We start from the raw sequence: 57,671 nt of genomic DNA, 5'->3' as shown, positions 1-57,671 counted from the left end.
GAGCAGCAATTGTTCGAAACGATCACGGCGATGCGCGGCCGCTCGCGCGTGTTCATGGTCGGCATCGGGTCGGCGCCCAACACCTACCTGATGACCCGCGCCGCCGAACTCGGCCGCGGTGCCTTCACCCATATCGGCTCCGTCGAGCAGGTCGAGGAGCGCATGCGCGGCCTGTTTGCCAAGCTCGAGAACCCGGCCGTGACGGGCCTGAGCGCAAAGTTCTCCGAAGCCAAGGCCGACGTCACACCGACGATCATTCCCGACGTCTATCGCGACGAGCCGCTGGTGCTGGCGGCAAAGCTCGACACGCTCGCGGGCTCGGTCGAGATCAAAGGCCGCGTCGGCGACCGCCCATGGTCGGTGACGCTGCCGCTGCAAAATGCGGCCGAAGGCAAAGGCCTGTCGAAGCTTTGGGCCAAGCGCAAGATCGACGATGCGGAAGTGGCGCGCACCCTGCGCGAGATGACGTCCGAAGACTCCGACAAGGCGATCCTGGCACTGGCGCTCGACCATCAGATCGTTACGCGGCTCACCAGCCTCGTCGCGGTCGACAAGACGCCGAGCCGTCCCGAAGGCGAGCCGCTCAAGCTCAGCGAATTGCCGATCAACCTGCCGGCCGGTTGGGATTTCGCGAAGGTCTTTGGCGAACGACAGCAGGCTCCGGCGCAGCTCCGCGAGCGTCACGCCGATGCGCGCAACCAGCCGGCCACGAGGCGGCCGACGCCTGCTGCACCGGATGCGATCCGCCTGCCCAAGACCGCGACCTCGGCCGAGCTGAAAATGACCGCAGGCCTGATCCTGGTCGTGCTCGCCCTAATCCTGTTCGTGTTCAACCGGCGTCAGTCCTTGCTCGCTGACGCCGCTTGAGAGAGGAGCCCCCCGAACTCCTCTGTTAGCGCGCGCGGCTGCCCGTCCCACACCAACGGCCGCGCGCGCCTTTTTGATGTCATTGCGAGCGCAGCGAAGCAATCCAGGCTGCCTCCGCGGAAAGATTCTGGATTGCTTCGCTTCGCTCGCAATGACGAGTGTGGAAACAATGCCCCGCTTCATCTCTCCCCTGGTTCTCGCCCTGATCGGCATCATCCTGTTCGGCGACGGCGCCTACATCCATGCCAAAGCGTGGCTCGCGCAGGTGCTGCTGGAGCGCGCGTTCGACCGGAGCGTTGCGACCGGCGAGGTCGTCAGGCCATGGTCATGGGCCGACACCTGGCCGGTCGCGCGGATCGAGGTCAGGCGGATCGGCGCCAGCGCGATCGTGCTGGAAGGCACGAGCGGCCAGGCGCTCGCTTTTGGGCCCGGCCATCTCCGCCAAACGGCTGACGCGGGCGAGCGGGGTGTTGCCGTATATGCAGCGCATCGCGACACTCATTTCCGCTTCCTGCGGAATGTCGCCATTGGTGACGTAATCGATGTCACACGCAGTGACGGCAAGCACTTTCGCTATCGCGCGGATTCCTCCACTGTCGTTCGTTTTGATGCATCAGGTCTCGGTCCCGCAACTCAGGACTTTGAGCTCGTGCTCGCGACCTGCTGGCCGTTCGACGCCATCACGTCCGGCCCCGAGCGCTACATCCTTCATGCCACCCTGATCGGAGCCGATGAATAGCGGTTAGCACTCGCTCCGCCCCCCCTCTTGAATCCGCCCCCGACCTGTCCGCGTGTCGACGTCGTCTACGGCCATCGCGTCTTCATCGATCGCCGATCACCAGAGCTTGATGCGCGCTCATTCCATCGCACGGCATACCCGCCCAACTGGTTGCCAGTCCGAAGAACTCGCCATAGAACAGAGCGACGCACCGCCAACAAGAACAACAGGTGAGGTCACACCATGGAAGCTCGCGTATCTGCCGCCTCCGGTTCATCGCGCCCATGGTCTCCGCCGCCCGACGCCAGCGACATCGTCAAGGGCATCCACGCCATGCTGCATCCGCGCAACATCGTGCTGGTGGGCGCGACCGACAAGCCCGGCAACTATGCCGAGCGCATCTGGAACAATTTGGTCAAATACGGCTATGAGGGCGGGCTCTATCCGGTCAATGCCAAGCGCGACGCCATCTGGGGTGTCCCCTGCTACAAGGACTTTGCAAGCCTGCCGGAAAAGCCCGACCACGTGCTGGTGCTGGTGCCGGCGCGCTTTGCCGTGCAGGTAATCCGCGATGCCGCCGCGGCCGGCGCGCGCTCGGCCACCATCGTCACCTCGGGCTTCAGCGAGTTGCAGGACGAGGAGAGCCAGAAGCTCGCCGCCGAACTGCAAGCGGCCGTGCGCGAGACGGGATTGGCGGTCACCGGCCCGAACTGCCTCGGCAATTTGAGCGCCGGCGAAAAGCTCTTCACCAATATCGACGACCGTATCGTCACCATGGAACAGGGCGCGGTGGCGATTGCCGGGCAGTCCGGCGCCATCGTCATGGCGATCCGCCAGGCACTGGAAGATCGCGGCGTCGGGGTCGGCTACATGGTGACGACCGGCAACGAGGCCGGGCTCGAGACGCCGGACCTGATGCGCTATTTCGCAGAGGATCCGAGCATCAAGGTGATCGTGGTCTACCTCGAAGGCGTCCGCAACACCAAGGCATTCCGGGACGCCTGCAAGGCGGCGCGCGCCGCGAGCAAGCCGGTGATCGCGCTCAAGCTCGGGGCGTCCGAAGGTGGCCGCGCGGCGGCGATGGCACACACCGGCGCGCTCGCGGGCTCGATCGAGACATTCGACGCCATTGCAACGCGCGAAGGGGTCATCAGGGTCGGCGGGCTCGACGAGCTGATCGAGACCACCGAATGCTTCGTCCACGCCGCTGTGCCCAGGGGCGACCGGCTCGCTGCGGTGACGCTATCCGGCGGCAAGCGCGGCATGCTGATCGACGCCTTCGACGCAGAAGGCCTGAATTTTGCACCACTCAGCTCGCATGTCGGCTCGGAGCTGGCAAAGATGCTCGGGCCGGGCTCGATCGTCGGTAACCCGCTCGACGCTGGCTTTGCAGCTGTGGTCGATCCCTCCGTCTACATGAAATCGATCGGGCTGATGATCGACGACCCCGATATCGATATCGTCATTATCGATGCCGAGCTGCCGAAAGCGCCGCACGAGCTGCGCGAGCGCAATCTGCGCATCGTCGACGAGATGGCGAGCCGAGCCGGCAAGCCGGTGATCTATATCAGCGCGATGTCGATCGGCTTTACTGAATTCACCAAAACCTTGCGTAAATCGCTGCCGCATCTTGCGGTCATGCAGGGCATGGATCGCGCGGTGACTGCGATCAAGTCGCTGCTCGACTATGCCAAGCTGCGCAAGGAAGTGCCTGATATTGTCTCGAGCTCGAAGCCTGCCGCGCGTGCGGTGCTTGAGAAGGCGCTGAAATCGGCAACCGGCGCCGCGCTCGACGAGGTCGCCTCGAAGAAGCTGCTGAAGGCCTATGGCATCCCGATCTCGAAGGAGGCAATCGCACACACGGCAGCCGAGGCCGTGAAGATCGCCAAACAGATCGGCTTCCCGATCGTGGCAAAAGTCGTCAGCGCCGAGATCCTGCACAAATCAGACATCGGCGGCGTGGTGCTGAATCTCAACAACCCGGCCGAAGTGAAGAAGGCATTCGCCGACATCACCGCGCGGGTGAACAAGCTGAAGGGCAAGCCGAAGCTCGACGGCATCCTGATCGCGCAACAGGTCAAGGCCGATCTGGAACTCGTGGTCGGCGCCTCTCTCGATGCCGAGATGGGTCCGGTCGTGCTGTTCGGCACCGGCGGCATCGACATCGAGCTGATGAAGGACGTCGCGCTCGCCGGTGCGCCGCTGGACGAGGCTGAGGCCCGGCTTCTGATCGGCCGGACCAAGGCCGGTATCAAGATGCGCGGCTATCGCGGCAAGCCGGCCTTGCACGAGGCCTCCGCGGTGAAGGCGCTGGTCGGCCTGTCCAACCTGATCGCGGACGCCGGCGACCGGATCGCCTCGATTGACGTCAATCCGTTCCTGATCAATGCCAAAACAGGCGTCGCCGTCGATGCCCTGATCGTGCTGAACAATGCTGCGGCCAAACGCGCCGCCGGGCATTGATGTCGCGTAGGGCGGATTAGCGCAGTGTAATCCGCTAATCCTTGCGACAAACGCGAGAGGAAGCGGCGGGTTACGCTTCCCTAACCCGCCCATCCTATTATTGCGGCCACAGCATCATCCTTCCAACTTCCCCGCTTTGGCCGTAAAATCATCCCGCATGGCACGCGCGAGCAATCTGGTGATCGGAACGGCGACGCTGGCGGTGATCGCCGTGGCGTTCGGCGGCGTGCTCGGCGTGCAGAAATGGCGCACCCTCCAGAGCCGCAGCCCGTTGCGCGTGGTATTCGAGGGCGGCTCCGCCAGCGGATTGCGCCGCGGCGGGCCGGTCAATTTCGACGGCGTCCCAGCCGGCCAGATCCTGTCGATCAAGCTGGACAATCCGCGCAAGGTCGTGGCCCTGGTAATGCTCGACAACTCCGCGCCGATCCGCAAGGACACCGTCGCGGGCATCGAGTTCCAGGGTCTCACCGGCGTCGCCGCGGTGTCGCTGATCGGCGGCGCGCCCTCGGCGCCGCCAGTGCCGCTCGACTCGGACGGCGTCCCCGTGCTGACCGCCGATCTCAGCGACGCCGAATCGATCGTCGACACCCTGCACAGTGTCGACCGTACGATCGTCAGCAACGCCCCGGCAATCAAGGAGGGCCTGCGCACGTTCGAGAACTACACCGCCGATCTCAGGAGCAAGGGCGGCGAAATCGATTCCGTCATGGCCAAGGTCGACAGCGCCTTCGCGGGCTTCGACAAGGCGGTCACAAAGATCGAGGGCGTGGTGCCCGGCTTTGCCGACGGCAAGGCGGATGAGCTGTTCGAAAAGATCCAGGGATTGCACGAGCTCGCCGACACCATGAAGAAGAAATCGGCAAACTTCCTCGAGGAGATCCGTCGCTCGCTGCTCGACGTCAGCGAAGCCGCCAACAAGATGAGCGGGACACCCACCCCCGCCGCCGCTCCGCGACCGCCGCGCAAGCCGGCGCAGCAGAAGCGGTAGACCGTCACCACGCGTAGCGGACGACGCCCTTGCCGGCGTAAGAGCGGGTGACGTTCGAGAACTCCCCCTCGAAAGTCGCCGACGCAGACCAGCCGTTCATCCAGCTCATCTGCACCGCCGCCGTGGTCAGTGCGGAATCGTGCGCCTGGGCGGCGCCGTTCACCACGAACGCCGATCCCGGCAACGTCTGGAAGACCGCACCGACGGCGCGATCCGGATTGTAGTCATGTGCCCAGGCGACGCGGCCGCGCAGGGTCATCAGGCCGCCGGCTGCGGCAAATGACTTGTCCGCGCGCAGGCCGAGCTCGGTGCGGGTGCTGGTCACGTCCTTGGCGGCATAATTCAGCGCGAAGATGTTGCTGCCGACCACAGCGAACTCCGAATAGCTCGGAAGGCTGAACACGGTGGCCTGGAGCGCCGCATAGGGCGTGAGGCCGATCCACTGCGAGGCATAGCGATAGCCGCCCTCGATTCGGCCCGAGAGCGCGTTGGCGTTGAACTGCGCACGCAACTGATCGACGCCGGCCACGGTGACGATGCGGTTGGTCGTGACGTCCTGCCAACCATAGGCCAGCGCGGCCGTTATGTAGGCCGGCCCCGCCGTATGACGCACGAAGGCGCCGGCCTGGAACAGGTCGGAGCGGCCCCAGCCGAGTCCGTTGACGTTGAAGCCGGTTGCCCCGCCCGCAAGCGCAAAGCCGGCGATCGTGGACGGCGAGAAGCGGTAGTCGAGGCCGACGGCGGTGCCGTAGACGCTGCTGCTGGTGTTGTTTGAGCCGAGGCCGGCATTGCCGTCGGTGGTCTGCGAGCCACCATAGCCGGCCGCCCACAGGTCCCAGCGTTGTTCGAAACTCGCCGGCGGCGTCTTGCGATGGATCGAGGCAAGAGCGTCGCGTGCGTTCCTGTCGCGTGTGCCCTTGCCGGTCGCAGCATACGCATTCGCGCTCGTCTCTTCGGCGAAGGGCGTCGCACCCGGCGTCCCGTTGCGCCCCGCGCCAAACACGTCCGTGAGCAGGCCGAGGAACAGGTTCATCGCGTTGAAACTCGTCTGCTGCGTGCCCGTCGCCGACTCGCCGGAGGCCTGTGTCAGCCCCGTCGGCGAGAGATTCGCGAGAGCCACGGGAAGGCTGCCGGTCCGGTTGAAGACGCTCGTCAGCGCGTTGGCGACGTTCTGCTGATTGACGTTGAGACCTGTACCGTAGCCTAGCGAGAGATCCAGAAAGACGTTGTTGGGATCGTAGCTCAGGCTGGCCTTCAGGTTCGAAGACAGACCCGCGACGGCCGGATTGAATTTGTCGGGAAGCGTCGCCGAAGTCAGGATCGTGTAGTGTTTCGCGATCGAGCCGGTCGGGACGACTGTAACCGTGGCCCCATTGAGCGTGGAGGTCCCGGTGACCACAGCGATGCCGTTGCTCGTACCTGAGACCTGCACCATGTACGCCGACGCCGCCGTGAAGGTGAGATCGCCGTTCACGTTGAGCATTCCGGTCGGGCTGCCCGGCGACAGCGTGCCACCATTGACGTTGATCGTGTTGACACTGCCGACGCCGCCGAATGTGCCACCGGTCGCGACGCTTACATTGCCGTTGATGGTACCGACCAGCGTGAGCGTGCCGCCCAGCACATTCCAGTCCTGATTACCCGTGCCGGTCACGCTCCAGTTCGAATTGTCGACCTTGTTGAAGGTCGAGAAGCCGTCATACTGAAGAAGGGGACCGATCAGGTCGAGGTTGAACGTATCTTTGCCGGTGCCGCCGAGCTGGAAGGTGTCGGCGCCGGTGCCTAGCACCAGGCCGTTGATGATGCTGCCGGGTCCGAGCGTCAGCGTGTTGGGGCCGCAGACACAAAACTCGATTGCAGCAATTCCGGCCGCAGCGTTGATGGTCCCCGAGTTGAAGACGTTGGCCCCGCCGTTCGCGCTGATGCCGACACCGCCAGCACCGACGGTAATGGTTCCGGTATTGACGATCTGGTTTGTCGTCGTGAACGAGCTCACGTCGATGCCTAAGCCGGAATCGCCGACGGTGATCGTACCGCTGTTGATGATGGTGTTGGAATCACCGAGAGCTACGATGCCCTCGGCGAAATCGGCCCCTGTGATCCGTCCATTGTTGCTGATCGTGGAGGACAGGCCCGTAAACGCGATGCCCGCACCGCCCAGACCGACGCTGACCGTCCCGTTTTGGTTGATCGCGGTCCGATTGCCTTGCACCGCAATGCCGGCGGATGCGCCGTCGCCCGACTTGATCGAACCACTATTGGTCACCTTGCCGTCATCACCGAACAAGGCGATGCCAACGCCAAAGTCGCTGGCCGTGATGGCGCCGAAATTGCTGACGGTTTGAAAATTACCCTGCATAAAGATGCCGGCGGCACTCTGCCCGACGGAAATCGTGCCGGTGGCAGCGTTGGTGACCGTGTTGTTATCCATAATCGCAACGATGCCGCCGGAGAAGCCCGAGGAATCGCCGACCTTGATCGCGCCTGCATTGGTCACGGTCGTGCCACCGAACGAAGCGTAAATCCCGATTGAATCATCGAGGCCGGTGATCGTGCCCGTCGCGGCGTTGGTGATCGTGTTGCTCTGGACCGCGAAGATGCCCGCGCCCGATGTGCCGATGGACAGCGCACCGCTGTTGCTAACGCTATTGTTGTTTCCTACCGAGATCGCACTGCCGTGGTCGCCTGTGGTGACGGTCCCGGCATTGATAATGATGTTGTGATCGAGCGCGGAGATACCGAGGCCGTTATCAAGCACCGTGATGGCGCCGTTGTTGGTCACGGTGTTCGAATTGCCGCCATTGATGCCGGTGAGGCCCGAGCCCGCCGACACCGTGCCGTCGTTGGTGATGACGTTGGTGTCATTGACGTTGATCGCCGCCGTGCCGTTATCGTTGACGCTAGCACCAGTCAGCACATTTACGGTCAGATTGGTGACGCCGCCGCCTGCCACAAAGCCGTCGGCATCGGTGCCGCTACAGGTGACGGTCTGCCCGCTTGCCGCCGGGTCGGGCGCGCAGTCCGCCTGCGCTGGTATCGCCGATAGGCCGAGGCTGAGAACGACCCCCACGACAGACGAAGCGACCACGGCAAGGCGCAGCCCAATTCGACCAGCCGTCGGCGGCCCAAATTCCACTTTGATGCCCTCAGTCCAGCGCTCCCCAGCGGCGCCGCCGGCAAACTAGGCCGCCGAGCCACTCCGTGGAACTACGGAATCGGCGGAATCGCTGGGGGGCAGCAAAACCGGACTGATTCAGCTGACCATGTTGCACCAGAGGCACGCTTTTCCGGCGCAGCCTGGTCGATCCACGACGTGTGCGTGTGCGGTTCGGTCGCAGTATTGACTGTCGTTCACATCAATCATTGACCATCTGGGGCGGCGCCGCGTCCCAATGGGAGCGAGCGGCACCCCTTCACACACACTGGTTTGGGGCCACGGCTCAGTAGTTGCTCGGCGCCGCTTCATTCGGGATGCCGTCGATCGGGCATTCGGCGGTCCCGGGCATCGCGCGCGTCATCGCCTCGACCATGTCCCGTGTCCCCTCGGGATCGGCGATCCAGTTCTTGTAGAAATCATAGGGGCAGGCCGCTACGCCGCGCGGGCTTTCGCCGGAATTGATCATACCCGTGTAACCGCGATGGACCAGCTTGTAGAGATGGTTCTGTGACTGACCGTTGCGGCGTGCATCGCGGATCAGATGCTTCGACAGCTGGGCATATTGGATGCCGTAGTCCTCCTCGCCACATTCACCGAGGGTGCGGCCGTCGAAGCCGATGATCGCGGAGTGACCGAAATAGGAGTAGACGCCGTCGAATCCGGCGGCGTTGGCGACCGCGACATAGACGTTGTTGGCCCACGCCATCGCCTTGGAGATCATGACCTGCTGCTCCTTGGCCGGATACATGTAGCCCTGGCAGCGCACGATCAGTTCGGCCCCCTTCATGGCGCAGTCTCGCCAGATCTCCGGGAAGTTGCCGTCGTCGCAGATGATCAGGCTGACCTTCATTCCCTTCGGGCCGTCGGAGACATAGGTGCAGTTGCCGGGATACCAGCCCTCGATCGGCACCCACGGCATGATCTTGCGGTACTTCTGCACGATCTCACCCTTGTCGTTCATCAGGATCAGGGTGTTGTAGGGCGCCTTGTTCGGATGCTCCTCGTGGCGCTCGCCGGTCAGCGAGAACACGCCCCACACCTTGGCCTTGCGGCAGGCCTCCGCAAAAATCGCGGTCTCTTCACCGGGCACCGCGCAAGCGGTCTCATACATCTCCTTGGAGTCGTACATGATGCCCTGGGTGGAGTATTCCGGGAAGATCACGAGATCCATGCCGGGAAGGCCGGTCTTCATGCCCACCACCATGTCGGCGATCTTGCGGGCATTGTCGAGCACCTCGGCCTTGGTGTGCAGGCGGGGCATCTTGTAGTTGACCACCGCGACGCCGACGGTGTCGTTGCTGCTGGAGATGTCACCGTGAAGCATTGAATTGCTCCTCTACTCTGTTTGAGATTGCCGCGTGAATCAGTGACTGATCATCCAGGGCCGCGCGGTGGGGAAGCCCTTGGCGCCGCTCCTGGTCTTGGTCACCAGCCGCGCCGGCTTCTTGTCCGATGCGTTTTTCGATGACTTCTTGCCCGTGGAGCAGCAGCCGCAACCGGGACCGTGCGCGGCTTTGTATTGCGCCAGTGTCTGCGGCGCATGCGTGCTGCGCTCGTTGACCGCGTGAGCTTTGCGCGTCTCCGACGGCATGCAGAAGAAATTCGGCGCGGTCAGAATGACCCGCGGGGCCATGATTTCGCAACTTGGACAGACCTGCGGATCGTCGCATTCGGCCATCGGGCGCATATCCTTGAACGGACCGCAATCGTCACAGAGATATTCATAGACCGGCATCGCATCATCCCTACGCTGTTGCCTGTAAGAGAAACCATTCCGCGGCGGATGCGGGACGGCAGATACGCCGTCCCGCATCACGTCGCGCAGGGGTTACTTGTCCGGCGAGATCGGCATCTGGATATCGCCCTTGATGTGCTTGATCGGACCTGCCGAGGACGGCATCACGTCGAAGTCGAAGATCTCCGTCGGCAGCCATAGCGTGGCGCAGGCGTTGGGCACGTCGACCACGCCTGAGATGTGACCCTGAACCGGTGCGGTGCCAAGGATCGAATAGGCCTGGGCGCCGGAGTAGCCGAACTTCTTCAGATATTCGATCGCATTCAGGCAAGCCTGGCGATAGGCAATGGTGACGTCGAGATAGTGCTGCTTACCGGCTTCGTCGACCGAGATGCCTTCGAAGATCAGATAGTCCTTGTAGTTCGGCGTGATCGGCGACGGCTTGAAGATCGGATTCTTGACGCCGTACTTCGCCATGCCGTCCTTGATAACTTCGACCTTCAGATGCAGCCAGCCGGCCATCTCGATCGCGCCGCAGAAGGTGATCTCGCCATCGCCCTGGCTGAAGTGCAGGTCGCCCATCGAGAGACCGGCACCGGGCACGTAGACCGGGAAGTAGATCTTCGAGCCGCGCGAGAGGTCCTTGATATCGCAATTGCCGCCATGCTCACGCGGCGGCACCGTGCGCGCGCCTTCCGCGCCGATCTTGTCCTTGACGTCGCCCTTGGCGCGGCCGCCATGGGCGGTCGGCGCGAACGGCGGATTGGCAAGGCCGGGCACACGGGTCGGGTTGGTCGCGATCAGCTCGGCCTCGCGCTTGTTCCAGGTGTCCAGCATCTTCGGATCGGGCAGACAGCCGATCAGGCCGGGATGGATCAGGCCGGCGAAGTTGACGCCCGGAATATGCCGCGACGACGTGTAGAGGCCCTTGATGTCCCAGATCGACTTCTGCGCCAGCGGGAAATGATCGGTGAGGAAGCCGCCGCCGTTCTGCTTGGAGAAGAAGCCGTTGAAGCCCCACATGCTCTCCTTCATCGGACCGACGTCGAGCAGGTCGACGACGAGGAGGTCGCCGGGCTCGGCGCCCTTGACCCCGATCGGGCCGGAGAGGAAGTGCACGATCGACAGATCGATGTCGCGGACGTCGTCGGCGGAATCGTTGTTCTTGATGAAACCGCCGGTCCAGTCATAAGTCTCGATGATGAAATCGTCGCCGGGATTGACCCAGGCCACGATCGGAATGTCGGGGTGCCAGCGGTTATGCACCATGTCATTTTCATAGGCCGACTTGGTGAGATCGACCTTGATCAGTGTCTCTGGCATCGAGATGCTCCCCTTTTACACGGTTGGTTAGACGGACAGATATTTCGAGACCTGCGCGGCGTCGACGGCGTCGCGCGGATCGTCGCGGACGATCTCGCCGTTCTCGATCACCAGCACACGGTCGGCGATATCGAGCGCGAAGCTCAGGACCTGCTCGGACACGACGATCGAAAGCCCCTTCTCGTCGCGGATGCGCTTGAGCGTGCGCGCCATCTCCTTGATGATCGACGGCTGGATGCCTTCGGTCGGCTCGTCCAGCAGCAGCACTTTTGGCTTGGTCGCCAGCGCGCGAGCGATCGCGAGTTGCTGCTGCTGGCCGCCGGAGAGATTGCCGCCGCGGCGGTCCTTCATCTCCAGCAGCACCGGAAACAGTTCGTAGATGTCGCCGGGCACCTCGGTTCCGCCGGAGACCACGAGGCCGGTTTCGATGTTCTCCTTCACCGTCATGGTGGAGAAGATCATGCGGCCTTGCGGCACATAGGCGAGGCCCTTGGCGACGCGCGCGTAGCTCGGCAAGGCACCGAGCTCGGCGCCGTCCATGGTCACCGAGCCGCTCTTGGCCGGCAGGATGCCCATCAGCGATTTCATCAGCGTGGTCTTGCCCATGCCGTTGCGGCCCATGATCGCCACGATCTCGTTAGGCGCGACCTTGACGTTGAGCCCGTGCAGCACCTCGCTCTGGCCATAGGCGACGTGAAGATCGGAAATTGCCAGCATCAGCGTGCTCCTCAATGACCCAAGTAAACTTCAATGACCTTGGGGTCGTTCTTCACCTTCTCCATGGTCCCTTCCGAGAGGATCTGGCCCTGGTGAAGCACGGTCACCTTGTGCGCGATGTCCTCGACGAACTTCATGTCGTGCTCGATCACCAGCACCGAGCGGTTCTTGATGATGCGGTTGAGCAGCTCGGCCGTCTTGGCACGCTCGGAGACGCTCATGCCGGCGACGGGCTCGTCGAGCATCAAGAGGTCGGGGTCCTGGATCAGCAGCATGCCGATCTCGAGCCATTGCTTCTGGCCGTGGCTGAGCTCGGAGGCATAAGTATTGAGCTTGTCCTTGAGGAAGATCATCTCGGCGACCTCCTCGACGCGTGACTTCACCGGCTGGTCACGCTGGAAAGTGAGTGAGCCGAATACGGTGCGGCCGCGCGGAAACGAGATCTCGAGATTCTCGAACACGGTGAGGTCTTCGAACACCGACGGCGTCTGGAACTTGCGGCCGACGCCGGCCTTGACGATCTCGTTCTCCTTGAGCTTGGTCAGCTCGGTACCGCGAAACTGGATCGAGCCTTCGGTCGCCTTGGTCTTGCCGCAGATCAGGTCGAGCACCGTGGTCTTGCCGGCCCCATTGGGGCCGATGATGACGCGGATCTCGTTCTCCTCGATGTAAAACGAGAGATCGTTGACTGCCTTGAAGCCGTCGAAGGAAACCGTCAGCCCGGAGACCGCGAGCAGGAATTCCTTGGGCTGATGACCGACGAGCATGATCTATCTCCTCACTGCCAGCATGGCATCGGCATCGTGATGACCGACGAGCATGATCTATCTCCTCACTGCCAGCATGGCATCGGCATCGTGATGACCGACGAGCATGATCTATTTCCTTACTGCCAGCGTGGCATCGGCATCGTGATGACCGACGAGCATGATGGTCTCCTCACTCTGCGGGTGCGCCGTCGGCAACCGAATTGTCGCTCCAGCCCGGCTTCTTGCGCGAGGCGAACAGGCGATCGATGCGCGGCTGCACATAGTCGGCCCAGAGCCCCGACAGGCCGTTCGGGAAAGCAAGCACGACCGCGATGAACAGCGCGCCGAGACCGAACAGCCAGAGTTGCGGGAAGGACTCCGAAAGGCTGGTCTTGGCGAAGTTCACCAGAATGGCGCCCCATATCGCGCCGAAGATCGACATCCGTCCGCCGACCGCGGTGTAGATCACCATCTCGATCGACGGCACGATGCCGACAAAGGACGGCGACATGAAACCGACATTGAGCGCGAACATGGCCCCGCCGATCGCGGCGAAAACCGCGGCCATACAGAACGCAAAGATCTTGAAGTTGGCGACGCTGTAGCCGGAGAAGCGGACGCGGTCCTCCTGTTCGCGCATCGCCACCAGGATGCGGCCGAGCTTGGTCAGGCGGATGAACTGCGCGATGCCGATGCAGGCGAACAGCAGCACTACCTCGACGAAGTACAGGATGACCTTGGCGTGGTCGGGCCGGATGTCCCAACCCTTCAGGGTGCGCAGGTCGGTCATGCCGTTGATGCCACCGGTGTAGCCCTGCTGACCGACGATCAGGATGGTCAGGATGGCCGCGACGGCCTGGGTGATGATCGCGAAATAGGTGCCGCCGACGCGGCGCTTGAACATCGCGGTGCCGATGATCAGCGCGAAGATGCCGGGAACCAGGATGATGGCGAGGATGGTGAAGGTGAGACTGTGAAATGGCTGCCAGAACAGTGGCAGTGACGTGATCTGATTCCAATCCATGAAGTCCGGGATGCCTGGCGTCGACTGGATCTTGGTATTCTCGACGCTGGAGGCCTCGAGCTTGAGGAACATCGCCATGCAATAGCCGCCGAGGCCGAAGAACACCCCCTGCCCCAGACTGAGGATGCCGCCGTAGCCCCAGCACAGCACGAGACCGAGCGCGACGAAGGCGTAGGTCAGATACTTCGCGACCAGGTTGAGACGGAACACATCCAGCGAGAGCGGCAGGATCACGAACAGCACGGCGGCCAACACGAGGAAGCCCATGAGCTCGGATCGATTGAAGAAGCGTGAGTTGATGACCATGACTTGCCTGCTTCTTGTTATTTGCGGACCTTGAGGGCGAAGAGACCCTGCGGCCGCAGCATCAGGATTCCGACAACGGCAAGCAGCGTCAGCACCTTGGCCATCGAGCCCGACAGGAAGAACTCGAGGGTGGATTGGGTCTGCGAGATCGAGAAGGCCGATGCGATGGTGCCGAGCAGGCTTGCCGCGCCGCCGAACACGACCACCAGGAACGTATCGACGATGTAGAGCTGTCCGGAAGTCGGCCCGGTCGAGCCGATCATGGTGAAGGCACTCCCGGCGACACCGGCAATGCCGCAGCCGAGGCCGAACGTGTAGCGGTCCACCTTTTCGGTGTTGATGCCGACGGCACCGGCCATGATGCGGTTCTGCACAACGGCGCGCACCTGTCGACCCCAGCGCGATTTGTACATCACGTAGGCGACGCCGACGGTGATCAGGACGGTGAGGCACATCACGAAGACGCCGTTGATCGGCACTTCGATGCTGTCGGTGACGTGCAGCGAGCCGAGCATCCATTGCGGCAGCTCTACGCCGACCTCACGCGCGCCGAACACGGAGCGATAGGCCTGTTGCAGCATTAGGCTGAGGCCCCAGGTCGCAAGCAGCGTGTCGAGCGGGCGCTTGTAGAGATGCCGTATCAGCACCCATTCCACCAGCATCCCCAGCGCACCGGACGCGACAAAGGCCAGGATCATCGCGAGGAAGAAGTAGCCGCTGAACAAACTCGGCAAATAGGACTGGAAGAAATTCGAGGTCATCCAGGTGACGTAGGCCCCAAGGATCATGAACTCGCCATGGGCCATGTTGATGACGCCCATCTGGCCGAAGATGATCGCAAGACCGAGCGCCATCAGGACGTAGACGGAGAACAGGATCAGTCCTGCAAAGCCCTGCATGACGAAGATGGAGCCAAGGTCACCAAGCGAGTAGTCGCCGAACATCGATGTCCTCCGTCGGGAAAGGGTCCCGCGTCGCGAGCAGGTTCGCGACGCGGGGGTCTTGGGCGTGGGACTTGCGATCCACGCCAGGGAGACGCTTGATCTCGGGGGAAGCCGCGGCAGGCGCCGCGTCTTACTGGTAACCCCAGTCTTACTGGTAGCCCTTGGGGAACGGATCCGGCTCGACCAGATCGGCGGTCTCGTAGATCAGTTCGAACTGGCCATCGAGCTTGGCGCGTCCCACCCGGGTCTTCGACCAGAGGTGATGATTTTCGTGGATGCGCACATAGCCTTCCGGAGCGCCCTTGAACTCGATCCCCGGCGACGCCGCCGCGATCTTGTCGATGTCGAAGGAGCCCGCCTTCTCCACCGTCAACTTCCACAGCCACGGGCCAAGATAGGCAGCCTGGGTGACGTCTCCGATCACGGTTTTCTCGCCCCACATCTTCTTGAACGCCGGGACGAAGCTCTTGTTGTTCGGATTGTCGAGCGACTGGAAGTACTTCATGCAGGCATAGGCGCCCGCGATGTTCTCGCCGCCGATGCCGTCGATTTCGTCTTCGGTCACCGAGATCGTCAGCAGCGCCTGCTTGGAGAGGTCGATGCCGGCCGCCTTGAGCTGCTTGTAGAATGCGACGTTCGAGCCGCCGACGACGTCGGTGAAGATCACGTCGGGCTTGGTCAGCTTGATCTTGTTGATGACCGAATTGAACTGCGTATTGCCGAGCGGATAATATTCTTCGCCGACGACCTTGCCCTTCAGCACGTTCTCGACGTGCTTGCGCGCGATCTTGTTCGAGGTGCGCGGCCAGATGTAGTCGGACCCGATGAAGAAGAACGACTTCGCGCCCTTCTCCTTGGCGATCCAATTCAGGCCGGCGAGGATCTGCTGAGTGGCTTCCTGGCCGGTGTAGATCACGTTCTTCGACTGCTCGAGACCCTCATAGAAGGTCGGGTAATAGAGCATGCCGTTGTACTGCTCCATGACGGGCAGCACGGCCTTGCGGGACGCCGAGGTCCAGCAGCCCATGATCGCCGCGACCTTGTCGTTGACCAGCAGCTTCTTGGCCTTCTCGGCAAAGGTCGGCCAATCGCTGGCGCCGTCCTCCTGGATGAACTTGATCTTGCGCCCGAGCACGCCGCCCATGGCATTGATCTGCTCGATGGCGAGCTTTTCGGCTTCAATCGAGCCGGTCTCGGAGATGGCCATGGTGCCGGTCGCCGAATGCAGGATGCCGACCGTCACCTCGGTGTCGGTGACCGCGAGGCCCGTGGTATTGACCGCCGAGGTCGCCGGGGCCTGCGCAAAGGATGCTCGCGGCAGCATGGTGATGGCCGGGACGGCCGCCATTCCCATCAATAATTTGCGCCGGAGCGGCGATAACAGGCCCTTGTTCGCTTCGTCTGACATGAGCACCCCACTGTTGTTCGAGGACACGCGATTGGTGCCGTGAGGATGGCTCGAATTTGTGCACTGCAAGCATACGCAAGATCGCGTATACTGCACCGCAAAATGACGACGTAGGCTTTTGGTACGGGTTTTGCGAGGGGTCCGGTAAGTTCGGGAGTGGGAGTGGGGCTTAAGTGGCAGGGCGGCAGCGAATAGATCGCGTCAGGCGCCAGTACAACCAATGGGTCGCCAACCAGACGCTGGAAGACTACGCGCTGCGCTTCACCGCCAAGAGCGCGCGCCGTTGGTCCGCCGCTCGCGTAGCCAACACTGCACTCGGCGCCATCTCCTTTCTGGCGCTGGAGGCGATCGGCGGCACAATCACCCTGAACTACGGCGTCACAAACGCCACCGCAGCGATCCTCGTCGTCTCCACCATCATCTTCTGCTGCGGCGTTCCGATTGCCTATTATGCCGCCAAATGCGGCATCGACATTGACCTGCTCACCCGCGGCGCCGGCTTCGGCTATATCGGCTCGACCGTCACCTCGCTGATCTACGCCTCCTTCACCTTCATCTTCTTCGCGATCGAGGCGGTGATCCTGGCCACGGCGCTTGAGATGTGCTTCGGCATTCCCCGCCCGATCGGCTACCTCATCAGCGCGGTCGCGATCATCCCGCTTGTCACCTACGGCATCACGCTGATCAGCCGCTTCCAGCTTTGGACGCAGCCGATCTGGATCATCCTGCACATCCTGCCCTTTGCCGCGATCGCCTGGGCCAATCCTTACTCGTTCACGGAATGGCGCAAATTCGCCGGCGAGCACGGCGACCCCAGCGGACATTTCGATCTGCTGCTGTTCGGTGTCGCATCCTCCGTGGTGTTTTCGCTGGTGGCCCAGATCGGCGAACAGGTCGACTTCCTCAGGTTCCTGCCGCGCGACCGCCGCACCTCGCGAACGTCGTGGTGGACCGCCCTGCTGATCGCGGGCCCCGGCTGGATCATCTTCGGCGCGCTGAAACTGCTATTGGGCTCGTTTCTCGCCTTCTTCGCGCTGAGCCACGGTCTCTCCAGCGAGCTGGCCGCCGAGCCTGCGCACATGTATCTCGAAGCGTTTCGCTACGTGCTGTCGCAACCGGACATGGCCTTGGCACTCACCGGCGCGTTCGTGATCCTGTCGCAGCTCAAGATCAACGTCACCAACGCCTATGCAGGCTCAATCGCCTGGTCGAACTTCTTCTCGCGTCTGACGCATAGCCACCCCGGCCGGGTCGTCTGGCTGGTGTTCAACGTGATGGTGGCGCTGCTGCTGATGGAAATCGGCGTCTACAAGGCGCTGGAGCAGACGCTGGCGCTCTATTCCAATGTCGCGATCGCCTGGGTCGGCGCGCTGGTGTCCGATCTCGTGGTCAACAAGCCGCTCGGCCTGCGCCCGCCGCAGATGGAGTTCAAGCGCGCCCATCTCTACGACATCAATCCGGTCGGCGTCGGCGCGATGACGATCGCGACCATCGTCTCGATCGCGGCATTCTACGGCCTGTTCGGCTCGACCATGAAAGCGCTCGCGGCCTTTGTCGCGCTGACGGTCGCCTTCGTCACCGCACCCGTCATCGCCTGGCTCACCGACGGAAAATACTACATCGCGCGCAAGCCGAAGAGGAGCTGGGCCAATATCGAATCGATCCAGTGCTGCATCTGCGAGCACCATTTCGAGCCGGAGGACATGACCTCCTGTCCTGCCTATGCCGGCCCGATCTGCTCGCTGTGCTGCTCGCTCGACGCGCGCTGCCATGACCTATGCAAACCGCATGCGCGCGCGCAGGTGCAATTCGCCGACGCGCTCGCCAGGATCTTGCCGCAGCCGATCTATCAGCGGATCAATTCGCAGTTCGGTCACTACATCGGTGTGTTCATGGTCTCGGCTGGCCTCGTCGCGCTGGTGTTGGGGCTGATCTACCTCCAGACCTCGGTCAGCGTGCCTGGCGAGAACATGCTCGTCTCCAACGTGCTCTGGAAGGTGTTCTTCTCACTCAGCATCATCATCGGCGTGGTGGCCTGGCTGTTCGTGCTGGCGCAGCAGAGCAGACGGGCCGCAGAGGCCGAGACCCGGCGCCAGACCACGCTGCTGATCCAGGAGATCGACGCACACAAGCGCACCGACGCCGAGCTCCAGCGCGCCAAGGAAATCGCCGAATCCGCCAACCTCGCCAAGAGCCGCTACGTGGTGGGCCTGAGCCACGAGCTGCGCTCGCCGCTCAATGCGATCAGCGGCTATGCCCAACTCCTGGAGCAGGACACGACGCTCAGCACCAAGCCGCGCGACCAGGTCCGCGTCGTCCGCCGCAGTGCCGATCACCTCTCCGGCCTGATCGACGGCATTCTGGACATCTCCAAGATCGAGGCGGGGCGGCTGTACCTGTCGCGCGACGAGGTGCGCCTGAGCGAATTCCTCGACCAGCTCGTCGGCATGTTCCGCCTTCAAGCCGCGGCCAAGAGCATCGACTTCGTGTTCAGGCGGCCGGCGCATTTGCCGGTCGTGGTCTATGCCGACGAGAAGCGGCTGCGCCAGGTGCTGATCAATCTGCTGTCCAACGCGATCAAGTTCACCCAGGCCGGCAGTGTGCAGTTCGTGGTGCACTATCGCAGCCCGGTCGCCGAGTTCGAGGTGATCGACACCGGCCCCGGCATCCAGGGCGACGATCTCGAACGCATCTTCGCACCTTTCGAACGCGGCGCGCTCGGTGTCTCGCAGCCGCAGACCGGGACCGGGCTGGGCCTGACCATCAGCCGGCTGCTCGCCGGCGTCATGGGCGGCGACATCAAGGTCTCGAGCACGGTCGGCAGCGGCAGCACGTTCAAGGTCAAGATGCTGCTCTCGGAAGTCACCAATCCGCAGCGCATTGCGCCGGTGGAGGCCCCGATCTCCGGCTATCACGGCACGCGCAAGACCATCCTCATTACCGACGACGATCCCGTGCATCGCGACCTCCTGCGCGAGGTGTTGACACCACTCGGCTTCATCCTGCTCAGCGCGCCGGACGGACCTGGCTGCCTGGCGCTGGCCCAGCACTGCCGGCCCGATCTGTTTTTGCTCGATATCTCCATGCCTGGTATGGATGGCTGGACGGTCGCAGAGACGTTGCGCGCGAACGGCCACCATCAGGCGCGCATCCTGATGGTGTCCGCCAGCGCGCTCGAGGCCCACGGCGCACCGCTGGCGCAGCCTTTCCACGACGGCTATCTGATGAAGCCGATCGACATTCCCAGGCTTTTGGAAGGCATCCGCCAGCTTCTCAAGATCGAATGGCAATACGGCTCGGACGAGATCGCCGTGCCGCTATGGCGGCCGGAGAGCGGCTCGCGGCCGCCTGTACGACACATCGAGGCGCTGATCGGGCTCGGTCAGATCGGCTACGTCAAGGCTATCCAGTTGAAGCTGGACGAGATCGGCAGTGAGCACCCCGAACATGCCGACTTCGTCGCGGAAATGCGGTCGCTGATCGACCGCTTCGATCTCGACCAGTACATGGCCACATTGAAGACGTTGCATGCGTATGAGCACTGAGTCGAAAAAGCGCGACGTCGCGCTCGTTGTCGACGACTCCCCCGAGACGCTGCGGCTGCTTACCGACGCGCTCGACAGCGCCGGGATGACGGTAATGGTGGCGCTCGACGGCGCGGCCGCAATGCGCATCGTCGACCAGATCACGCCTGACATCGTGCTGCTCGACGCGGTGATGCCTGGCATGGACGGGTTCGAGACCTGCCGCCGCCTCAAGCGCGATGCGGGCCTTGCCAATGTCCCGGTGATATTCATGACGGGGCTCGCCGAGACGGAGCACATCGTGCGCGGGCTGGAGGCCGGCGGCGTCGACTACGTGACCAAGCCGATCGTGATCGAGGAGATGCTGGCGCGCATCCGCGTTCATCTCGGCAATGCGCGGCTGACGCAAAGCGCACGCGCCGCGCTTGACGTCTCCGGCCGATTCCTGTTCGCGGTCAACCGCCAGGGCAAATTGTTGTGGGCGACCCCGCAGGCGCAGAAGCTGCTGGCGGACCACCACGGCGCGCAGACCGACGACGACTTCGTCCTGCCAGTATCATTGCTGCAATGGCTGGAGCAGGCCAAGGGCAAGGGCAGCTCGAAATCTCAGGCGGCTTCCCTGCCCGACAATCCTCAGCTCCGGCTGTACTACATGGGCGAGACCGCGCCGAACGAGTTTCTGCTTCGGCTGTCCAGGGAGTCCGGCACCGCGCCGCCACCCGAATTCACCAGCGAGCTCGGCCTCACCACCCGCGAAGGCGAGGTGCTGGCCTGGCTCAGCAAGGGCAAGACCAACCGCGACATCGCGCAGATTTTGGGCTTGAGCCCGCGCACGGTCGACAAGCATCTCGAGCAGATCTACTCCAAGCTCGGGGTCGAGAACCGGACTGCGGCGGCGGCGATTGCAACGAATGCGACAAGAAGGAATTCCTGACGCCTCCACCGCCGTCGTCCTGGACAAGCGCAGCGAAGCGGAGCGCCGATCCAGGACCCATTACCACAGTACGTGGTTTGGCGACGATTCTTGATGACAAGCTCGCGCCGCAACTTCTCCCTGGGGTAATGGGTCCTGGCTTTCGCCAGGACGACGGAGAAGCTTATAGCGACGCCTGCCTCTCCTCACCCGTACACAAACTCCCCGCCATCCAGATCCGTCTTCGGGATCTCGTCCTTTTCGGTCCAGTAATCCTGGCTGTGCTGCCATTCCGGCTTGTCCCCGCGCTTGGGCAGCAGGTCCATGTTGCGCATCATGTAGCCGGGGTTGAAGTTTTCCGGATCGATCCAGGGCAGGATCGGCATGTTGTGGTCTTCGGCGCGTAACTTGACCTCGACCTTCTTCTTGCCTTTGGCCTTCATGTGACCGAGCAGGCGGCAGACGAAGTCGGCGACGAGGTCGACGCGCAGCGTCCAGCTGGCGCGGAAATAGCCGAACACCCAGACCATGTTCGGCACGCCCGTGAACATCATGCCGCGATAGGTGACGGTGTCGCCGAAGTCGAGCGGCTTGCCGTCGACCTCGAAGGCGATGTCGCCGAGCGCCGCGAGATTGAATCCGGTTGCGGTGACGATGATGTCGGCTTCGAGCAGCTTGCCGGATTTGAGCTGGATGCCGTTCCCGACGAAACACTCGATCTCGTCGGTGACGACGGACGCCTTGCCACTTGCGATGCCCTTGAACAGATCGGCATCGGGCACGAAGGCGATGCGCTGCCGCCACGGCCGATAGCTCGGTGTAAAATGGGTGTCGACATCGTACTCCGGACCGAGCACCGCGCTGATCTGGCCGATCAGCTCCTTCTTCACCTGCTCGGGCTTGGAGATGCAGAGTTTCGTGAAGGCGTCCTGCTCGAACAGGATCTTGCGGCGGACTATCTCGTGGATCCAGGCCTCGTCGACCTGCAGCCGGCGCAGCTCCTCCGCGATCTCGATGGCGTTGCGCCCGAGACGGAAATAGGTCGGCGAACGCTGCAGCATCGTGACATGCGCGCATTTGTCGGCGATGTTCGGCACCAGCGTCGCCGCCGTCGCGCCGGAGCCGATCACGACGACCTTCTTGTTCGCGAGGTCGATATCATCAGGCCAGGTCTGCGGATGAACGATGCGGCCCTTGAAGCGGTCCGTGCCCTTCCATTCCGGCGTATAGCCTTCCGAATGGCGGTAATAGCCCTGGCACATCCAGAGAAAGTTCGCCGTGAAGGTTTTTGGCTCGCCAGTGTCGGTCGTCACCGCCTCGATGGTCCAGAGGTTCTGCTCGCTCGACCAGCTCGCCGAATTGATCTTGTGCTTGTAGCGGATATGCCGCGCGATATCATTTTCGTCGATCACCTCGTTCATGTAGGCGAGGATTTCCTCGGCGGTCGCGATCGGCGGCCCGACCCAGGGCTTGAAGCTATAGCCGAATGTGTGGAGATCGCTGTCGGAGCGGATCCCGGGATAGCGATGCGTGGTCCAGGTGCCGCCGAACGTCGCCTGCGTTTCCAGGATGACGAAGCTCGCACCCGGAAGCTGCCTGGTCATGTGATAGGCGCTACCGATGCCCGAGATACCGGCGCCGACGATCAGCACGTCGAAATGTTCAGAAGCCTGTTTGGCCGTGGCGTGACTGCGAACAGCGACATTCATTGTTGCTTCTATGCCTTGCTTGTTTTTGTGGCCGCCCTTGATTGGGCGGCGCGTTTCCTCCGCGACGGACGTGGTTGCCCATCGCGCTTCCGCTTCAAGATGACATAGATCAGGACGCGGTCAAATCACAGCGCCGCACCCCAGCTCCGCGCGGTCTGCAAGATCCAGTCGCGATACAGCGTGAGCGGCGTGACCCCGGTCAGCCCGCCGCAGCCGGCGGCTCCGTTCGGCCCCGTGGACCAGCTGATGACGCCGACGAGCACGGATCCGGTCGGCTTGTCCTCGAACACGGGACCGCCGGAATCACCGGTGCAGGCGCCAATTCCGTCGCGAACACCGTTGGTTACGGGGTCGACCAGCCGGATCTGGAGCGTGCCGGGCTGACCCGTAGCGACGAGGCCGGCAACACGCGTCGCGCCGCCACTCTTGCCGTCGCCACGCACTGTGACGCCAATACCGGCGATGACGAAGCGTCTGCCGACCTGGATCGGTATATTCGGCGTCCCGACCGGCACCATCGATTTTCCCTTGAGTGGAATTTCCAATTGCAGCAGCGCCACGTCGGCGGTAGCGCGATGCGCCTGCATTGCCTGCATGTTGAAATTCGGATGGATCGCGACGGTGCGGACGTTCAGCAATTGCGGCTGCCCGTCGGTGCCGCGATCGACGATCTTGTAGTCCGCGCCTGGCTGCACGCAGTGAGCAACGGTGAGCACCAGCTTTGGCGCAACCAGGGTGCCGGTACAGAAATTGCCGCGGGAGCCGACGATGGTGACGACGGCGCGCGCGACACCATCGGCCTGCGGAGTGCCGCCACCAACGATGGCATAGGCGGGCGTGGCGAGCAGCAGCGCGGATGTAATGAGGGTTACGAGCTTTTTCATGGGAACACGCTTCGGTGTCGGCATCGTTGACGGCGGTGGGATTGCTTCGGACTGGCCCTTGCCGATAGCGCATGCTAGCGCTCTTGGAAAGGAACAGACGAGGGCGGGATCTTGACGATCGAGGCTGTGATCTTTGATTTTGGTGGCGTGCTGACGAGTTCGCCGTTCGAAGCGTTCACGCGGTTCGAGACAGAGCGTGGCCTGCCCATCGACATCATCCGGCGCACCAACGCCGCCAATCATCTGGAAAATGCCTGGGCCAAGTTCGAGCGCGCCGAGGTCGATATCGACACGTTCGATCATTTGTTCGCGACGGAGTCGCTGGCGCTCGGCGCGGAGGTGCGCGGCCGCGATGTGCTGCCGTTGCTCCAGGGCGATCTGCGCCCCGAGATGGTCGAAGCGCTGAAGCGCATCAAGGCGCAATTCAAGACCGGCTGTATTACCAACAATCTGCCGGCCAATGCGATCGGCAGCATGACCGGGCGTTCACTCTATGTCGCCGAGGTGATGGTGCTGTTCGACCATGTCATTGAGTCCGCCAAGATCGGCCTGCGCAAGCCCGACCCGCGCATCTATCAGCTGATGGTCGAGACGCTGAAGGTTGATCCGAAGAATTGCGTCTATCTCGACGATCTCGGCGTCAATCTGAAGCCGGCACGCGAGATGGGCATGACAACGATCAAGGTCACCAGCGGCGCCCAGGCGATCGCCGAGCTCGAGGCAGCAACGGGATTGAAGCTGAGCTAGAGCCTCTTTCTCCGTCATTGCGAGCGCAGCGAAGCAATCCAGACTGCTGCTGCGGAACGATTCTGGATTGTTTCGCTGCGCTCGCAATGACGACCGCGGCGAGACATCGCCGAACCAGACCTACTCCGCCGCGGCGGCGATCCGTTCCGGAAACGCCGCAGCCAGCGACGCACGGTCGGGTTTCAATACGCCGCGCTCGGTGATGAGGCCGGTGACGAGCCGCGCCGGGGTGACGTCGAAGGCATAATTCGCGACCGGCGAGCCCTCTGGCACGATGCGCACCGTCTCAAGTCTTCCGTCTGCGGTGCGGCCGGTCATGTCGGTGACTTCTGTTCCGCTGCGCTGCTCGATAGGGATGTCGCGGATGCCGTCATCAACGGCGAAATCGATCGTCGGCGACGGCAGCGCGACATAGAACGGCACGTTGTTGTCGTGAGCGGCGAGCGCCTTCAAATATGTGCCGATCTTGTTGCAGACGTCGCCATTGGCGGCAACGCGATCAGTGCCGACGATGGCGAGATCGACCATGCCGTGCTGCATCAGATGCCCGCCGGTGTTGTCGGGAATCACCGTATGCGCCACGCCGTGATGGCCGAGCTCCCAGGCCGTGAGCGAGGCGCCCTGGTTGCGCGGACGCGTCTCGTCGACCCAGACATGGATCTTGATGCCGCGCTCATGCGCGAGATAGATTGGCGCCGTCGCCGTGCCCCAGTCGACGGTCGCGAGCCATCCGGCATTGCAATGGGTCAGCAAATTGACGGTCTCGCCCGGCTTCTTCTTTGCGACGATCGCCTCGATGAGTTTCAGGCCGTTGCCGGCGATGCCACGGTTGATCTCGACGTCCTGCTCGACGATCTCGTCGGCGCGCGCATAGGCAGCTTCGGCGCGCTCCAGCGGATCGATCGGCGCGAGGCTCGCGCGCATCTCGTCCAGCGCCCATTTCAGATTGATCGCGGTCGGCCGCGCCACTACGAGCGTGTCGTAGGCACGCTTCAGGCCGGCGTCGGAGGCGTCCTCGCGCATCGCGAGCGCCATGCCGTAAGCTGCGGTCGCGCCAATCAGCGGCGCACCGCGCACCAGCATGTCGCGGATGGCGAGGGCCGCGTCCTCGCATGAGGTCAGCTTCGCAACGATGAACTCGTGCGGCAGCCGGCGCTGGTCGATCGCTCCGACCGACCAGCCGTCGCGCTCACGCCAGATGCTGCGGAAATGCTTGCCGTCGACCTTCATGGCATTCTGCCTTTCGTATCACGTTCGCAGGATGCGCCCGGCCACCGCATCGAGCTTCTTCAAGAGCTCGGGATCGCGCGCCTCGGGCGCGGTGATCAGCGCAGTATCGAGCGCGCGGTCCGAGCCGATCGGGCACGGCTCATGCTCGCGCGGGAAGTCTTTCGCCAGCCGCGCCACCAGCGCTTTTGCCTTATCGGCATTCGAGCTAAGAACGCGGATGATGTCCTGCACGGTGACGGCGTCGTGATCGGGATGCCAGCAATCGAAATCCGTCACCATCGCAACGGTTGCGTAGCAAAGCTCGGCCTCACGCGCGAGCTTCGCTTCGGGCATGTTGGTCATGCCGATCACGGAATAGCCCAGCGTCTTGTAGGTCGTGCTTTCCGCATAGGTCGAGAATTGCGGTCCCTCCATGCAGACATAGGTGCCGCCGCGCGCAAACGCGATGCCCTCGGCTTCGGCCGCCGTGGCAAGATGGATGCGCAGCCGCGGCGAGACCGGGTGCGCCATCGACACATGCGCGACGCATCCCCTCCCGAAAAACGAGCTCTCGCGCTTGTGGGTGCGATCGACGAACTGGTCGACGAGAACGAAGGTTCCCGGCGGCAGCTCCTCCCTGAACGAGCCACAGGCCGACAGCGAGATCAGGTCGGTGACGCCGGCGCGCTTGAGGACGTCGATATTGGCGCGATAATTGATGTCGGAGGGCGAGAGCCGGTGGCCCTTGTCGTGGCGCGGCAGGAACACGATCGGCAGGCCGGCAATGGAGCCGCGCCGCAGGGGCGCCGACGGCTCACCCCAGGGGCTGTTGATCACCTCTTCGCGAGCATCCTTCAGCCCCGGCAGATCGTAGATGCCGGAACCGCCGATGATGCCCAATACCGCCTGCGTCATGCTTGCTCCACCCCGTTCGCGCCTTCGCGATTCCGTGGAGAAGCTATGCCAGTTTTATGTGGGTTTTGGAACGGGTGATGGGGCGGGAAGTGCCGTCAGGAGGACGCGCGCCAGCGCGCCTGACTAAGCCGCGGCCGCCGACTGCAGCTGAGCCGAGACCATGCGCTCCAGCGTCTCGACGGACTGGAAGTTCTCCGGTGTGATCTCGGCCTGGGGAATCGTGAAGTCGAACTCGGCTTCGACACCGAGCATCAGATTGACCATGTCCATCGAGGTCAGGCCGACGTCGACAAGCTTGGCCTGCGGCGTGACGTCGGCGGAGAGCGCGTTCTGGGCGAGGATGCCCTTCACCAGCTTGATGATGCGATTGCGCAATTCGGTATCGAAAGCCTGCATCGGTAAATTCCCATCTGTCGACAAAGGTCGGACCGGTTGCCGGCTACGATGGGCACGGCAGGCCGATCCCGCAATGGACACCACCATTACTTCGCGTTTCTTAGTAAACGATGACTCAGATTGTCTGGATTTATGGCTTCTTACATATCCCTAATGCGATCGCGGGAATCCGGACGATGCAAACAACCCGAACTTAACTGTTCGTTCGGAATTGGGCTTTGTTTACCTTCTATTTCATCGACGAATTTGAATTAAATCCGTAGCCTCATCTCATAAGCAAAGATGGTCGAAGGATCGCTCAAGCGGCATCGCGAATGATGCCGGCGATCCTGAACGGCAAACCGGAGGCGGACGAGTATGAACGTGCGTGAAGCAGTCCTCACTGTCGACGAGACGCAGACGAGCTTTCTCGAGCAGGGTCCCTCCCTAGTCGAACGCGCCGCTCGAACCGCTGCCACGGCGGCTGCCGACGCAGAGGGGGTCGATCGCGATGCCCGCTTCCCCCACAAGGCCTTCGATGTCGCGCGTGAGCAGAAGCTGCTCGGCGTCATGATCCCGGCCGAGTTCGGCGGCTTCGGTGCCTCGATCCACGACGTCACCGACGTCTGCTACACGCTCGGACGGGCCTGCGCCTCCACGGCGATGATCTACGCCATGCACACGACAAAGGTCGCCTGCGTCGTCAGGCACGGCCACGGCATCCCCTGGATGGAAACCATGATGCGCCGGGTCGCGCGCGACCAGTGGCTGCTCGCCTCCTCCACCACCGAAGGCCAGAACGGCGGCAACATCCGCGCCAGCGCAGCCGCCGTCGACGTCGCAGGCGACACCGTCTCGCTGCTGCGCGACGCCACCGTGATCTCCTACGGCGCCGAGGCCGACGGCCTCGTCACCATCGCCCGCCGCGCCACCGATGCTTCCGCGTCCGACCAGGTGCTGCTGGCGCTCGCCAGGGACGATTATTCGCTGAAGCGGACGCTGGGCTGGGAAACCCTCGGCATGCGCGGCACCTGCTCGACCGGTTTCGAGCTGAAGGTCGACTGCCCGACCGACCGCGTCTTTCCGGAAGCCTACGACAAGATCCACGCCCAGACCATGACGCCGTTCGCGCATCTGTGCTGGTCCTCGGCCTGGGCGGGTATCGCTGCAGCCGCGGTCACACGTGCGCAGGCCTTCGTCCGCAAGGCGGCCCGCACCTCAGGCGGCCAGATGCCCCCGGCAGCCGCGCATTTCACCGCCGCCAAGATGTCGCTGGCCAAGCTGCGGGCGCTGATATCGGCCAATATCGACGCCTTTGCTCGCGCCGAGCACGACGAACGCGCGCTCGGCTCGCTCGACTTCCAGTCTTCGATCACGCTTCTGAAGGTGCAGGCCTCGGAGCTCGCGGTCGAGACCGTGATGCATGCGATGCGCACCGCAGGCCTTTCCGGCTACCGCAACGACGGTGAGTTCACCATGGGCCGCCATCTTCGCGACGTGCTGTCGTCGCCGATCATGATCAACAACGACCGCATTCTGGCCAATGCCGCGACGTCGACCCTGATGAGCGGCGTACCCTTGAGCCTTCACGACTGACGTGCCTTCACGACTAGACCAACAAGAACAATTTTGAGATAGCAGGACATCGAACCATGAACATTGCCGTCCTCCCCAATTCGCCCGAGATCGCCCCGCAAATCGCGGACCCGCTCGATCATCTCGCCGACAAGCTGTTCCACCCCATGGGCTCGGACGGCGTCTACGCCCGCACCGCGCTTTACGAGGGCATCGTCGAGCGGCTCGCCGCACTGATCACGAGCCATCGTGAAGCCGGCACCGAGGTGATGCGATTCCCACCGGTGATGAGCCGTTCACAGCTCGAGAAGTCCGGCTACCTCAAGAGCTTTCCGAACCTGCTCGGCTGCGTCTGCGGCCTGCACGGCACCGAGCGCGAGATCAACGCCGCGGTCAGCCGCTTTGATGCCGGCGGCGACTGGACCAGCTCGCTCTCGCCGGCAGACCTCGTGCTGTCGCCGGCGGCCTGCTACCCCGTCTATCCGATCGCGGCGAGCCGCGGCCAGTTGCCGAAGGGTGGCCTGCGTTTCGACGTCGCCGCCGACTGCTTCCGCCGTGAACCGTCAAAACATCTCGACCGGCTGCAATCGTTCCGGATGCGGGAATATGTCTGCATCGGCAGCCCCGATGACGTCGCTGATTTCCGCGAGCGCTGGATGGTGCGCGCGCAAGCGATTGCGACCGATCTCGGTCTCAGCTTCCGCGTCGACTATGCCAGCGATCCGTTCTTCGGCCGCGTCGGTCAGATGAAGGCCGTGAGCCAGAAGCAGCAGCAGCTCAAGTTCGAACTGCTGATCCCGCTGCGCTCGGAAGAGCAGCCGACCGCCTGCATGAGCTTCAATTATCACCGCGAGCATTTCGGCACGACCTGGGACATCCAGGACGCCAATGGCGAGCCGGCCCATACCGGCTGCGTCGCCTTCGGCATGGACCGCCTGGCCGTCGCCATGTTCCACACCCACGGCACCGACCCTTCCGCTTGGCCCGCCAAGGTGCGGGAGATCATGGGCCTGCAGCCGCAGATCGCGGCCGATGCCCACGGCGAAGGCTGGCGCTAACGGAACGAGGCCGGTCATTTCCACGGGAAAGACGAGCGTGATCCATACCAAGGTCCGATGCCGCGAGATCACCGAGTCCGACGTCGATGCGGTCGCGGACTTGCTGACGCGCGGCTTCGTCGGCCGCTCGCGCGGCTACTGGATTCAGGGCCTGCGCCGGCAAGCCTTCCGGCCGGTACCGGACGGCTTCCCGCGCTTCGGCTACATGCTCGACAATGATGGTACGCCGGTCGGCGTGCTGCTGCTGATCTACACGGCGCGGAGGGACGGCGATGAGACCGCCATCCAGTGCAATTTGTCGAGCTGGTACGTCGATCCGGCCTACAGGAACTACGCCCCGCTCCTGACCAAGATCGCGCAGCGGCACAAGGACGTCACCTATCTCAACATCAGCCCGGCGCCGTGGACCTGGCCGATTATCGAGACGCAGGGCTTTCGCGCCTATTGCAGGGGGATATTCTTCTCGGTGCCTGCTCTGGCGCGGGTCCCGCGCTGGAGCAAGATCGAGGTCATCTCGCAGCACGCCAAAACGATCGACGGGCTTTCCGATGCCGAGACTGATCTCTTGACGCGGCATGCGCGCTACAATTGCCTCAGCCTCGTCTGCCGCACGCCAAATGGAACGTTCCCCTTCATCCTGCAACCGGTGCGCATCCGGCGTGGCATCATTGCGCCGCCCGCGATGAAGCTGATCTACTGCCGCAACGCGGCCGAATACACCGAATGCGCGGGCCGCATCGGCCGGCTGCTGCTGCGGCTCGGCAAGATCGCGGTCGCCGTCGATTCCAACGGCCCGGTTCCCGGCCTCGTCGGCATCTACACCGAGCGTCGCGGCCGCAAATATTTCAAGGGCCCGCACCGGCCGCAGCTCGCCGACCTCACGGATACGGAACTCGTGCTGTATGGGCCGTAGTTCGTGTTTTGAACCAGATGTCATCCGGGCCCAGCGCGCAATTACGCAGGCCGCCTTGCACGCCCCTCCACATTCGACGCATTCCTGCATCTCCTGGTCACCCTCCGTAAACTACGGCGCTTAAGGGAATTTTCCCGCCTCTTCGCTAGCCTCGGCGACTGAATTACCTTGCGTTAGGTCTATTGCCCGCCGAGACCCCGCCGCCCCATGACGTCGATCCGCGACAACGAGCTTGATGCACGCCGCGATCACGGCCCGAAGGCCCTGGTCGGGCTGAGCCAGCTTGCGCTCGACCACATGGAGCAAGGCGTCTGCGTCTACGACGCCGGCAACCGGATCGTGCTGGTCAATCAGCGCTATCTCAGCTTGTTCAACATGTCGGCCGAGAAAGTGCGGGTCGGCACGAGCTACCGCGACGTGCTCGCCCACAGCGTGGCCCTCGGCAACATCCCCGCGGGGGAAGTCGACACACTCTATGCCGAGCGCATGGCGCGGATCGCCACCGGCCAGCCGTTCCGGACTCAACAGACGCTCGCGAGCGGCCTCGTCATGGCGCTCGAGCTGAAGCCGCTTCCCGGCGGCGGCTGGATGACGATCTGCGACGACGTCAGCCGCCTCGCCCGGGTCGAGGCGGAACTGCGCGTGCAGACCGAGCGCAGCCAGCACGCGCTCGCCAACATGTCGCACGGATTGATCATGTACGGCGCCGACAGCCGCGTCGTCGTCTGCAACGATCGCTTCTTGAACCTCTACAATCTCGACCCTGAAATCGTGAAGCCGGGCGTCTCGCATTGTACGGTGATCGAGCATTGGATGTCGCGCGGCAACCTGCCGGGCATGCCGGGCGAGGAATTCCACGGCACCAGGCTGGAGGACGTGCGCACCAGGAAGGCGAAAACCCTGCTGGTGATGCGCTATGACGGACGGATGGTGCAGGCGATCTCCCGTTTCCTGCCCGACGGCGGCTGGGTGACGGTGCACGAAGACGTTACCGAGCGGCTGCAATACGAGGAGATGCTGAGGCAGCAGAACTTCATGCTCGATGCGGCGCTGGAGAACATGGCGCACGGGCTCGCCTTCTACGACAGCGACATGCGCCTGCGCGTCTGCAACACCACCTACCGGAAGATCTATCGGCTGTCGCCGGAAGAAGCCAAGCCGGGCACGCATCTCGGCGAACTGATCGAACGCTCGATGGCAAACGGCGCGTTCTCGTCCGAGTATAGTCCGCAACAACTCCTGGAAGCCGCCAGCGCAAGGATTGCCAACCGCAACTCCTCGCCGATACGCCGGCGGATGTCGAATGATACCACGATCTCGGTTCGCTATTGCGCCCTGGCCGAGGGTGGTTTTGTGGCCACCTACGAGGACATCACCGAGCGCGAGCACGCAGTCGAGGAGTTGAGCGAGCAGTATCGGCGCTTCGACGCGGCCCTGAACAACATGAGCCAGGGTCTGTGCATGCTCGATTCGAGCTTGCGCGTCATCGTCTGCAATCGGCGCTATATCGAGATGTACGGACTGTCGCCCGAATTGGTGAAGCCGGGCGTGTCGATGCGCGAGATCATGGAGCACAGCTGCGAGCTCGGCATCCATCCAAACACCACCGCCGCGCAGCTTTATGCCGACTATGTCGAGAGGCTGCGCGAGGGTGAGCACACGCTGCACCGCTATTTGGGCGACGGCCGCATCATCAAGCTCAATCACAAGCGAATGGAGCATGGCGGCTGGGTCGTCACCTATGAGGACGTCACCGAGCGTCACAAGGCCCAGGCCCGCGTGGCGCACATGGCGCGGCACGATTCGCTCACCGACCTGCCCAACCGCACACTGTTCCGCGAGAAGATGGGCGAGGGGCTGAACCAGGTCGCGATCGCCGGCGGCGCGATGGCCGTGCTGTGCTTCGACCTCGACAATTTCAAGACCGTCAACGACCGCCTCGGCCACGCGGCCGGCGACCGGCTGTTGCGCTGGGTCGCGGCGCGGCTGAAGGAGAATGTCGGCGAGCACGACACCGTCGCGCGGCTCGGTGGCGACGAATTCGCGGTTCTCCAGCGCGGACCGCAGCCGCAATCGGCGGAAAGGCTCGCACGCCGCCTGGTGGAGATCATCGGTCACCCCCCGCCGCTGGAGAACCAGTCGATCCATGTCGGCGTCTCCGTCGGCATCGCAATCGCGCCCGATCACGGGCTCGATGCCGACGAGCTGATGAAATGCGCCGACCTTGCGCTGTACCAGGCCAAGGCGAAGGGGCGCGGCGCTTATCGGCTGTTCGAGCCCCAAATGGAAGAAGAGGCTCGCAGCCGGCACGCGCTGGAGCGCGATCTGCGCGGCGCACTCGAGGCCCGTGAATTCCACCTGGCGTTCCAGCCGCAGGTGCGGCTCGACACCACCGAACTTACCGGCTTCGAGGCGTTGCTGCGCTGGAAACATCCCACGCGTGGCCTCGTCTCGCCGGCCGAATTCATTCCCATCGCGGAAGAGAACGGGCTGATCGTTCCGATCGGAGAGTGGGTGCTGCGCTTGGCCTGCGCGACCGCCGCGACCTGGCCCGATCTCACCATCGCGGTGAATTTGTCGCCGGTGCAGTTCCGCTCGCGCGGGCTGGTGACAATGGTCACGAGCGCGCTTGCGGAGGCCGGCTTGCCACCGCATCGGCTCGAGCTCGAGGTCACGGAGACGGCGCTGCTCGACGACAGCGAGGCGACGATCGGGATCCTGCACCAGCTGCGCGCGTTGGGGGTGCGCGTCAGCCTCGACGATTTCGGCGTCGGCTATTCTTCTCTGAGCTATTTGCGCAAGTTTCCGTTCGACCGCATCAAGATCGACCGCTCCTTTGTCGGCACGCTCGGCGAAAGCCCGGAGAGTGTGGCGATCGTCCGCACCATCGCCAGCCTCGGCTCGGTGCTCGGCGTCGAGACCACGGCAGAAGGTGTGGAGACGATCGAACAACTCGACTTCGTCCGCGAATGCGGCTGCACCGCCGTGCAGGGATATTATTTCGGCAAGCCCTCCCCGGCCGCGGAGGTCGGACGCATGATCGAGACGCTGAGCGCAGTCCGCCGCGTCGCGTAAGGGCTCAGCCGAAAGGCAAATTCCGTATCTCGGCACGCCTCCAAACGACCAATTGTCGCACGTGCGCTTTTCGGCGGGATCACCGTATCGCGCCCTCGCAATGCGCTTTTCATCTCCCATGATTTCGGGGACAATCCCGTCATAACAATGAGAAACGGCGGCCCGAACGTGGCCACTGCTTGGGAGGAGTTCGATGTCGCGATACGGGCTGAAGACAATCGCCTTTGCCACCATGCATGTCGTGGGCGCGTTGCTCGCGACTGCCGCCGGTGCGCAGGACTATCCCACCAAACCGGTCACGCTGATCGTGCCATGGCCGGCCGGCGGATCGACCGACATCTCGATGCGCGCGATCGCCGACAGCGCCTCCAAGGTCCTGGGGCAGCCGATCGTGATCGACAACAAGGCCGGCGGCGGCGGCACGGTTGGACCTGCCACCATGGCCGCGGCCGCGAAGCCGGACGGCTACACCATTTCACAGCTTCCGATCACCGTCTTCCGCCTGCCCCTGATGCAGGAGGTGTCGTGGGATCCGGCGAAGGATTTCACCTATATCGTTCATCTCACCGGCTATACGTTCGGCGTAACCACCAGCGCGGAGTCGCAGTTCAAGTCCTGGAAGGACGTGGTCGAGTTCGCAAAGGCAAATCCAGGCAAGGTGACCTACGCGACGCCGGGCACCGGCACCTCGCTTCATATCGGCATGGAGCAGATCGCCGCGATGTCCGGCATCAAGCTCACACAGGTGCCGTTCAAGGGCGGGGCGGAGACCAACGCCGCGGTACTCGGCCAGCACACCATGCTGCAGGCCGACTCCACCGGTTGGCGGCCCTTGGTCGATGCCGGCAAGCTGAAGCTTCTCATGGTGTGGACCGGCGCGCGATCGCCGAACTATCCTGACGTGCCGACGCTGAAGGAACTCGGCTATCCCATGGTCTACGATTCCCCGTTCGGCATTGGAGGGCCCAAGGGCATGGATCCCAAGATCGTCGCCAAGCTGCACGACGCCTTCAAAAAGGCGGTCGAGGACCCCGCGGTAATCGCCACGCTCGCCAAATACGACATGGTGCCGAGCTACAAGAATACCGAGGACTACAAGAAGTTCGTCCTCGAGGTCACGGAGTCAGAGCGCAAGGTGATCGACACGCTCGGGCTTGCGAAGAAGTAGGATTGAGCCACTTCCGTGTCCCGGATCTGCAGGGCGCCGCTTCGCGCTGCGTAGCATCCGGAGCACGGCCGAGAGGGTATCGATGAACGACCAAACCTCCGTCAAACTCCGCCTCAACAACTCCGAACTCTGGGGCGGCTTGATCGGGCTCGCGCTCGGCGGATTCGTAATCTGGCAGGGCGTGAAGCTCAAGCTCGGCACCATCAATGACCCCGGCTCCGGCTACGTGCTGTTCTACACGGGCATCCTGATGTGCGTGTTCGCGGTCAGCATTATCATCTCGGCTATTGCGGAGGGCGGCCCGACGCTGGCCTCGCGCTGGGACAATGTGAGCTGGAGCAAGCCGCTTCTCGTCATCGTCTGCCTCACCGCGTTCTCCTTTGCTCTCGAGCCGCTGGGATTCCTGCTGTCGTCGATCCCGCTCATGCTGCTTTTGTTGCGCTTGATCGATCCCGTGCGCTGGACGCTGGCGATCCCAATCGCCGCGCTGGTGCCGCTCGGCATGTGGTGGGTGCTCAAGCGGCTGCTGCTGATCCAGCTACCCTCGGGCCTGTTCGGGATCGGTTGATCGCATGGATACGCTTGTCAACGTCGCGCATGGGTTCGGCGTCGCGCTGCTGCCGGTCAACCTGCTCTACTGCTTCATCGGCGTCTTCATCGGTACGTTGGTCGGCGTGCTGCCAGGCATCGGGCCGATCTCGGCGATGTCGCTGTTGCTTCCGGTGACACTGTCGGGAACGCCGGAATCCGGCATCATCATGATGGCGGGGATCTATTACGGGTCGATGTATGGCGGCTCGACGACCTCAATCCTGGTCAACATCCCCGGCGAAGCTGCTTCGGTCGTCACGTGCATCGACGGACACCAGATGGCGAAGCAGGGCCGTGCCGGCCCTGCGCTGGGCATCTCAGCCTTCGGCTCGTTCATCGCCGGCACATTTTCACTCGTTGCACTGATGCTGGTGGCGCCTCGGCTCGCCAACATCGCCATCGCGTTCGGCCCTGCCGAATATTTCAGCCTGATGGTGCTCGGCCTCATCGTACTCACCTTCCTCACCCAGGGATCGATGCCGAAGGCGCTCCTGATGGCATGTATCGGCGTCGTGCTCGGACTGATCGGCCTCGACAGCATTACGGCGCAGCCGCGGCTGACCTTCGGCCGCATGGAGCTGATCGACGGCATCGGACTCGTGCCCGTGGTGATGGGCCTGTTCGGCGTCGCGGAGGTGCTGCTCAATACCGAGCAGGCGATCAAGCGCGACATCATCAACGCCAAGATCACGCAGCTGTTGCCCAACAAGGCCGATTGGCAAGCGAGCGCCGGCCCGGTAGCGCGTGGCACGTTACTCGGTTTCCTGCTCGGCATTCTCCCGGGCGGCGGCGCCGTGGTAGCCTCATTCGCGTCCTATGCGCTGGAGAAGCGGCTGTCGAAAACGCCGGAGCGCTTCGGCCATGGCGCAATCGAAGGCGTAGCGGGTCCCGAATCCGCCAACAACGCGGCGGCCGGCGGCGCGTTCATTCCGCTGATGACCCTGGGCATTCCCCCGAACGTGGTGATGGCGCTGCTGCTCGGCGCCTTCGTCATCCACGGCCTGCAACCGGGGCCGCTGCTGATCACGCAAAACCCCGGCCTGTTCTGGGGCATCGTCGCCAGCATGTATATCGGCAACGTCATGCTGCTGATCCTCAATTTGCCGCTGATCGGCATGTGGGTGCAGCTACTCAAGCTGCCCTACAACATCCTGTTTCCATTGATCATCCTGTTCACGATCCTTGGCGTCTACTGCTCGAGCAACAACGTGTTCGACGTCTATGTGATGATCGCATTCGGCATCATCGGTTATTTCATGCGCAAGCTCGGCTTCGAGCCCGCGCCGCTGGTGCTGGCGTTCGTGCTGGGGCCGATGATGGAGAACAATCTGCGCAAGTCGCTGATCCTCTCGCAGGGCGACCTCTGGACTTTCGTGCAGCGGCCGATCTCGGCAGCGTGTCTTACGCTCGCGCTGGTGCTGCTGATGGCGCCGCTATTACCCGCGTTGCGCAAGAAGCGCGAACTCGTGGCGCTGGATGAGGGGGCGTGAGGGCTTGGTAGGGTGTCTCAGCCTGCTGCGGGCAACGCGCTGTCCGGCGGCGGCGCGCCCCACGGCCGCTCGGATGAGGCGAGCCCGATCAGGCGGCCCTGGATGTAGTCGCAACCCCAGTCGCGCAGCATGTTGGCAGCTCCTTCGTCCTGCACCCATTCGGCCACCGTCTTGATGTCGAGGCGGCGGGCGAGGTCGATCAAGGTTTGCACAAAGGCGCGGTCGTCGGCGGAACGAGTGATGTTCTGCACGAAGGCACCGTCGATCTTCACGATGTCGACGCCCAGCTTGCGCAGATTGCGGAACGAAGTGTAGCCGGCGCCGAAATCGTCGATGGCGATGCGACTGCCGAAGTTCTTCAGCCGGGTGACGAAGCCACGCACGTCGTCGATGTCCTGGATCGCGACGGTTTCGGTGATCTCGACGATCAGCCGCTCGGCGACGCCGGGATGGGCGCGCATGAGCGATTCGATTCCCGCCCACCAATCCGGATCCATGGTGGTGTCCGGCGAGATATTGAGGCTGAGGCAGATGCCGGGCGCGGCCGCGAGCTCGGCGACCACGAGCTCGAGCACGCGGTGATCGACCAGGCGGATCAGGCCGAGCCGTTCCGCGACCGGCACGATGTCGGGCGCGAGCAGCACCTGGCCGTCGCCCTGGTCCATCCGCACCAGGCATTCGTGAAAGGCGCATTCGCGCGAAAGGGCGGCAACCACCGGCTCGTAGGCGAGCTTGATACGGCGCTCATTCAGTGCGGTGACAATCTCGTCGGTGACGCGGATGTTGACGCGGCGCTGGGCGTCGCGCGCGGCATCCGGGCGCCAGGCTGCGAACGAGCCGACGCGGCGTTGTTTCGCGGTGTCCAGCGTCTCGTGGGCGCGATTGACGGCTTCATCGGTGTTGCGGGCATAGCGCGGCACGCTGACCGCGCCGATCGAGGCGGTGACCGACACCGGGCCGGATTTGGTCGGCACCACCTCGTCGCGGATGCCGGCGAGGAAGCGCTCGGCAGCGACGTTCATGTCGTCGACGGTGCAGTTCTTCAGGATCAGGCCGAACTTGTTGCCGGAGAAGCGGCCAAGCACGTCGCCGCCGCGCAAGCGCGCGCGAATGCGCGTGGCGACGTCGAGGATCACAGCGTCGGCAACGTCGAAGCCGAAGGCTTCATTGACACGCGCGAGATGATCGATGCCGACCAGCATGAAGGCCGCGGTCGAGCGGAAACGGGTCGTCTCCTCGATGGCTTCGGCCAGCGCGGCGATCAGATGCGAGCGATTGAGCTCGCCGGTCAGCGGATCGAGCCGGGCGAGCTTGGTCAGTTCCTCGTCCCGGGCATGGCGTTCATTGTTGATGCGGACGGAGCCGATCGCACGCACCGGCCGGCCGTCGGGGCCAGCGAACCAGCGGCCGGTCTCCTCGATCCAAACTACGGGATCCGCGGCGCTCATGCGCACGCCGTACTCGACCCGGTAGGGCGTGCCGTCGGCGCCATGCACGGCTGAGGTCTGGGCCAGCGCGGCGCTCCGCAGCGATTGCGCGGGCTCGATCAGCCTGGCGAATTCGGCGCCGGTGGCCAGCCGTTCGGCGGGAATTCCGGGAAAGATGGCGCCGACCTGCTCACCCCAGACAATGGCATCGCTGGCGATTTCCCAGGCGAACACGGCCTGGCCGAGGGCGGCCAGGATGTCGGAGGCTTGCGGCAATGCGGGGGTCAAAATCGCCTCGTTTCGGGACAGCGGGGAGTCCTGAGTCGGCACAGGATAAAGCCAGATTCGCCATTGACCCTAGGCAAAGTTGATAAACAATTTGGAAACCACGTTTCCTCACTCGCAGGAACCAAACCGGCCCGCCCGGCATAGGCCTTGCGAGTACATGACACGCACCGGCGCCAGCGTCTCGAAACGCGACAATCTTGGCCGGGTCAACGGTGATTGCGATGTTGAGTACCGATCAAGCAGACGTGGCGGACAACGGCACAGGCTCGGCTGTGGTGCCGCTGATGCCGGTTTTGCAGCGGGTCCACAAGGCACCGCTGCCGCGCCCCGATCCCAGCTTCGTCGCCCAGCTCATCGCCAATGCCGAGCACCTGCCCCAGGCGAGCCGGCTCCGCCGCGTGTCTTCCGAGGATGCACAGGTCGCCTATGGCAGCAAGCACCCGCTTCCAAGCGTCACCGCGCGCACGCGGCAGGTGGCTTGAATCAGCGCGGCGCGTCGGGAGACGGCTGGGTGCCGTTGCCCGGCTGCAAATGCGGCGAGGGGATTTCCGGCGAGGGCGTGCTCTGGACCGGCTTCGGCGCGGGATGATCCATCAGCACGGATTCGGCGACCGACTGCGCGGAAGGTGCGGATGCGGGCGGCGCAACGACTGGCTCGAACTTGGGCTCGACCACCGCTTCATCGACTGGCACTTCCGCTTGGCGCTTGGCCTTACGCGGCGCTGGTGCCGTTTCGGCGACATAAGCCACGCGGCGGCGCGTGCGCTGGGCGATGCCGCCGAGGAAATCCGCCATCGCGAGCAGCACCAGAAGGAAATAGGTGGAGTTGCCGAATTTGGGCCACATCACGAATTCGGCCGCAGCCGCGCCGAACACGATCAGCGACAGCAAATGATCCATCAGGAATTTCGAGCCGGGCCGCGCGCCCTTGACCACCTCGAGCAGCAGCAGCACGACGCCTAGCGCGAGCATCACGTCGGAGAGCGTGACCGGCCAGGCCTCGCCCGTGATCATCGGCACCTTGAACAGCACGTCCGTAAAGGACACGCTCGGCATCAGGAAGGCGATGATGTTGTAGACCGCGAGCGGGATCAGGAGCAGCGGGAAACCGACCATCGGCGAAATGCCTTCTCGATCAAGATATCCAGACAGGACAATGCGGCGGCGAAGCATTAGCTCCGCCGCCGTCACTGTCATATCTCATGGGTTGGCCGAAATCAGGCAGGCGAAATCATCCTGCCTGGGGAAAGGTCCCGAATTCAGGACTCTTTCTTCTTCAGGACCTGACGGCCCTTGTACATGCCGGTCTTGAGGTCGAGATGATGCGGACGACGGAGCTCGCCGGAGTCCTTGTCTTCCACATAGGTCGGCTTCTTGATGGCGTCAGCCGAGCGGCGCATGCCGCGGCGCGACGGCGAGGTTTTTCTTCTCGGAACGGCCATTTCAGTATCCTCTAGGGATTGGTGTCATCAGGGCATCGTCCGCGAGGGGACGGCTCAGCACCCGCAAACCGAGGCGAGCTGAATGCCGGTCAAGGCCGGGCTTATAGAGGAAGGCTTGCCTTAAATCTAGGGCTCTGGGCCGGAAAATGCGCCCGAAAAGGGCCCGAAATCAGCGATTCTCCCGCCAGCAGGTCGAAAGCGAGCTGGCCTGCGCTCTCGCCACATAGGTCCCGGCCAGCCGCCGGACGCCCGGTCCCGGCGTCCTGGCGCTGCGTTTGACCGGATTCGGCAGGATCGAGGCCAGAAGCGCCGCCTCTCGGGGGGAGAGGTTCGCCGCCGACTTGCCGAAGGCATAGGCGCTGGCCGCCTCGGCCCCAAACTGGCCCTGCGGTCCCAGTTCGGCGATGTTGAGGTAAATCTCCAGGATTCGTGCCTTGGGCAGGACGAGATCGATCCACAGCGCCAGCGGGAATTCCAGCGCCTTGCGGACGAAGTCCCGCCCCTGCCAGAGGAACAGGTTTTTCGCCACTTGCTGGGTGATGGTGGAAGCGCCCCGGAACGGGGTGCCGTCCTCCTTGGCATCGTCGATCGCCTCACGCAACGCGCCCCAGTCGATGCCGTGATGCTTGCAGAAATGAGCGTCCTCGGCCGCCACCACCGAGCGTGGCAGCGAGGGCGACATCGCCGCCAGATCGATCCATTCCCGCTGCATCGGCGCACCCCGAAGCGAGCGCCAGACCATCAGCGTCGAAACGGGATGGCCGGCACGGTAGAACGGCGCGATGACGTAGGGCGCGAGAACCGCGACCGCGAGCACCAGGAGAAGGGTTTTGACGACGCGCAAATCAACCTTTCCGGCGCAGAACGAAACGCGGCCACGGGCCCGGCATTAAGTCTGTGATAATTCGGGCGTTTTCCAGCACTTTTTAGGCCTTCCAAACGATTGACTGAGGCGGGCGCATAAAGGATTGTCCCGCCGAATTTTAGTTCTGGAGCCCTTCTTGATGACCGGCACGTCCCCGTCCGATTTCGCCAAACGTCTGGACAAGACCGCTGATGACACCGAGGCCCTGCTCGGGCGCCTGCTGTCGGACGACATCCTGCCCGATGAGATCGCCCGGCCCAAGCGACTGATGGACGCAATGCGCTATTCGAGCCTCAACGGCGGCAAGCGCCTGCGGCCGTTCCTGGTGGTCGAGAGCGCGGCCGTGTTCGGCGTGCCGCGCGAAGCCGCGCTGCTCGCGGGTGCGGCGCTCGAATGCATCCACTGCTATTCGCTGATCCACGACGATCTGCCCGCGATGGACAATTCGGACCTGCGCCGCGGCCGCCCGACCCTGCACAAGAAGACCGACGACGCGACCGCGATCCTCGCGGGCGACGGCCTGTTGACGCTCGCCTTCGACATCATTACCCGCGACGAGATCCATCGCGACGCCAATGTGAGGCTTTTGCTGACGCGCGCGCTCGCGCGCTGCGCCGGCATCGGCGGCATGGTCGGCGGCCAGATCCTCGATCTCGCCGGCGAAGGCCGCTTTGGCGGCAACGAACCGATCGACGTCGCCCGTATTCAGCAGATGAAGACCGGTGCGTTGCTGCGCTACGGCTGCATCGCCGGCGCGATCCTCGGCCAAGCCTCGCAAAAGGAATATCAGGCGCTCGACGATTACGGCCGCGCGCTCGGCGAAGCCTTCCAGATCGCCGACGACCTGCTCGACGTCGAAGGCGACGCCGCCGCGCTCGGCAAGCCTGCCGGCGCCGATGCGGCGCTCGGCAAGACCACCTTCGTCACCCAGCTCGGAATTGAAGGCGCCAAGCAGCGCGTCCGCGACCTGCTCGCGCGAGCCGACAGCGCCGTGTCGATCTTCGGCGAACGGGCCGCCGTGCTGCAAGCGGCTGCGCGGTTCGTCGCCGAACGCAAGAACTAGCCGTGCGATGACGGGCGGCAGCAAGGAAGACCCGGCCCTCGCCCGCTTTCGCAAGATGTCGCGGCCGATGCGGCTGATTTATGCGCGGCCGCGGACGTTCATCTCCCTTGGTGTCGGTATCCTCGTCTGCCTGCTTTTGCCGGGCTCACCCCGGCTGACGACGCGGCTTGTGCTCGGCTGGGATGCGCTGATCGCGGTCTATCTCGTGCTGGTCTATGCGATGATGCTGTGCAACGACCACCAGCACATCCGCCGCGCCGCTGCGATGCAGGACGACGGCCGCTTCGTGATCCTGCTGGTGACGGCGACCGGCGCGTTCGCCAGCATCGCCGCTATTGTGGCCGAACTCGGCGCCCACCGCGGCGCCGCGGAGCTGACCATCGCGATCACCACCATCGCGCTGTCCTGGGCCGCGGTGCATACAACTTTCGCGCTGCATTACGCGCATGATTATTATCGTCACCCAACGCCGGGTGGCCTTGAGTTTCCCAGTGGCGACAAGGAAGACCACGCCGATTATTGGGACTTCGTCTACTTCTCGTTCGTGATCGGCATGACTGCGCAGGTCTCCGACGTCGGCATATCCGACAAGACCATCCGCCGCACCGCCACCGCGCACGGCATCATCTCATTCATCTACAACACGGCCTTGCTGGCGCTGACGGTCAACATTGCGGCGAGCGCGATCTCGGCCTGAACTCACTCCGCAATCCTAGTTACAGACCTCGGCATTGGCATCGTTGCCGGGGCCTCCGCCGCCGCGATATTCGAGATGACAGCCGCGGTTGACCGCACGACAGCCGCTGTTATTGCAGAACAGCTGTCCGCCACTCGAGCGGCGGCTAGTGCCAGCGGCAGCAGCGATGCCCGCAGCGCCACCAAAGCCGCCCGCCGCTCCGGCAGCCTCACCGCCGGCTTGACGACGCTGCCGTGCGGGACGCTCGTCGCCATCATCACGCTTTGCGGTCGCAGGCTTGGCGGTCGCAGGCTTGGCTGACTTGGCGGCACGCTGCTTCTCGCATTCGTTGTCGTCGTTGATCGCAAAGCCATCACGGCAGACGATCTTGGTGCACTTGTCGCCGTCGGCCTTGAAGCCGTGCTCGCAAACCAGCGGACAGACGCGCGACTGTTTCGACTTGACCGTGTCGAGCGCATCGGTGCTCGCCACCTTCACGTCGAGCTTGGTGCCGGCGTAACGGTTGAACTGCGACAACGAGCGCTGCGCGGACGTGGTCCAGTTGCCGTCGGCGGCGCCGGAGAAGCAGCCGACGCGGCCGAGCTCGGTCTGCACCGAGCGGCTGAGATCGGCCGGAGCGGTGGCCGGCGTCAGCGACGCGACGTTGGTGCCGGCGGGGCTCGCCGTGCTGGCGGGCGCTGCACTCGGGGCTGCGGCGGCGAGATTGACGCGCTGCTGCTCGGCGGCGGCCGCCTGCTGCTGCGCCTGCTCCTTGGCCTTTTGCGCCGCAAGCTGTACCTGCTCTGCGGCCTTCGCATCGGCGGCTGCCTTGGCCTGCGTATCTTTCTGCGCGCCAAGTGCGGCAAGACGATCGCGCTCGGCCTCGGCCTGTTTGGCCTTCTCGGTGGCCGCCGCATGGGCCTGCTCAGCGCCGATTTTTTCGAGCTGAAGTTTGGCGAGGCTCGCATAGAAGCCGTCGGAATGCTGGGCCAGGAACGCCTGCCATGCCGGCCTGTTGCCGACCTGGAGCGCGAGCTCGTAATCGCGGCGGATGTCGGCCTGAGGATTCGCCGTGGCCGCGGCAGCTGCGGCGGTCACCTTCACCGGCACCAGCGGCACGTCTTCGCCGCCGAGCGAGCCATAGACGAACGGCTCCTGCTTGTTACCCGTCGACTTGAGCACGTCGTCGCGCACGAAGCCGAAGGCGCGGCGGACGTCGAGGCCGGGCGTCGTCAGATGCTTCGACAGCGCCACGGTAAAGGGGCTGTTGGCACCATCGCCATCCTGCGCGGTGAAGCCGGCCTTGGCCGAATAGGCGATCAGCGTGTTGGAGCTGGTCGGCTCGACCTGGGCGAGACCGCGGCCGATACCGCGCGAGGCAACCGTGCGCTTCATGGTCTTGCCGAACGGATTGTCGCGGCAGGCATCCAGGATCACCAGGCGAAGCTGCTTGGCCGGTTCGACCGCGACCAGGACGCGGTCGAGGGAGAGCGCCTCGTCAAAAACGTCGGTGTCACGCTCCAGCTTGGCGTCGACAGGGATCAGATAGTTCGAGCCTTCGACCTCGATGCCGTGGCCGGCATAGTAGACCACGGCGATATCGGCATCGCGGGTCCCGTCGGCGAATTCGCGCAGCACACGCCGGGTTTCCTGCGCCGTCAGGTCGTGCCGGGAATCGACGATGTCGAACCCGGCCTCCTTCAGCGTCCTGGCCATCACCGAACCGTCATTGACGGGATTCGTAAGCGACGGCGCGTGCTGGTAGGCAGAGTTGGCGATCACCAGCGCGACGCGCTTCCCGGCGAAAGCGGGCCCGGCGCCGAATAGCAGCGCGACCGCAAGGAGAAGGGGGCAAAGTCTGAGCAATTTGCGCATGACACGACTTCCGGGTTCAGGGCATTTCAAGCCCCTTTGAGACGGCTTTATTAGCAGGATCCGCCGCGGGCGCTTGTGACGGAGGTCACGAAGCTGGCGCCGGCGGCAGGCCGAAAGGCCCCTTTTGTTTGTCGCGCCAGTCCGGGCGCGGTTCGCCGAGAAACAGTCCCACAGCAGGTTCCCTCAGGCATCCCCGATGTGGCTCCGATATTGAGGCAGATGGTCCGTAATCTCGTGCCAGGGCGCTTTCGAGCCCACGAAAATGTGGGCGCTCGGTCGGATCGAGGGGGCATCGACCAGGGTTCCCATGGCGACATGGACCCATTTTCCGTCGCGCACCCGGGAATAAAGCAGCGAGCCACAGCGGGCGCAGTGGGCGTCATGGGTGGTGTCGTCACCGTAGATGGTGCGCTGGTCCTCGCCGCTGAGGATGCGGAGCTTGCTCTGCTCGATGCCGGCGAACGGCTTGAAGGCGGCGCCGGTGGTGCGGCGGCAGTTCGAGCAGTGGCAATTCATCGCATAGGAGAACGCGTCCGCCACCTCGTAGCGCACGGCGCGGCAGTAGCATTCGCCGATCAGGAAGGAAGCGTTCGTATTCTCTGATCCGGTCATCACAGTGTCCTTGCGCAAATGGCACGCCCTCCCATAGCGCATTTTGACGTGTACGACTAAGTTCACCCTGAGCCATCATTCAAAGGGATGACCCATGAGCCAGAACCGTTCGAGCGTCGAAGCCGTCGTGCAATCCTATTTCGACGGACTTTACGAGGGCGATGCCGAAAAACTCGGCGCCATCTTCCACCCCTCCGCCGATTTGCGCTGGGTCGAGAAGGGTGAACTGCAGGTGCTGACCGTGCCGGACTGGCTCGACCGCGTGCGCAAGCGTCCCTCCGGCAAGGCCGAAGGCAAGCCGCGCGAGGATTTCATCGTCACCATCGACCGTTCCGACGACAAGACCGCCTTCATCAAGGTCCGGTGCCAACTGCCGCCGCGTTTTTTCACCGACTATCTCGTGGCGATGAAGCTCGCCGATGGCTGGCAGATCGTGTCGAAGTCTTATCGGTACGACCTGCGGGAGTGAGGGGGGCCTAATCTTCCGCTGCCCGAAATCGGGCGCACTCGTCCCACATCCTCCGTCATTGCGAGCGAAGCGAAGCTCCAGAGTCTTTCCGCGGAGGCAGACTGGATTGCTTCGCTGCGCTCGCAATGACGATCCGGATGGAGTGCATGCCGCATCTCCGCCCCGCCCCCGTCTCGCTCAAGGTCCCCCATGCTTCTCGACCGCCGTTCGCTGCTCGCCTCGCTGTGCTGGATTGCTGCCTCCCCCGCGCGCGCCGCAGACGCGTTGCCTGAGCTCGAAACCTATGAGCGCGAGAGTGGCGGCCGGATCGGGGTCTATGCCGAGAACCTCGCGACTGGCGCAAGGCTCGCATGGCGCGCCGACGAACGGTTCGTCATGTGCTCGACATTCAAGGCTTCGCTGGCGGCTTGCGTACTGGCGCGGGTCGATCGTGGCGAGGATCAGCTTGGGGCCATGATTCCGTACGGGGAGGCCGACCTGCTGGAGTACGCACCGGTCGCCAAGCAGAACATTGCCGCCGGCGCAATGTCGATCACCGAGATGTGCAAGGCGATCGTCGAGCTCAGCGACAACACCTGCGCCAATTTGCTGCTGGCGCGGATCGGCGGTCCCGCCGCACTCACCGCGTTCTGGCGGTCGCTCGGCGACACCACCTCGCGGCTCGACCACAACGAGCCCGAGCTCAACCGCTCACCGCCCGGCGATCCCCGCGACACCACCACGCCGGCGGCGATGGCCGGCAATCTGCGCCGGCTGGTGACGGGCGAGGCGCTGTCGACCACCTCGCGCGCGCAGCTCACGGAGTGGCTGGTGGGTTGCAAGACCGGCGCGAACCGGCTGCGTGCCGGGCTCCCCGCGAGCTGGAAGATCGGCGACAAGACCGGCAACAACGGCAAGGACGCCTCCGGCGACATCGCAGTGGCCTGGCCCAAACCCGATACGAAGCCGGATGCGCCGATCCTGATCGCCGCCTACACCCAGGGCGGCACGCCGAGTGCGGCGCAGATCGAAACCGCGTTCGCACGCATCGGCCGCATGGTGGCCGAGCGGCTGGCGTAAGCCGCACACATTGACCTTGCGACCGCTTCCGGGTGAAGAGAGATCATCATGGAAGCGAAATTTCAGACCTTTCTCATCCTGCTCGCCGTGCTGGCAGGCACCGCGCTTGTCGCCCGCCGCTTCAACATGGCGCCTGCCATTCTGCTGATGCTCTCCGGCGTCGGCCTCGCCTTCGTGCCGGGCATGCCGCCGGTCGAGCTGCCGCCGGAACTGGTGCTGCTGATGGTGCTGCCGCCGCTGATCTACTCGGCGAGCGTCGCGATGAGCTGGCGCGAATTCAAAAAGAATCTTCGCCCGATCGTGCTGCTCGCGGTCGGCGCCGTGATCTTCACCGCGGCGTTGGTCGCAACCGCCACGCATTACTTCATCGGCCTGCCCTGGACCATCGGCTTCCTGCTCGGCGCCATTGTGGCGCCGCCCGACGTGGTGGCGCCACTCGCGATCGCACGCCGGCTGCATTTGCCGCGCAGGCTCATGGTCATCCTCGAAGGCGAAGGGCTCGCGAATGATGCCACCGCGCTGATCCTTTATCGATTCGCGCTCGCCGCAATCATGCTCGGGCATTTCTCGCTGCCTCTGGCAGGCGGCGAGTTCTTGCTCATCGTCGCCGGCGAGATCGCTTTCGGCATCGGGGTCGGCTGGCTCTCCCTGCGATTCCGCAAATGGTCGGGGGATCCGCAGGTCGAGCTGACACTTTCGCTGATCACGCCCTACGTGTCCTATTGGCTGCCCGAGCATCTCGGCGGCTCCGGCGTGATCGCAACCGTCGCCTGCGGCCTCTATGTGAGCTGGAACGGCCCGCTGCTGATCTCGGCATCGACGCGCCTGCAAGGCATCTTCTTCTGGGACCTCGTGATCTACCTGATCGAGGGCCTGCTGTTCCTGCTCACGGGATTCCAGATGCGCGCGCTCTACGAGAAGTCGAAGGCGTTTCCGCTCGACGACATCATGATCGCGACCGCCGTGGTGCTGGCGGTCGTCGTGATCGCGCGCTTCGCCTGGCTCTATCCCGCGACCTATCTGCCACGAATCCTCAGCAAGTCGCTGCGCGCGCGCGATCCGTCACCACCATGGCAATGGCCGTTCGTGCTTGCGTTCACCGGCGTGCGCGGCGCGGTGTCGCTGGCAGCAGCGCTGGCGCTGCCGTTCACGCTGCCCGGCGGCGAGGCCTTTCCGTTTCGCGACCTGATCCTGTTCGTCGCCTTCGGCGTCATCTTCATCACTCTGATCGGCGTCGGCCTCACGCTGCCTCCGGTGGTGCGTTGGCTCGGCGTCGCGGAAGCCGGTCGCAGCGAGCATGCCGCCGAGCACGAGTCCGAGATCGCGGCACGGCGCCAGGCCCTCGATGCCGCCCTGAAGTCGCTCGACGCGCTGACCGAGGAGAAGGACGTATCGGACGAGGTGATGCGACTCCTGCGCGCCCGCCACGAGATCCGGGTCAACCAGCTACCGGATTCGCTCGATCCCACCCACCACGACGTCTCCGCCGCCGGCACCGCGCTGACCCGCGACCTGATCGCCGCCGAGCGCAAATTCATCCACGAGCTGCTGCGCGACGGCCAGATCACCGACGAGACGCGCCGGCGGATCGAGCGCGATCTGGATCTCGAGGAGGCGAGTTTGGCGAACCGCGAGTATCGCGGAGGGCCGCTATAGATTCCCGTCATTGCTGGCGGCGCAAACTACCGCCTCTCGCAAAATTCCTTCATCGCCACCGCCACGGCGCGCGCAATGATCTCCTGCCGCTCCGGGGAGTTCATCGCCATCTCTTCGTCGCGGTTGATGATGGAGCCCGCTTCGAGCAGCACTGCGGCGCTGCGGGTTTGCGAGAGCACGACGAGCCCGTCATAGCGGTAGACGCCGACATCCTTATCGAGCAACTGGCGCCGGTAGCGACCCATCACCGGCAGGGCATATTGGCCGGCATAATGCAGGTCCTGATCCTTCAGCTGCCGGCCGATCATCCGGGCCAGCATCAGGCTCGTGGCGTAGTGCGGATTCCGCTGCGACACGAACAGAGAGTGACCCGAAAAGCGGTCGCTGAAATAGCTGTTCGCCCCGTCGAACTCCCAGGTCTCGATCAGCTTGTCCGGCACCGAATCGTGATGGATCGACAGGAAGAGATCGGCCCGGGCGTCATTCGCGGTACCGACGCGTTTGAGCAGGCTCGACCGCGCCTTGCCGTCCGTGACGAGCAGGCGGGCCGCGGCAAAGCCTTCGGCCTTGAGCCTCGCCGTGATCAGACTTGCGAGCCGGAAGTTGAAGCCGAACTCCGTGTCGTTGCGTGCGCTCAACGCGCCGTAGGAGTCCGGAGTGTGCCCGACATCCACGACGATCCGAAATTTCGGCATCTCACATTTGACCGGCGCGTGCGGCGGCTTGGGTTTCACGAGTTTCCGCGCGATAGCAGCATGACCCGTGCCTGCAGGCGCCAGCGACCATAGCAAGATCGACGCGACCAGCGTCGAGACGAGACTTGCGACGATGTTGCGCGGCTGCCCCAAGCGCTACTCCGCTGCCGCGATTCGCGGCCGGCCGACAAAGCCTGTAACGTCACCGAAACGCTCCAGCATTACCGCGGAAAGGTCCTTGGCCTTGCTGGTAACGCAGGCGCCCGAGCGCACGGCGTAGCGATCCTGATGCGCGGCCTGCGGCGGCGGCTCGCCCTGCTGAAGCCCTCGTGCCAGCTCCATCACGACTTTCCGGAAATGCATGATGCCGAGATCGGTCGGACCGAGATGCTCGCGGGTGCGGTCGGCAATCGGGCCCTGGCTGTCCTGCACGGCCGCATCCTGCTCGGAGACGCCCTTGATGCCGGTGTAGCTCCTGGTCTTCTGGAGCTTGCGGTCGATCAGATAGTCGTTGCCCTTGTGGCGCAGCGGCACGTAATCGTCGCCGACCTCCGCGATCACGCCGTTGCCGCGGTCAAAGGCGTCGCGCTCGGCTTGCGTCAGCGGCCGCTCTGGATTCCAGGCATAAGTGTAGATCCAGCATTTGGTATCGGTGACGGGCACGAATGTCTGGCCAAAGATGTTCTCACCCGGCATCGCGCTCGGGGCATAGGCGTGGAACGGCATCAGGAACTGTGCGATGCGCCAGTAGATGTTGTCGCCCCCGGTGAGCCGTCCACCGGCGATGGTGAGGCCCGCCGCGTGTGGCGCGATCTTGATCACAGGGCGCGGATCCTCCGCGATCCAGCGCATGTGATCGCTCGACATCCGCGCGATCGGATTCACGAAATGCTTCTTGATGTCCAGAATCTCGTCCTCCTCCTTGTCGAAGGAGAGATGGGCGAAGGTGAAATGCGCGGTATCGATCGAGCCTTCCAGCGCCTGCACCCAGTTGCAGTCCTGCCATTTCTTGCTGACATAGCGGTGCGAGGCCGGCAGCAGTGCCATTTCGAGATCGGGCAGCTCGGGCATCGCGTCAGCCGGGCCCATATAGGCCCAGATCATCTCGCCCCATTCGCGCGCCGGATAGGATTTGATCCGGATCAGGTCTTTGGCGTTGAGGTCGGGATAGGAGGTCGGCATGTCGACGCAGCGGCCGTCGGTGTCGAACTTCCAGCCGTGATAGACGCAGCGGATGCCGCATTCCTCATTGCGCCCGAGCCAGAGATTGGCGCCGCGATGCGGGCAGTATTGATCGATGAGTCCGACGACGCCGCGCGTATCGCGGAAGGCGAGCAGCTCCTCGCCGAGAACGATGATCTTCTTCGGCTCGCCGTTGGGCTCGGGGAGTTCTTCGGAAAGAAGCACGGGAATCCAGAACCGGCGCAACAATTCGCCCATGCCCGTTCCGGGGCCGGACTCGGTCAGGAATTTGTTGTCCTCGGCGCGGAGCATGGCGGATCCTCCCGACGGTCTTTGTTTTCGGCAAGATTGGCGCGGACGCGGGAGGACGTCAACGCGGAACGCGGTGCGCAGGCGGCTTAAACCGGCCGCTCCCCCTTCACCGTCACGCGCGTGCCGGAGCGCGTGTGCGGCCAGTAGTCCCACATCGCGCGGTGCTGGGTGCAGCGGTTGTCCCAGAACGCGATGGCATTCTCGGTCCAGCGGAAGCGGCACTGGAACAGCGGGTTCTCCGCGTGCTGGTAGAGATAGGCGAGCATCGCATCGCTCTCGTCGCGCGGGATGCCGTTGATGTGGCGGGTGAAGCCGCGGTTGACGTAGAGCGCCTTCCTGCCGGTGACCGGATGCGTGCGCACCACGGGATGCTCGGCACTCGGATAGGACGGACGGTCGGCGACGCCGTAATTGGCGTAGAGCCCGCGATAGATCGGCTCGCCGTCATGCAGCGCAGTCAGGCCGTCGAGATAGGCCTTCATGCGATCCGACAGCGCCTCGTAGGCCGCGTACATGTTGGCGAACAGCGTGTCGCCGCCGCGCGGCGGGCACTGCGTGATGTAGAGGATCGAACCCATCGGCGGCTCGAGATCGCAGGACACGTCGGAATGCCAACCCTCGCCGTTGGCGCGCGGCGAGTTCGCATCCGCATAGATCTTCATCAGCGCCGGGTCTTCATCCTCGTGCGGCGCGGCGGGATGAAAATGCAGTTCACCGAACTTGCGGCCGAAGGCGAGATGCTGTTGTGGCGTGATGTGCTGGTCGCGGAAGAAGATGACGAGGTTTTCGGCAAGCGCGCGGTGGACCTCGTCCATCTGCCGGTTGGACCGCGCATCGTCCGAGACGAGCTTGCCGATGTCGGCGCCGGAGATTTCCGCGCCGATGATCGGGGTGAGCTTTTCGACCGCGATGGTTTCATACGGCGCCCCGTCATCCGCCGTATGCCGATAGCGCGGGCCCTGTTTGCCGGCGAGTGAGCTCATGGCGTGTCTCCCGATCGCTCTTGATTGGGGGCATGGTAGCGCGCGGTTGGGGATGTGCAATCTGCATCGCAAACACTGCTCGTCGTCCCGGACAAGCGAAGCGCAGATCCGGGACCCATAACCACAGGAGCTGGTTTGCGAAAACCCGGAGTGACAGCTCGTTCTAACCACCAATCCTGTGGTTATGGGTCCCGGCCTCCGCCGGGACGACAGCTCAGTACGAGGCGCGAGCGAAGTAAGCCTACTCCGCCGCGGTCACCGGCACCTTGGCGCCCTGGCCGTAGCGCTGCTCGATGTACTCGATCACGAGCGCCTTGAAGTCGGCGGAGATGGTCGGGCCGCGCAGGGTGCGGAACTTCTTGCCGTCGACGAACACCGGGGCAGCCGGCGCCTCGCCCGTACCCGGCAGCGAGATGCCGATATTGGCGTGCTTGGATTCGCCGGGGCCGTTGACGATGCAGCCCATCACCGCGACGTTGAGCTCTTCCACGCCGGGATATTTCGTCTTCCACGTCGGCATCTCGTCGCGGATGAAACCCTGGATCGAGCTGGCCAGCTCCTGGAATGTGGTCGAAGTCGTGCGGCCACAGCCGGGGCACGCCGCAACCAGCGGCACGAAGGTGCGGAAGCCCATCGTCTGCAAGAGCTCCTGACCGACCTGCACCTCGCGGGTGCGGTCGCCGCCGGGCTCCGGCGTCAGCGAGATCCGGATGGTGTCGCCGATGCCCTGCTGCAACAGGATGCCAAGCGCGGCCGAGGACGCCACGATGCCCTTGGTGCCCATGCCGGCCTCGGTCAGGCCGAGATGGATCGCGTAGTCGGAACGGCTGGCGAGAACCTCGTAGACCGCGATCAGATCCTGCACCGCCGAGACCTTGGCCGACAGGATGATGCGGTTCTTGGGCATGCCGAGCTCTTCGGCGCGCGCCGCCGAGAGCAGCGCCGACTGCACCATGGCTTCGCGCATCACCGCGCGCGCATCGCGCGGATTGGCCGAGGCGGTGTTCTCATCCATCAGCCTGGTCAGCAGCTCCTGGTCGAGCGAACCCCAATTGGCGCCGATGCGCACCGGCTTGTTGTTCTTGTTGGCGATCTCGATGATGTCGCCGAACTGGGTGTCGCGCTTGTCCTTGAAGCCGACATTGCCGGGATTGATGCGATATTTGGCGAGCGCCTCGGCGCAGGCCGGATAGGCCGCGAGCAGCTTGTGGCCGATATAGTGAAAGTCGCCGATCAGCGGCGTGGTGATGCCGCGTTTGAGCAGGCCGTCGCGGATGTGCGGGACGGCGGCGGCGGCCTCCTCACGGTCCACCGTGATGCGGACCATTTCGGAGCCGGCGCGGGCGAGCGCTGCGACCTGGGCAATGGTGCCGTCGATATCGGCGGTGTCGGTGTTGGTCATCGACTGCACGACGATCGGCGCACCGCCGCCGACGGCGACGTCGCCGACCTTGACCTGGGTGGTCCTGTGCCGGGGCGCGGGGCCCGCAACGTCGGAATCGATGGTGTTTTCGAGCTTGTTCATGGCGTCCAAATATCAGGTTTTGGTGACGTTCAGCAATGTATCGCGCGGCGCCGCAGCGGATTGACTGGGACGGTTAACCAGAAAAAGCCCAGCAATGACAAGGACGGCGGCAGCCCCGAATGTCAGGTTCAGCGTGTCGTGCATGATGAAATAGCTACCCACCACGCCAAACAAAGGGGTGATGAAGGTAAAAGCCGACAATTTGCTGGCCGAATAGGTCTTCACCAGCGCGAACCAAAGCGTGAACGTGGTTCCCACGACCCAGATCGCCTGGAAGGCCATCAGGCCCAGCGACAGCGGCGACGGGGTGTGGGGGATGGTCTCCCCGAACAGCCAGGCGGCCAGCCCGAGGATCGGGATCGACGTCGCGACCTGGTAACCCAGCGCCTTCTCGGGCGCGGCGAAACGCAGCCGCGTGCCCTTGGCAACCAGCGTGGTCGCCGCCCACAGCGCGGCGCCGCCGACGATCATGAGATCGCCGAGCAGAACATGCGAATCGACATTGGGCTGCGGCACGCCGATCGCGAGTGCGACGCCTGCAAAGCTGATGGCGAGCCCCAGCCATTGCGTCCCGCCAAGTCGCTCGCCGAGCATCTGGTAGGAGCCGAGCGCGACGAAGAACGGCGCGGTGTAGAGGAACACGACCGCCCGCGACGCCGGCGTGAAGCGCAGGCCCTGGAAGATCAGCACGAACTCGATGCCGAACATCAGGCCGGCGATGACGCCCGGCTTCCAGGTGCCGTCGCGCTCGAAGAATTTAACCCCGCGCAAGCTGCCGATGATGAACAGCACCGGCAGCGCGCCCATCGAGCGGAACGTGGCCTGAAGCATCGGCGGAATGTCCGGCAGCACCAGCTTCACCGCGATCTGGTTGAACCCCCAGGTCAGGCACAGCATGAGCATCAGGGCAATGGCGCCGGCACTGAGGGGACGACCGGCGGACGGTATGGCTTGAGGTGAGGACATTTCTTCCTGAAAAACCGGCTTTGCGCCGTTGTTGCTCTATGCAGCTTTCTGACAATGCGCACAAACGCCCGTGATTTCCACCACGGACAATTTGGGAGCGAAGCCTGAGCTGCGCGCGGCGGCGTTGAGGTCCTTGGCGAAGGAAGCCGACGGAATCTCACCGACCAAGCCACAGCGCTCGCAGATCAGGAACGTCACCGCCGAGGTCGCATCGTGGTCGTGAGCGGCGCAGGCGAGATACGCGTTGCGGCTTTCGATGCGGTGCACAAGGCCGTTGGCCATCAGAAAATCGAGAGCACGATACACCGTAATCGGCGCCGGCCGCGGCATCGATTTCGCCAGCTCGTCGATCACCTCATAGGCGCCGAGCGGGCGGTGGCTCGAGAGCAGCGCCCCCAATACATGGCGGCGTATCGGCGTGAATTTCTGCGCGCGCTCTCCGCAGACGGCCTCGGCATGCGCCAGCGCATCCGCGGTGCAGCGGCCGTGATCGTGGTCGGGCGCAGGAAATGCAGGTTTTGCGAGCGTCATGCGACCGGCGTTCTAGCATTTCGAAAGGGGAACCCAAAGCAGGACCGGCTATGCGGCGATCAGCCATGCTCTTGCTGCGGGACAGTATCCCGCAAACCCGCCATGAAATAATCATAAGCTTGCTTATTATATTCCAAGCTTATTGGAGACCAAGCTCATGAGCCCAGGCCCCGTGGACCAGAATTTCCTGTTTACGCTCGCCGAGCTCTATCGCCTGCTCCGGGTCTATGCCGACAAGGAAGCCTCGCGCTTCGGCATCACCCGCGCACAATGGGCGGTGCTCGCCAAGGTCGAGCGCAGCGAAGGCATGAAGCAGTCGGAACTCGCCGAGCTTCTCGAAGTGCAGCCGATCACGCTGACGCGCCTGATCGACAAACTCTGTGACAGCGACTGGATCGAGCGACGCAACGATCCTTCGGATCGCCGCGTCAAGCGGCTGTACCTGAAGAAGGCCGGGCGGCAGTTGCTCGGGCGGATGAGCGGGCTGAAGTCCGAGCTCACGGCGAACGCGCTCGACGGCATCACTCCGGCGGACGCCCATCGCCTCCTCACCCAACTCGAAACAATCAAGGAAAACGTGCGGTCCGCGATCCAGACCAGCGGAGCGGAACAAGCACGTAAGGAGCAGCGCTATGGCTGATCAGGTTCTCAAGTTCCAGCCCGAGCAGAAAATCGACGGCGGCAAGCCCACCAAGAAAGCCGGCACCAATCCGCGCCGCCGCCTGTTGGCGGGCCTGCGCCGCTATCGCCGCGTGCTGCTCCTGGTCGTGCTGCCGGTCGTCGTCGCGGTCGCCGGCTTCACTTTCTATCTCAATGGCGGCCGCTATGTCGGCACCGACGATGCTTATGTGGGCGCGCAAAAGGTGCTGGTGACGCCCGATATCTCCGGCAAAATCCAGAAGGTCGTCGTCAAGGAAGGCCAGATCGTCAAGCACGGCGACGAGCTGTTCGAGATCGACCCCGCTCCGTTTCGTCATGCGTTGGAAGAAGCCAAAGCGCAACTCGCCCAAGCCCGCATCACCTATGACAATCTCGTTGCCAACATCAAGATCTACGGCGACATGCTCAATCTCGCCCAGCAGGGCATGGACCTGAAACAGCGCGACGTCGAGCGCAAGCAGTCGCTGGTGAAGAACAATTACGGCTCGCAGCTCGATCTCGACAACGCCTCGAACGCACTGGTGACCGCCGGCGCGCAGGCGCAATACATCAAGCAGCAACTCTCCAATGCCAGGACGCAATTGCTCGGCAATCCCGAGTTGCCGCTGGAGCAATTCCCCGCCTACGCGCAGGCGAAAGCCAAGCTGGACGATGCCCAGCGCAACCTCGACCACACCGTGCTCCGCGCGCCGATGGATGGCGTGGCAACACAGGTGGAGCAGATCCAGCTCGGCCGCTACGTCGCCGCCGGCACGCCGGTGTTCTCCATCATCGACGTCGCCCATCCCTGGGTCGACGCCAATCCGAAGGAGAGCGACCTCACCTACGTCACCGAAGGACAGGCGGTCACGCTCGAGGTCGACGCGTTCCCGAACCATATCTTCAAGGGCAAGATCGGCTCGCTCTCGCCCGGCACCGGCGCGCAATTCGCGATCCTGCCGCCGCAGAACGCCAGCGGCAATTTCGTCAAGGTGGTGCAGCGCGTGCCGATCCGCATCTATTTCGATGAGACCGACAAATACGTGCGCAAGCTGAAGGCCGGCATGAGCGTCTACGCCACCATCGACACCGGCCACAAGCGCTCGCTCGCCAGCCTGCTCGGCCTGTCGGCGACCGCGAGCCAGGACAAAGATCCGGACAAAGACTGAGACAAGGACTGATCCGATGTCCGGCCCCAATGCCCATTTGATGGTTCCCGGCCTGCGCCGGAACATGGTGACGATCTGCGCCATGACGGCAACCATCATGCAGGCGCTGGACACCACCATCGCCAACGTCGCCCTGCCCTACATGCAGGGCACGCTGTCGGCTTCACAGGACCAGATCAACTGGGTGCTGACCTCCTACATCGTCGCCGCCGCGATCATGACGGCCCCGGTAGGCTGGATCGCCAACCGCTTCGGCCGCAAGCGCATCTTCATCATCTGCTCGGCCGGCTTCACCATGGCGTCGGTGCTGTGCGGGCTTGCGCAGGACATCAACCAGATGGTGCTGTTCCGCCTGCTGCAGGGCGTGTTCGGCGCGGCCCTGGTGCCGTTGTCGCAATCGGTGATGCTCGACTATTACACGCTGCAGGAACGCGCCAAGGCGATGTCGATCTGGGGCATGGGGGTGATGATGGGGCCGATCATGGGTCCATCGCTCGGCGCCTGGCTGACCGAGACCTATTCCTGGCACTGGGTGTTCTTCGTCAATTTGCCGTTCGGCGCCATCACCGTGATCGGGCTGATCATCTTCATGGACGAGACCCGGAAGGATCTCAGCCTCAAGTTCGACTGGTTCGGCTTCGCTGCGCTGGCGGTCGCGATCGGCTCGCTTCAGCTCGCGCTCGACCGCGGCGAGCAATTGGGCTGGCTCGAATCGGGTGAGATCCTTGCGGAGTTCATCGTCTCGGCCGTCGCCTTCTACTTCTTCATCGCGCATTCCTTCACGACCTCGACGCCGTTCATCCGCTTCGCGCTCTTCAGGGATCGCAACTTCGTCACCGGCTGCATGTTCATGGTCGTGATGGGGCTCGTGCTGTTCTCGACCATGGCGCTGGCCTCGCCCTATATGCAGAACGTGATCGGCTATCCCATCATCACCGCAGGCCTGCTGCTGGCGAGCCGCGGCTTCGGCACCTTCTTCGCCATGATGCTGGTCGGCCGCATGATGCGTTACATCGAGGCGCGCACGCTGATCATCACAGGCCTGACGCTGACCGCGGCCTCGCTGTTCCAGATGACCGGCTGGACCGATTTGACCCAGGTGCCGGAGATCGTGACCGTCAGCGTCATCCAGGGCTTCGGCTTCGGCCTGGTCTTCGTGCCGCTATCGACGGTGGCGTTTCTGACCTTGTCGAATGAGCTGCGCACCGACGGCACCGCGATGCTGACCTTGATGCGCAACGTCGCGAGCTCGGTGGGCATTTCGGTCGTCATCGCCCAGCTGACACAGGGCACGCGGCGGACCTACGCGATCCTGTCCGAGCACATCAATCCGTTCAACCATGCACTCCAGATGCCCAGCGTCAGCGGCATGATCAATCTCTCCACCGACGCCGGCCGTGCCATGGCCGATCGCATGGTCAGCGTGCAGGCGCAGATCATCGCCTTCGCGCACGACTACGAGCTGGTGATGTTCTTCATCCTCTGCACCATCCCGCTCGCCCTGCTGATCGGCTCGACCAAGGCCACCCTGCGCAAGCAGGCGGCCGGGCCGGAACATGCGGTGATGGAGTAACGCCGTGGGGGGGGGGGGGGGGCGGGGGGGGGCCGGGGGGGGGGGGGGGGGCCCCCCCCCACACACACCCCCACCCCCCAGAAACACCCCGCCAACCAAAACGAGAGCAGGTTTTTACA

At 63.8% G+C, this 57,671-nt stretch carries 49 protein-coding genes (1 of these 49 running past the window's edge); 23 read left to right on the top strand and 26 right to left on the bottom strand.

All coding sequences use genetic code 11. The features are described from left to right. The 4 genes from ABIC03_RS31185 to ABIC03_RS31170 form a co-directional block, all read left to right on the top strand. Window positions 1-867 carry the end of a marine proteobacterial sortase target protein gene (locus tag ABIC03_RS31185; RefSeq protein WP_354063785.1) on the top strand. The gene continues 1,395 nt to the left of window position 1, outside the view, so 867 of the gene's 2,262 nt are visible here — the last part of the coding sequence; the start codon falls outside the window, past its left edge; its stop codon occupies window positions 865-867. 169 nt (window positions 868-1,036) lie between these two features. Beyond that, window positions 1,037-1,606 carry a class GN sortase gene (locus ABIC03_RS31180; protein ID WP_354063783.1) on the top strand — a complete coding sequence of 190 codons (570 nt, stop codon included), beginning with the start codon at window positions 1,037-1,039 and terminating at the stop codon, window positions 1,604-1,606. A gap of 222 nt (window positions 1,607-1,828) precedes the next feature. Continuing rightward, the gene (locus ABIC03_RS31175; RefSeq protein ID WP_354063781.1) at window positions 1,829-4,048 is read left to right on the top strand and encodes an acetate--CoA ligase family protein; all 2,220 of its coding nucleotides are present in this window, start codon (window positions 1,829-1,831) and stop codon (window positions 4,046-4,048) included. A 157-nt stretch (window positions 4,049-4,205) separates the two neighbouring features. Then, window positions 4,206-5,036, top strand: a complete 831-nt coding sequence (locus ABIC03_RS31170; RefSeq protein WP_354063779.1) for an MlaD family protein — start codon at window positions 4,206-4,208, stop codon at window positions 5,034-5,036. A 4-nt stretch (window positions 5,037-5,040) separates the two neighbouring features. Here the strand turns inward: ABIC03_RS31170 and ABIC03_RS31165 are convergent, their stop codons facing one another. From ABIC03_RS31165 to urtA, 9 genes are all read right to left on the bottom strand, one after another. After that, entirely contained in the window at window positions 5,041-8,124 is a 3,084-nt protein-coding gene (locus ABIC03_RS31165; protein WP_354063777.1) for an autotransporter outer membrane beta-barrel domain-containing protein, read from the bottom strand. 352 nt (window positions 8,125-8,476) lie between these two features. Next, complete coding sequence (locus ABIC03_RS31160; RefSeq protein ID WP_354063775.1) at window positions 8,477-9,517, bottom strand: aliphatic amidase; 1,041 nt, start codon at window positions 9,515-9,517, stop codon at window positions 8,477-8,479. A gap of 39 nt (window positions 9,518-9,556) precedes the next feature. After that, a complete protein-coding gene (locus tag ABIC03_RS31155; protein ID WP_275168549.1) occupies window positions 9,557-9,928 on the bottom strand; it encodes an FmdB family zinc ribbon protein in 372 nt (123 codons plus the stop codon). Window positions 9,929-10,021: 93 nt separating this feature from the next. Further along, complete coding sequence (fmdA, locus tag ABIC03_RS31150; protein ID WP_007615916.1) at window positions 10,022-11,251, bottom strand: formamidase; 1,230 nt, start codon at window positions 11,249-11,251, stop codon at window positions 10,022-10,024. A gap of 27 nt (window positions 11,252-11,278) precedes the next feature. Further along, window positions 11,279-11,968: an urea ABC transporter ATP-binding subunit UrtE gene (gene urtE, locus ABIC03_RS31145; protein ID WP_007598073.1), complete on the bottom strand. Its 690-nt coding sequence runs from the start codon at window positions 11,966-11,968 to the stop codon at window positions 11,279-11,281. A gap of 11 nt (window positions 11,969-11,979) precedes the next feature. Next, on the bottom strand, window positions 11,980-12,735 hold the full coding sequence (gene urtD, locus ABIC03_RS31140) for an urea ABC transporter ATP-binding protein UrtD (protein WP_275168550.1): 756 nt from the start codon (window positions 12,733-12,735) through the stop codon (window positions 11,980-11,982). Window positions 12,736-12,907: 172 nt separating this feature from the next. Further along, window positions 12,908-14,047: an urea ABC transporter permease subunit UrtC gene (gene urtC / locus ABIC03_RS31135; protein WP_275168551.1), complete on the bottom strand. Its 1,140-nt coding sequence runs from the start codon at window positions 14,045-14,047 to the stop codon at window positions 12,908-12,910. 17 nt (window positions 14,048-14,064) lie between these two features. After that, window positions 14,065-14,991, bottom strand: coding sequence for an urea ABC transporter permease subunit UrtB (urtB, locus tag ABIC03_RS31130; protein WP_211395282.1), 927 nt, complete (start codon window positions 14,989-14,991; stop codon window positions 14,065-14,067). Between the two features lie 148 nt (window positions 14,992-15,139). Further along, entirely contained in the window at window positions 15,140-16,399 is a 1,260-nt protein-coding gene (gene urtA, locus ABIC03_RS31125; protein WP_007615926.1) for an urea ABC transporter substrate-binding protein, read from the bottom strand. Window positions 16,400-16,572: 173 nt separating this feature from the next. Between urtA and ABIC03_RS31120 the strand changes: the two genes are divergently transcribed. Both ABIC03_RS31120 and ABIC03_RS31115 read left to right on the top strand, forming a co-directional pair. Continuing rightward, window positions 16,573-19,944 (top strand): hybrid sensor histidine kinase/response regulator, encoded by a 3,372-nt coding sequence (locus tag ABIC03_RS31120; RefSeq protein WP_275168552.1) that lies wholly within the window; start codon window positions 16,573-16,575, stop codon window positions 19,942-19,944. Then, on the top strand, window positions 19,928-20,857 hold the full coding sequence (locus tag ABIC03_RS31115) for a response regulator (protein ID WP_247475079.1): 930 nt from the start codon (window positions 19,928-19,930) through the stop codon (window positions 20,855-20,857). Before ABIC03_RS31120 ends, ABIC03_RS31115 begins: the two co-directional genes overlap by 17 nt. A gap of 185 nt (window positions 20,858-21,042) precedes the next feature. On the opposite strand, the gene ABIC03_RS31110 is transcribed toward ABIC03_RS31115, so the two are convergent. Together ABIC03_RS31110 and ABIC03_RS31105 are read right to left on the bottom strand one after the other, a co-directional pair. Then, entirely contained in the window at window positions 21,043-22,545 is a 1,503-nt protein-coding gene (locus ABIC03_RS31110; RefSeq protein ID WP_354063770.1) for a flavin-containing monooxygenase, read from the bottom strand. Window positions 22,546-22,670: 125 nt separating this feature from the next. Further along, window positions 22,671-23,429: a S1 family peptidase gene (locus ABIC03_RS31105; protein ID WP_354063768.1), complete on the bottom strand. Its 759-nt coding sequence runs from the start codon at window positions 23,427-23,429 to the stop codon at window positions 22,671-22,673. 111 nt (window positions 23,430-23,540) lie between these two features. Here ABIC03_RS31105 and ABIC03_RS31100 point away from each other — a divergent pair, with 111 nt between their 5' ends. Next, complete coding sequence (locus ABIC03_RS31100; RefSeq protein ID WP_354063766.1) at window positions 23,541-24,176, top strand: HAD-IA family hydrolase; 636 nt, start codon at window positions 23,541-23,543, stop codon at window positions 24,174-24,176. Window positions 24,177-24,296: 120 nt separating this feature from the next. Here the strand turns inward: ABIC03_RS31100 and mtnA are convergent, their stop codons facing one another. From mtnA to ABIC03_RS31085, 3 genes are all read right to left on the bottom strand, one after another. Continuing rightward, window positions 24,297-25,406: an S-methyl-5-thioribose-1-phosphate isomerase gene (gene mtnA / locus ABIC03_RS31095; protein WP_354063764.1), complete on the bottom strand. Its 1,110-nt coding sequence runs from the start codon at window positions 25,404-25,406 to the stop codon at window positions 24,297-24,299. Between the two features lie 18 nt (window positions 25,407-25,424). Further along, complete coding sequence (locus ABIC03_RS31090; protein ID WP_354063762.1) at window positions 25,425-26,300, bottom strand: S-methyl-5'-thioadenosine phosphorylase; 876 nt, start codon at window positions 26,298-26,300, stop codon at window positions 25,425-25,427. A gap of 123 nt (window positions 26,301-26,423) precedes the next feature. Continuing rightward, window positions 26,424-26,696, bottom strand: coding sequence for a phosphopantetheine-binding protein (locus ABIC03_RS31085; RefSeq protein WP_354063760.1), 273 nt, complete (start codon window positions 26,694-26,696; stop codon window positions 26,424-26,426). 357 nt (window positions 26,697-27,053) lie between these two features. Between ABIC03_RS31085 and ABIC03_RS31080 the strand changes: the two genes are divergently transcribed. The 7 genes from ABIC03_RS31080 to ABIC03_RS31050 all read left to right on the top strand — a co-directional run bounded on the left by ABIC03_RS31080 (window position 27,054) and on the right by ABIC03_RS31050 (window position 36,545). After that, window positions 27,054-28,271: an acyl-CoA dehydrogenase family protein gene (locus tag ABIC03_RS31080; protein WP_275168563.1), complete on the top strand. Its 1,218-nt coding sequence runs from the start codon at window positions 27,054-27,056 to the stop codon at window positions 28,269-28,271. Window positions 28,272-28,327: 56 nt separating this feature from the next. Beyond that, window positions 28,328-29,308 carry an amino acid--[acyl-carrier-protein] ligase gene (locus ABIC03_RS31075; protein WP_275168565.1) on the top strand — a complete coding sequence of 327 codons (981 nt, stop codon included), beginning with the start codon at window positions 28,328-28,330 and terminating at the stop codon, window positions 29,306-29,308. A 37-nt stretch (window positions 29,309-29,345) separates the two neighbouring features. Then, a complete protein-coding gene (locus ABIC03_RS31070; protein ID WP_275168567.1) occupies window positions 29,346-30,221 on the top strand; it encodes an acyl-CoA acyltransferase in 876 nt (291 codons plus the stop codon). 207 nt (window positions 30,222-30,428) lie between these two features. Beyond that, on the top strand, window positions 30,429-33,296 hold the full coding sequence (locus tag ABIC03_RS31065; RefSeq protein WP_354063757.1) for a PAS-domain containing protein: 2,868 nt from the start codon (window positions 30,429-30,431) through the stop codon (window positions 33,294-33,296). Between the two features lie 193 nt (window positions 33,297-33,489). Continuing rightward, the gene (locus ABIC03_RS31060; protein ID WP_354063755.1) at window positions 33,490-34,464 is read left to right on the top strand and encodes a tripartite tricarboxylate transporter substrate binding protein; all 975 of its coding nucleotides are present in this window, start codon (window positions 33,490-33,492) and stop codon (window positions 34,462-34,464) included. Between the two features lie 82 nt (window positions 34,465-34,546). Beyond that, complete coding sequence (locus tag ABIC03_RS31055) at window positions 34,547-35,032, top strand: tripartite tricarboxylate transporter TctB family protein (RefSeq protein WP_354063753.1); 486 nt, start codon at window positions 34,547-34,549, stop codon at window positions 35,030-35,032. 4 nt (window positions 35,033-35,036) lie between these two features. Then, window positions 35,037-36,545 (top strand): tripartite tricarboxylate transporter permease, encoded by a 1,509-nt coding sequence (locus tag ABIC03_RS31050; RefSeq protein WP_354063751.1) that lies wholly within the window; start codon window positions 35,037-35,039, stop codon window positions 36,543-36,545. A 17-nt stretch (window positions 36,546-36,562) separates the two neighbouring features. Here ABIC03_RS31050 and ABIC03_RS31045 read toward each other — a convergent pair whose 3' ends face one another. After that, window positions 36,563-38,260 (bottom strand): EAL domain-containing protein, encoded by a 1,698-nt coding sequence (locus tag ABIC03_RS31045; RefSeq protein ID WP_354063749.1) that lies wholly within the window; start codon window positions 38,258-38,260, stop codon window positions 36,563-36,565. Window positions 38,261-38,481: 221 nt separating this feature from the next. On the opposite strand from ABIC03_RS31045, the gene ABIC03_RS31040 reads away from it, so the two are divergent. Beyond that, window positions 38,482-38,742 (top strand): hypothetical protein, encoded by a 261-nt coding sequence (locus ABIC03_RS31040; RefSeq protein ID WP_354063747.1) that lies wholly within the window; start codon window positions 38,482-38,484, stop codon window positions 38,740-38,742. Window position 38,743: 1 nt separating this feature from the next. Here ABIC03_RS31040 and ABIC03_RS31035 read toward each other — a convergent pair whose 3' ends face one another. From ABIC03_RS31035 to mtgA, 3 genes are all read right to left on the bottom strand, one after another. Then, window positions 38,744-39,376 carry a hypothetical protein gene (locus tag ABIC03_RS31035; protein WP_354063745.1) on the bottom strand — a complete coding sequence of 211 codons (633 nt, stop codon included), beginning with the start codon at window positions 39,374-39,376 and terminating at the stop codon, window positions 38,744-38,746. Between the two features lie 143 nt (window positions 39,377-39,519). Then, window positions 39,520-39,702, bottom strand: coding sequence for a 50S ribosomal protein L32 (rpmF, locus tag ABIC03_RS31030; RefSeq protein WP_007598106.1), 183 nt, complete (start codon window positions 39,700-39,702; stop codon window positions 39,520-39,522). A 169-nt stretch (window positions 39,703-39,871) separates the two neighbouring features. After that, window positions 39,872-40,546: a monofunctional biosynthetic peptidoglycan transglycosylase gene (gene mtgA, locus ABIC03_RS31025; protein ID WP_354063743.1), complete on the bottom strand. Its 675-nt coding sequence runs from the start codon at window positions 40,544-40,546 to the stop codon at window positions 39,872-39,874. Between the two features lie 160 nt (window positions 40,547-40,706). Here mtgA and ABIC03_RS31020 point away from each other — a divergent pair, with 160 nt between their 5' ends. Beyond that, window positions 40,707-41,630: a polyprenyl synthetase family protein gene (locus tag ABIC03_RS31020; protein ID WP_027514555.1), complete on the top strand. Its 924-nt coding sequence runs from the start codon at window positions 40,707-40,709 to the stop codon at window positions 41,628-41,630. A 7-nt stretch (window positions 41,631-41,637) separates the two neighbouring features. Continuing rightward, window positions 41,638-42,327 carry a DUF1345 domain-containing protein gene (locus ABIC03_RS31015; protein WP_275168585.1) on the top strand — a complete coding sequence of 230 codons (690 nt, stop codon included), beginning with the start codon at window positions 41,638-41,640 and terminating at the stop codon, window positions 42,325-42,327. A 15-nt stretch (window positions 42,328-42,342) separates the two neighbouring features. Here ABIC03_RS31015 and ABIC03_RS31010 read toward each other — a convergent pair whose 3' ends face one another. Both ABIC03_RS31010 and ABIC03_RS31005 read right to left on the bottom strand, forming a co-directional pair. After that, window positions 42,343-44,181 carry a caspase family protein gene (locus tag ABIC03_RS31010; RefSeq protein ID WP_354063740.1) on the bottom strand — a complete coding sequence of 613 codons (1,839 nt, stop codon included), beginning with the start codon at window positions 44,179-44,181 and terminating at the stop codon, window positions 42,343-42,345. A gap of 183 nt (window positions 44,182-44,364) precedes the next feature. Beyond that, complete coding sequence (locus ABIC03_RS31005; protein WP_354063738.1) at window positions 44,365-44,793, bottom strand: GFA family protein; 429 nt, start codon at window positions 44,791-44,793, stop codon at window positions 44,365-44,367. A 94-nt stretch (window positions 44,794-44,887) separates the two neighbouring features. Between ABIC03_RS31005 and ABIC03_RS31000 the strand changes: the two genes are divergently transcribed. The 3 genes from ABIC03_RS31000 (at window position 44,888) to ABIC03_RS30990 (ending at window position 47,977) form a co-directional block, all read left to right on the top strand. Then, entirely contained in the window at window positions 44,888-45,262 is a 375-nt protein-coding gene (locus ABIC03_RS31000) for a nuclear transport factor 2 family protein (protein WP_007598116.1), read from the top strand. A gap of 189 nt (window positions 45,263-45,451) precedes the next feature. After that, window positions 45,452-46,321, top strand: coding sequence for a class A beta-lactamase (gene bla, locus ABIC03_RS30995; protein WP_354063735.1), 870 nt, complete (start codon window positions 45,452-45,454; stop codon window positions 46,319-46,321). Window positions 46,322-46,369: 48 nt separating this feature from the next. Next, window positions 46,370-47,977, top strand: a complete 1,608-nt coding sequence (locus ABIC03_RS30990; RefSeq protein WP_354063733.1) for a Na+/H+ antiporter — start codon at window positions 46,370-46,372, stop codon at window positions 47,975-47,977. Between the two features lie 26 nt (window positions 47,978-48,003). Here the strand turns inward: ABIC03_RS30990 and ABIC03_RS30985 are convergent, their stop codons facing one another. From ABIC03_RS30985 to ABIC03_RS30960, 6 genes are all read right to left on the bottom strand, one after another. Continuing rightward, a complete protein-coding gene (locus tag ABIC03_RS30985; protein ID WP_354063731.1) occupies window positions 48,004-48,825 on the bottom strand; it encodes an N-acetylmuramoyl-L-alanine amidase in 822 nt (273 codons plus the stop codon). A 3-nt stretch (window positions 48,826-48,828) separates the two neighbouring features. Continuing rightward, entirely contained in the window at window positions 48,829-50,166 is a 1,338-nt protein-coding gene (locus ABIC03_RS30980; protein ID WP_354063729.1) for a Rieske 2Fe-2S domain-containing protein, read from the bottom strand. Between the two features lie 86 nt (window positions 50,167-50,252). Further along, window positions 50,253-51,149 (bottom strand): TauD/TfdA dioxygenase family protein, encoded by an 897-nt coding sequence (locus tag ABIC03_RS30975; protein ID WP_354063727.1) that lies wholly within the window; start codon window positions 51,147-51,149, stop codon window positions 50,253-50,255. 241 nt (window positions 51,150-51,390) lie between these two features. Next, window positions 51,391-52,674, bottom strand: a complete 1,284-nt coding sequence (gene ispG, locus ABIC03_RS30970; RefSeq protein ID WP_354063725.1) for a flavodoxin-dependent (E)-4-hydroxy-3-methylbut-2-enyl-diphosphate synthase — start codon at window positions 52,672-52,674, stop codon at window positions 51,391-51,393. Between the two features lie 12 nt (window positions 52,675-52,686). Further along, window positions 52,687-53,640: a DMT family transporter gene (locus ABIC03_RS30965; protein WP_354063723.1), complete on the bottom strand. Its 954-nt coding sequence runs from the start codon at window positions 53,638-53,640 to the stop codon at window positions 52,687-52,689. Window positions 53,641-53,676: 36 nt separating this feature from the next. Beyond that, window positions 53,677-54,171, bottom strand: coding sequence for a Fur family transcriptional regulator (locus ABIC03_RS30960; RefSeq protein WP_007598132.1), 495 nt, complete (start codon window positions 54,169-54,171; stop codon window positions 53,677-53,679). A 157-nt stretch (window positions 54,172-54,328) separates the two neighbouring features. Between ABIC03_RS30960 and ABIC03_RS30955 the strand changes: the two genes are divergently transcribed. From ABIC03_RS30955 to ABIC03_RS30945, 3 genes are read left to right on the top strand one after another with little or no spacing between them, the layout of a single operon-like run. Further along, window positions 54,329-54,811 carry a MarR family winged helix-turn-helix transcriptional regulator gene (locus ABIC03_RS30955; protein ID WP_007598134.1) on the top strand — a complete coding sequence of 161 codons (483 nt, stop codon included), beginning with the start codon at window positions 54,329-54,331 and terminating at the stop codon, window positions 54,809-54,811. Continuing rightward, window positions 54,804-55,979: an HlyD family secretion protein gene (locus tag ABIC03_RS30950; protein ID WP_354063720.1), complete on the top strand. Its 1,176-nt coding sequence runs from the start codon at window positions 54,804-54,806 to the stop codon at window positions 55,977-55,979. Before ABIC03_RS30955 ends, ABIC03_RS30950 begins: the two co-directional genes overlap by 8 nt. Before the next feature lie 16 nt (window positions 55,980-55,995). Continuing rightward, complete coding sequence (locus ABIC03_RS30945; protein WP_354063718.1) at window positions 55,996-57,552, top strand: MDR family MFS transporter; 1,557 nt, start codon at window positions 55,996-55,998, stop codon at window positions 57,550-57,552. The last annotated feature ends 119 nt before the right edge of the window (window positions 57,553-57,671 follow it).

It is taken from the genome of Bradyrhizobium sp. RT6a (assembly GCF_040547675.1).
Taxonomy (GTDB): Bacteria; Pseudomonadota; Alphaproteobacteria; order Rhizobiales; family Xanthobacteraceae; genus Bradyrhizobium.
This window is presented reverse-complemented; position numbering and strand designations above follow the sequence as displayed.

What these genes read in the sequence shown, in the direction of transcription:
- ABIC03_RS31050 (WP_354063751.1), top strand. Translation starts at nt 35,037, where the DNA reads ATGGATACGCTTGTCAACGTCGCGCATGGGTTCGGCGTCGCGCTGCTG.
- urtD (WP_275168550.1), bottom strand. Translation starts at nt 12,735, where the DNA reads ATGCTCGTCGGTCATCAGCCCAAGGAATTCCTGCTCGCGGTCTCCGGG.
- urtA (WP_007615926.1), bottom strand. Translation starts at nt 16,399, where the DNA reads ATGTCAGACGAAGCGAACAAGGGCCTGTTATCGCCGCTCCGGCGCAAA.
- ABIC03_RS30960 (WP_007598132.1), bottom strand. Translation starts at nt 54,171, where the DNA reads ATGACGCTCGCAAAACCTGCATTTCCTGCGCCCGACCACGATCACGGC.
- ispG (WP_354063725.1), bottom strand. Translation starts at nt 52,674, where the DNA reads ATGAACAAGCTCGAAAACACCATCGATTCCGACGTTGCGGGCCCCGCG.
- ABIC03_RS31000 (WP_007598116.1), top strand. Translation starts at nt 44,888, where the DNA reads ATGAGCCAGAACCGTTCGAGCGTCGAAGCCGTCGTGCAATCCTATTTC.
- ABIC03_RS31155 (WP_275168549.1), bottom strand. Translation starts at nt 9,928, where the DNA reads ATGCCGGTCTATGAATATCTCTGTGACGATTGCGGTCCGTTCAAGGAT.
- urtB (WP_211395282.1), bottom strand. Translation starts at nt 14,991, where the DNA reads ATGTTCGGCGACTACTCGCTTGGTGACCTTGGCTCCATCTTCGTCATG.
- ABIC03_RS31090 (WP_354063762.1), bottom strand. Translation starts at nt 26,300, where the DNA reads ATGACGCAGGCGGTATTGGGCATCATCGGCGGTTCCGGCATCTACGAT.
- ABIC03_RS30955 (WP_007598134.1), top strand. Translation starts at nt 54,329, where the DNA reads ATGAGCCCAGGCCCCGTGGACCAGAATTTCCTGTTTACGCTCGCCGAG.
- ABIC03_RS31105 (WP_354063768.1), bottom strand. Translation starts at nt 23,429, where the DNA reads ATGAAAAAGCTCGTAACCCTCATTACATCCGCGCTGCTGCTCGCCACG.
- ABIC03_RS30975 (WP_354063727.1), bottom strand. Translation starts at nt 51,149, where the DNA reads ATGAGCTCACTCGCCGGCAAACAGGGCCCGCGCTATCGGCATACGGCG.
- ABIC03_RS31170 (WP_354063779.1), top strand. Translation starts at nt 4,206, where the DNA reads ATGGCACGCGCGAGCAATCTGGTGATCGGAACGGCGACGCTGGCGGTG.
- bla (WP_354063735.1), top strand. Translation starts at nt 45,452, where the DNA reads ATGCTTCTCGACCGCCGTTCGCTGCTCGCCTCGCTGTGCTGGATTGCT.
- ABIC03_RS31180 (WP_354063783.1), top strand. Translation starts at nt 1,037, where the DNA reads ATGCCCCGCTTCATCTCTCCCCTGGTTCTCGCCCTGATCGGCATCATC.
- ABIC03_RS31110 (WP_354063770.1), bottom strand. Translation starts at nt 22,545, where the DNA reads ATGAATGTCGCTGTTCGCAGTCACGCCACGGCCAAACAGGCTTCTGAA.
- ABIC03_RS31040 (WP_354063747.1), top strand. Translation starts at nt 38,482, where the DNA reads ATGTTGAGTACCGATCAAGCAGACGTGGCGGACAACGGCACAGGCTCG.
- ABIC03_RS31160 (WP_354063775.1), bottom strand. Translation starts at nt 9,517, where the DNA reads ATGCTTCACGGTGACATCTCCAGCAGCAACGACACCGTCGGCGTCGCG.
- ABIC03_RS31080 (WP_275168563.1), top strand. Translation starts at nt 27,054, where the DNA reads ATGAACGTGCGTGAAGCAGTCCTCACTGTCGACGAGACGCAGACGAGC.
- ABIC03_RS31055 (WP_354063753.1), top strand. Translation starts at nt 34,547, where the DNA reads ATGAACGACCAAACCTCCGTCAAACTCCGCCTCAACAACTCCGAACTC.
- ABIC03_RS31085 (WP_354063760.1), bottom strand. Translation starts at nt 26,696, where the DNA reads ATGCAGGCTTTCGATACCGAATTGCGCAATCGCATCATCAAGCTGGTG.
- ABIC03_RS31005 (WP_354063738.1), bottom strand. Translation starts at nt 44,793, where the DNA reads ATGACCGGATCAGAGAATACGAACGCTTCCTTCCTGATCGGCGAATGC.
- ABIC03_RS31060 (WP_354063755.1), top strand. Translation starts at nt 33,490, where the DNA reads ATGTCGCGATACGGGCTGAAGACAATCGCCTTTGCCACCATGCATGTC.
- ABIC03_RS31020 (WP_027514555.1), top strand. Translation starts at nt 40,707, where the DNA reads ATGACCGGCACGTCCCCGTCCGATTTCGCCAAACGTCTGGACAAGACC.
- urtE (WP_007598073.1), bottom strand. Translation starts at nt 11,968, where the DNA reads ATGCTGGCAATTTCCGATCTTCACGTCGCCTATGGCCAGAGCGAGGTG.
- ABIC03_RS30950 (WP_354063720.1), top strand. Translation starts at nt 54,804, where the DNA reads ATGGCTGATCAGGTTCTCAAGTTCCAGCCCGAGCAGAAAATCGACGGC.
- ABIC03_RS30980 (WP_354063729.1), bottom strand. Translation starts at nt 50,166, where the DNA reads ATGCTCCGCGCCGAGGACAACAAATTCCTGACCGAGTCCGGCCCCGGA.
- ABIC03_RS31115 (WP_247475079.1), top strand. Translation starts at nt 19,928, where the DNA reads ATGCGTATGAGCACTGAGTCGAAAAAGCGCGACGTCGCGCTCGTTGTC.
- urtC (WP_275168551.1), bottom strand. Translation starts at nt 14,047, where the DNA reads ATGGTCATCAACTCACGCTTCTTCAATCGATCCGAGCTCATGGGCTTC.
- ABIC03_RS30945 (WP_354063718.1), top strand. Translation starts at nt 55,996, where the DNA reads ATGTCCGGCCCCAATGCCCATTTGATGGTTCCCGGCCTGCGCCGGAAC.
- ABIC03_RS31075 (WP_275168565.1), top strand. Translation starts at nt 28,328, where the DNA reads ATGAACATTGCCGTCCTCCCCAATTCGCCCGAGATCGCCCCGCAAATC.
- ABIC03_RS31035 (WP_354063745.1), bottom strand. Translation starts at nt 39,376, where the DNA reads ATGGTCGGTTTCCCGCTGCTCCTGATCCCGCTCGCGGTCTACAACATC.
- ABIC03_RS30990 (WP_354063733.1), top strand. Translation starts at nt 46,370, where the DNA reads ATGGAAGCGAAATTTCAGACCTTTCTCATCCTGCTCGCCGTGCTGGCA.
- ABIC03_RS31065 (WP_354063757.1), top strand. Translation starts at nt 30,429, where the DNA reads ATGACGTCGATCCGCGACAACGAGCTTGATGCACGCCGCGATCACGGC.
- ABIC03_RS30965 (WP_354063723.1), bottom strand. Translation starts at nt 53,640, where the DNA reads ATGTCCTCACCTCAAGCCATACCGTCCGCCGGTCGTCCCCTCAGTGCC.
- ABIC03_RS31175 (WP_354063781.1), top strand. Translation starts at nt 1,829, where the DNA reads ATGGAAGCTCGCGTATCTGCCGCCTCCGGTTCATCGCGCCCATGGTCT.
- ABIC03_RS31015 (WP_275168585.1), top strand. Translation starts at nt 41,638, where the DNA reads ATGACGGGCGGCAGCAAGGAAGACCCGGCCCTCGCCCGCTTTCGCAAG.
- ABIC03_RS31010 (WP_354063740.1), bottom strand. Translation starts at nt 44,181, where the DNA reads ATGCGCAAATTGCTCAGACTTTGCCCCCTTCTCCTTGCGGTCGCGCTG.
- rpmF (WP_007598106.1), bottom strand. Translation starts at nt 39,702, where the DNA reads ATGGCCGTTCCGAGAAGAAAAACCTCGCCGTCGCGCCGCGGCATGCGC.
- fmdA (WP_007615916.1), bottom strand. Translation starts at nt 11,251, where the DNA reads ATGCCAGAGACACTGATCAAGGTCGATCTCACCAAGTCGGCCTATGAA.
- mtnA (WP_354063764.1), bottom strand. Translation starts at nt 25,406, where the DNA reads ATGAAGGTCGACGGCAAGCATTTCCGCAGCATCTGGCGTGAGCGCGAC.